Origin of the sequence: Streptomyces nymphaeiformis, from assembly GCF_014203895.1 — a bacterium.
GTDB lineage: Bacteria > Actinomycetota > Actinomycetes > Streptomycetales > Streptomycetaceae > Streptomyces > Streptomyces nymphaeiformis.
The window spans coordinates 278,409-332,086 of the sequence record NZ_JACHJY010000004.1 but is presented as its reverse complement, the minus strand read 5'-3'; the positions used below and the strand labels follow the sequence as shown (position 1 = coordinate 332,086).

Genomic DNA, 53,678 nt, shown 5'->3' with positions numbered 1-53,678 from the left:
CGCAGTCCGTCCGCGAGCTCCCTCAACTCCCGCTCCACGGCGGCCACCTCCGCCGGGTCGGGCGCCTGGGCGCCGTGGTCGACCCGGATCCGGGCGGCGGTCGTCGCGTCCACGATCCGCTCCACGGCGACGACCAGCGGCCACCAGGCGGCGGCGCGGGCGCCCGTCGGCGGCGGTTCGGTCAGGGCCCGCTGGAACTCGGAGCGGACCGTCGACAGGTCCCGGTAGAGCTTCCGGCGGGCGCGGAGGCGCGCGCCCTGGTCCGGGCCGCCCCCGCCGAAGGCCCGCGCCACGTACGCGGCGGTGTCCGCGACCGCGTCCGCGAGCCGGTCCCCGATCCGGGAGTGCCAGGACTCGGGCCAGAGCAGATAGCCGGCGATCAGCGCGATCGCGCAGCCGATGAGGGAGTCGTAGAGGCGGGGCAGGACCAGGTCGAAGCCCTGGTGGTTGAGCGTGTCCGAGAGCAGCAGGATGACCGGGGTGATGGCCGCGGTCTGGAAGGCGTACCCCTTCGCGGAGGACGCCGGGATCAGCGCCGCGAGCACGGCCATCACCGGTACGTCCCACCAGCCGCGCGGCACCTCGGAGAGGACGAGCGCGGCCAGGACGAGTCCGGCGGCGGTGCCGGCGGCGCGGAGCACGGCCCGCGAGAAGACCGAGCCGAAGTCGGGCTTCATGACGAAGGTGACGGTGAGCGCGACCCAGTACGAGCGGGGGACCGGGATCAGGGAGACGAACGCCTGCGCGAGGCCGATGCAGAGCGCGAGCCGCAGGCCGTACCGCCAGGACGCGTCGGAGAACAGCACCGCGCGGACCGAGCGGCGGACCCGGACGCGGAGCGCGGCGGGGCGGCCGAGGCGGTCGTCGACGTTGTACGGGTCGGGGTCGGCCTCGTGGACGACGGCCGCCGCGTGCCGCAGGGCGTGGTCGACCGCCTTCTCCGCGGGACGCTCGGGAACGGGCAGGTCGTCGAGTGCGGGGGCGCCCGTGCGGCCCTCCTCGACGGCGTCCGCGAGCTCCCGCACGGCCGCCGGGATCGCCGGGGACAGCGGGCCGACGAGCCGGGCCCTCAGGTGCGCGGCGGGCGCGGCCTCGACGAGCGGGATGGCGACGTTCAGCTGGGCCAGGATCCGCACCAGCGGCGCGGCCCGGCCGTGCTGGCGGGCGCGGTGGGCGAGGACCACGTCGTACGCCTGGTTGAGGGAGGCGGTGACGGCCTGCCGCTTCTCGTCGTACGCGGGCGTGCCGGTCGCCTCGTACAGCTCGGCGACCGTCCGGTAGGTCGCGGCCACGGCCCCCCGCTCGGGGGCGACGCGGCGCATCGGCCAGCCGAGGAGCGTCAGGGCGAGGACGAAGAGCCCGCCGAGGCCGAGCAGGACCGGGGCCTTCCACCAGGGGGCGGGCATGGGCAGGCCCGCGCCGACGACGGCGTTGAGGAGGAGCAGCAGGCCGGACACGGAGGCGACCGCGCCGATCGAGGAGATCATCCCGGAGACGAGCGCGACGACGGTGAGGACGGCGACGGCGGCCCATCCCTCCCCGTAGACGAGGGTCCCGAGGGTCACGCCGAGCGCGCCGAACGCCTGCGGCACCGCGATGTTGAAGACCCGCATCCGGTACGCGTCGGCGGTGTCGCCGATGACGCCGGACAGCGCGCCCATCGAGACCAGCGCGCCGTACGCGGGCCGCCCCGTCGCGAGGCCCACCGCGAGCGGCACGGACAGCGCGATCGCCGCGCGGGCGACGGCGGCCCAGGGGATCGGCGCGGGGGCCGGCTTGAGGCCGGCGGTGAGCCAGGCGGGCGGGGTGCCCCGTACGGACCGCTCCATGCGACCAACGTACGCCGGGCCCGTGCGGCTATAGGGACGTTCCGTAATTCACCGTGCGGCGCGGTATGCGCCGTCGCCGATGAGGAGGCGGTGTCCGGCTGGCTGGTCGGCCGTGGTGGCGCGGTGGGCGGCGATGTCGTTTCTGCGCCGGTCGCTCTTGGAGCACGTCGCCGTGATCCAGCTGCGCCCTCTGCGCGTACATCCGTGCGATATGTCGCGAGCATTGGTGAACGTGTGCGTGATTCGCCTGTGCGTGCGGGGCTTTCTCTAGGTTGATCCGAAGCGGGGGTGATGCGGCGAGGGGGGGGCGATGGTTGTGCGGGTTGCCCAGGCGGCGCGGAGGTTCCGGGGGAAGAACAAGGCCCCGAAGTGGACCAAGCCCGACGGCGGGACGGTGTCGGTGATGGTGCTGCCGCTGGCCGTCACCGATCCCGCCGACCTGGCCCGGCTGGGCAGGCTGTTCGGCGCGATGTGGTACATCAAGCGAGCCGTCCAGCGCGACGCCCGTGCCAGGGTGGATGCCTACTGGGCCGCGCACCACGAGCGGAACGGGCCGGGTGCGAAGGCGGTACGGCAGCGCCTCGGCCTGTCCCGTGAGGCCCTGGAGCGGTGCGCCTACCGGCATCTGGAGGGCTCGGTGCATCTCAAGCACCACGCCTCCAAGGCCCTGGCCATGCACATGGCCGACGAGGTCTGGAACGGCGTACAGCGCCACCTCTTCGCCAACGCCACCGGACAGCGACACGGCCGCCCCGAAGTGGGCCGCCGGCACGACTTCACCCGCATCCCCGGCCGCGCCCGCTCCCACACCACCGCCGACAAGTGGGAGACCTTCCGCCTCGCCGGTACCCTCCACGGCCACGCCATGGCCTACACCGACGGCGGCCGGCACGAGATGCAGCAGCCCCGGTGGATGCCCAAGCCGACCGCGCCGAGCGGTACCGTGCCCACGGACAAGACCACCGCGTCCGGCAAGCCCAGTATGCGCAAAGCGAACTGGTGGGACCACACCGGCCCGCTCGCCGTCGTCTTCGCGGGCGGCCCCGCCGGCGAGGCCGGTGACCTCGTGCTGCCCGTGCGCATCCCACAGGGGGCAGGGCAGTGGGCCCGCGTCGAGCACTTCCTCGCCGACCCCGGCCGCTGGCACAAGGTGGACCTGGTCCGCCGCCGCAAGCCGGGGGCTCCGGGTGGCTGGGTGTACGAGGCGCACCTGATGGTCCTCGGCCCCGGCCACACCTCACCCGCCGTACGGGAGATGCGGCAGCAGGCCACTCGGCTTGACCGGATCGGCGGGGTGGACGGCAACGTCTCCGACCTCTCGATCGTCTCCTTCCCCACCGCCCTGGACCCCGGCACGGGCGTCCCGGCCTCCACCGAGATCACGCTCACCGACGCCGAGCGCGCCCTGCTGGAGAAGCGGGCGAAGAAGCGGCGTGGTCGTGCGCGGGCCCTGGAACGCTCCCGTCGGGCGATGAACACCGGTCAGTACGGGCTGTCGAAGAAGCAGACCCGTCGCGCCGACCGGCGGGCCTCCAAGGGCCTGCCCGCCAGGACGGTCACGGTGCCGGGCGGTGCCCGCGCCGCACGGTCCGATGGGGTGCCGAAGCAGGCGTTCCGCCGTGACCGGCTGTCCGCCGACTACCGGGAGCAGCGCGCCCGCCAGACCGAAGCCGCCGCATCCGCCGCCGAACACCGCAGGTTCCGTGCCCGCACCGTGGCACGGGAGGTCATCGCCGCCCACGGCGTGAACCTCACGGTGGAGGACTGCGACATCCGCACCTGGCACCGGCTGTGGGGCAAGCGCCTGTCCCGGACCACCCCGGGAATGCTGATCTCCGCACTCGACCGGGAGTGCCGGGCTGCGGGCGGCCGTCTCGTCCGGGCCTCCACCTGGTCCACGGTCCTGTCGCAGCACTGCCTGTGCGGCCGGCGCGTCTCCAAGACGCTGTGGGACCGCGAGCACAGGTGCATTGCCTGCGGCCTCGTCGGCAAGCGCGACCTCGTGTCCGCCGCCCCGGCCGCCTTCGTCCGCCTCGCCGACGTGGACGACCCCAGGACCGCGTACCTGGACAGCAACCTGTCCCGGCACGCACAGATCGTTTATGCAGAAGCGCTGGAAGAAGCGCTGGGCGAGTCAACCACACCGTGCCGGAACATCCCCCGGGGTGCTGGTCGCGTGGCAGTCCCACGGCAACGCCGTGAGACCTCTGCTCCCCGAACCGCCGGACGGTGGCACCCACCGAGCAACCCCGGATGAGACACGCCCCGTGCGTGACCACACCGGAAAGCCCGGACGCCGCCCCGGCTGCGACCCGCAGCTCACCCTCTGGTGAATCGCGGAACAAGTCTTAGTTGCGGTAGGACTCGACCTCGGACGGCGGGCGGAGGGCCGCCGTGTCCGGGTCCTCGCCGAACTCGGCCTTCGCGCGGCGCTGCCTCAGCAGGTCCCAGCACTGGTCGAGGCGGATCTCCAGCTCGGCGAGGCGGGCGCGCTCCTCGGGGGGAAGGCCGCCCGTTCCCGCGCGCTCCCGCAGGGCGCGCTCCTCCTCGACGAGGGTGCCGATGTCGTCCAGGATCTCGTCGTTGTCCATGCCTTCCAGCGTGGCGGATCGACGCGCGGCCCGCAGGTCGAGAGGGGCGCCCCCGGGCCCGTGGTGGGGCCTGCGCCCCGCCCCCGCCGTGCGGAACGATTGCCCACAACGGGGCGCGGAAGCGCCGCCCACGGCGGACCTCAGTGGCGTAGGGCCTGTGTGATCTCCGCCTTCGTCGCGCCCGAGAGCGTCCGGTTGCTGCGGGCCGTGCCCGTCTTGGACCTGCCCGGTTCGACGCCGTCGATGTTCAGGACGACGGCGTCGAGCAGATTGCCGTCGGCGTCACGGAAGGTGACCATGATCGTGTAGTCGGCGGTCTTGTCCTTGGGGTTGGTCGCGGTGATCTCGGCGACCGTCCGGTCCCCGTCGGTGCTGGTCGCCCCGGCGCGGACGTCCCCGGTGGCGTTCACCCCGTCCTTGACCTCGTTCATCTTCTCCTGGGCGGCGGAGGCGACGGCCGCGGTGGCGGAGGAGACGATCTCGCCCGCCTTGTTCTTGGCGGTGTCGCAGCCCGTGAGGGCGAGGAGCACCGTCGCGGCGAGCGCGACCACGGTCTTGGTGCGTCGCATGGGCCGGCGCCTCAGTACCGCTGGTCCGTGCCGTACGCGTCGTCCGTGGCCAGCGCCCAGATCACGAAGATCGAGATGGCCATCGAGAACAGCGCCCACCACGGCTGGTAGGGGAGGAAGAGGAACTGGAAGAGGACGTTGAGGGAGGCCAGGGAGATACCGGCGATCCGGCCCCACTCGGCGCCCTTGAGGATGCCGAAGCCGGCGATGGCGACGATGACGCCGAGGATGAGGTGGATCCATCCCCAGGTGGTGAGGTTGAACTTGAAGACGTAGTCGCCGATGCGGGTGTAGACGTCGTCCTCGGCGATGCCTGCGATGCCCTGGAAGACGTCCATGAAGCCGGTGACCAGCATGAGGACGCCGGCGAAGAGGGTGCCTCCGGAGGCCCAGGCGCCGGAGGTGCTCTGCTGGGGGGCCGCCTTGCGGGGTGCGGTGTTCTGGCTCATGGCCCCATCGTGGGAGCGTTCGTACGATTCCGAACTTTCAGCTGGGCCGAACGAGTGAGCGCAGGAAGGCGTCGAGGGCCGCGTCGAACTCCTCGGGCCGCTCCAGATTGGGCAGGTGGGCGGCCCTTTCGATCACGGTGAGCGTGGAGTGGGGCAGCAGGGCGTGCATCTCCTCCGCGTCCGCCACCGGGGTGTACGTGTCGTCCCGGCCGACGACGACGAGCGCGGGCACCGCGAGGGCGCCGAGCGTCTCCCGGTAGTCGGGGCGCTCGGCCCGGCCGCGCAGGGCGGCCGCCGCGGCGACCGGGTCGGTGGCGCACATCATGCGGTGGACGTGCGGTGCGGCATGGGTGTTGTACGGGGCGACCATCCGGTCGAGGACCTCGTCGGCGTACCCGCGCATGCCCTCCCGCAGGAGCCGGTCGGCCATGGCGTTCCGGGCCTTCCTGCCGTCCTCGGTCTCGGCGGCCTGGAAGGTGTCGGCGAGGACGAGGCCCCGGACCCGCCCGGGGTGGCGGTGGACGAACTCCATGGCGATCTGGCCGCCCATGGAGAGGCCGGCGACGACGCAGTCGTCGATCCCGAGGGCGTCGAGGAGACCGGCCAGGTCCTCGGCGAAGTCGCCGAGGAGGGTGGAGCCGCTGCTCGCGCCGAGGGGCGTGGCGCCGTAACCCCGCAGGTCGGGGGCGATGACGCGGTAGCCGGCGCGGGAGAAGCGGTCGATCTGCGGCTGCCACATGGTGTGGTCGAACGGGTGGCCGTGGACGAGGAGGAGGGCGGGGCCGGTGCCCCGGTCCTCGTAGAAGGTGGGCATGACCGCAGGCTAGGCATCCCCAACTCCTCGGTGCAATAAGATCTTTGCTCTCGGTGCAATGCGGGAGGGGCCGGAGATGGACGAGTACCGGAGGATCGCGGACCGGGTCGAGGCCGCCGTGCGGGACGGGCGGCTGCGCCCCGGCGACCGGCTGCCGCCCCAGCGGGTCTTCGCCCGCCGTCACGGCATCGCGAACTCGACCGCGATCCGGGTGTACGGGGAGCTGGCCCGCCGCGGCCTCGTCGTCGGCGAGGTCGGACGCGGCACCTTCGTCCGCGCCGCACCCCCGCTGCCCGGACCCGCGCTCGCCGAGGCGACCGGCGCCGCGCCCGTCGACCTCCAGCTCAACTACCCCGTCAGCGACGGCCAGTCGGAGCTGATGGCCCGCGCCCTCGCCGCGCTCACCCGGCCCGACGTGCTCGCCGAGGCCGTCTCCCGGCCCGCCCCCGCCGGCGGCACCCCGGAGGCCCGGGAAGCGGCCGCCGCCGTCCTCGCCCGGCCCGGTTGGGCCCCGGACCCCGACGGCGTCCTCTTCGCGGGCAACGCCCGCCAGGCCCTCGCCGCCGCGCTCTCCGCCCTCGTCCCGCCCGGCGGCCGCCTCGGCGTCGAAGCCCTCACGTACCCCCTGGTCAAAGCGGTCGCCGAACGGCTCGGCATCCGGCTCGTCCCGCTCGCCCTCGACGCCGAAGGCGTACGCCCCGAAGCCCTGGAGGCCGCCCACCGGGCCGCGCCGCTCGCCGCCGTCTACCTCCAGCCCACCCTGCACAACCCGCTCTCCGCCACCGCCGGGGAAGGGCGGCGGGCCGAACTCGCCGAGCTGCTCCGCCGCCTGGAGCTGACCGCCGTCGAGGACACCACCTGGGCGTTCCTCGCCCCCGACGCGCCCGCGCCGCTCGCCGCGCACGCCCCCGAGCAGGTCCTCCTCGTCGACAGCCTCTCCAAGCGGCTCGCCCCCGGACTCACCGTCGGCTACCTCGTGGTCCCCGCCCGGCTCCGCACCGCCGCCGCCGACGCCCTGCGCTCCGGCGCCTGGACGGCCGGCGGGCTCGCCCTCGCCGCCGCGACGCGCTGGACCGGGGACGGGACGGTCGCGGAGGCCGTGGCGCTCAAGCGGGCGGACACGGAGGCCCGGCACGCCCTGCTCCGGCGCCGCCTCGCCGGACACGCGCTCCGGACCTCCCCGCACGCCTACTACTGCTGGTGGGAGCTGCCCGCGCCCTGGCGCGCCGAGACCTTCACGGCCGCGGCCGCCGCGCGGGCGGGCGTGGCCGTCACCCCCGGCAGCGCCTTCGCCGTCGGCCGCGCCGCCGCGCCCGACGCCGTCCGGCTCGGCCTCGCGTCGCCGCCGGTCGCGGTCCTGGACGAGGCCCTGGCCCGGCTGGCCGAGGTGGCCGCCGCAGGCCCGTGATCCACTTGCGGGGTGCGGGGCGCGGGTGTGCCCTGGAGGGTGCGGGAACCCGGAACCAGGGGGGTCGGACACGAAGGAGCTCCTGCCATGGCCGCACACGCAGCGGTGCCCGTCCGGCGCTCATTCAGCACGCACGGCTGGGCCCTCCCGGCGACGACCGGCGTCCTGTACGGCCTGTACGCGCCGGTGATCGCCCGAGACGGAGGCGCGCTCAGCTGGGGACAGTTCTGGCTGGGCCTCATCTCCGCCGTCGTCGTCGCCGTCGGGATGTACGCCCTCCGGCGCTACGGCCACGTCCTGCCCCGCGAGCTGCGGGGCGCCGCCTGGGGTGCCTACGCGGGCATCGCGATCGGCTTCCTGTTCAGCCTCTCGGGCGCGAGCATCTACTCGTCGGTGCTGCTGGGGCTGATCGTGGGGGCGATCGCCGGCGGCTCGGCGTTCTACCTCTTCTACACGCACGAGGACGCGACGGGCCACCCGGCGCCGTACTGACGCCGCCGTACTGACGCCGCCGTACTGACGCCGTCGTATCGGCCGGGGCCCCGAGCGGGGCCCCGGCCTTTGCCTACGCCGCCCCCCGGGGCGTCGTCTGCTGGACCGACCACCGGTTGCCGTCCGGGTCCTGGAAGTAGACGAAGGAGCCCCACGGCTGGTCGGAGATGTCGCTGACCTCGATCCCCCGGGCCGTCAGGTCCGCGTGGGCCTCCTCGATGTCGGTGACGACGACCTGCATGTTGTCCAGCGAGCCGGGGGCCATCGCGGTGATGCCCTTGCCGAGGGCGATCGAGCAGGCCGAGCCGGGCGGGGTGAGCTGGACGAAGCGGATGTCCTCGCTGACCGTGACGTCGTGGTCGGCGTGGAAGCCGACCCGTTCGTAGAAGGCCTTGGCCCGGTCGACGTCGGTGACGGGGACGCCGATGAGCTCCAGTCTGATGTCCATGGTCAGGACCGCACCTCGCCCCGTACGACCACGACCGGGCACGGCGCGTGCTGGGTGACGTGGGAGGAGACCGAGCCGAGGACCGCCGCCTTGAACCCGCTGTAGCCGCGGTCGCCGACGACGAGGAGGTCCGCGTCGGCGGCCGCGTCGATGAGGGCCTGGGTGGCGTTGGCGCCGACGACCGTACGGGTGACGGTGGCGGCCTGCTCGGGCGTGAGGGTGGCGTCCACCGCCTGGTCGAGGATCTGCTGGGAGAGCTCCTCGGGGTCGTACTGGAGCGGGACGCCCGGCATCACCGACGCCCACACCGCCGGGTAGTCCCAGCTGATCACCGCCTGGAGCGGGCCCCCGGTGAGGGCGGCCTGCGCGGCCGCCCACTTCAGGGCCTTCAGGGAAGGTTCCGATCCGTCCACGCCCACCACGATCCTGCCGCCGGCCATCGCCGACCTCCGTTTCGTCGCTGCCAGTGCGCCGTCAGTGGACCTAACGTAACAAAACCGGTCAGTCCAGGCGCAGATCCGCCAGCTGCTTCTCGAAGGGGACGATCTCCTCGTCGTCGGTCCGCCGGGCCGGACGGGCGGCCACCGTGTCCGCGAACTCGTTGCCCGCCCGGGTGATCCGGGCCGGCAGCCCCTCGGTGTACTCGTCGCCGCCCGAGCCCCAGTCCTCCGAGGCCGCGTAGACCGCGGTGGGGGAGACGGAGGCGCGGAGGTAGGCGAAGAGCGGGCGCAGGGCGTGGTCCAGGACCAGGGAGTGGCGGGCCGTGCCGCCGGTCGCGCCGATGAGGACCGGGGTTCCGGTCAGCGCGGACGGGTCGACGAGGTCGAAGAAGGACTTGAACAGGCCGCTGTAGGAGGCGGTGAAGACCGGCGTCACCGCGATGACCCCGTCCGCCGACGTCACCTTCTCGACGGCCTCCTCCAGCGCCGCCGACGGGAAGCCCGTCACGAAGTTCTTCGCGATGTCCACGGCCAGGTCCCGCAGTTCGACGACCTCGACGTCGACGGCGTACTCCTGCTCGGCCAGCCGGTACCGGGCCGCCTGGAGCAGCCGGTCGGCGAGCAGCCGGGTGGAGGAGGGCGCGCTGAGTCCGGCGGACACGGCGACCAGCTTCAACGTCTGCATGGCGTCAGACCTCCTGGGTGGTGCGGGTGACGGCGGGGTGGAGCGGGGCGGTCTCCGGCACGCCGGCGGGCCGCAGGTTCGCGAACTCCTTGCGCAGCACCGGGACGACCTCCTCGCCGAGGATGTCGAGCTGCTCCAGGACCGTCTTGAGGGGCAGTCCGGCGTGGTCGACGAGGAACAGCTGGCGCTGGTAGTCGCCGACGTAGTCGCGGAAGGACAGGGTGCGCTCGATGATCTCCTGCGGGGAGCCGACGGTCAGCGGGGTCTCGCGGGTGAACTCCTCCAGGGAGGGGCCGTGGCCGTAGACCGGCGCGTTGTCGAAGTACGGGCGGAACTCCCGTACCGCGTCCTGCGAGTTCTTCCGCACGAACACCTGGCCGCCGAGGCCGACGATCGCCTGCTCGGGGGTGCCGTGGCCGTAGTGCGCGTACCGCTGGCGGTAGAGCCGGACCATCTTCTCGGTGTGCTGCTTGGGCCAGAAGATGTGGTTCGCGAAGAAGCCGTCGCCGTAGTAGGCGGCCTGTTCGGCGATCTCGGGGGAGCGGATGGAGCCGTGCCAGACGAACGGCGGGACGCCGTCGAGCGGGCGCGGGGTGGACGTGAAGCCCTGGAGGGCGCTGCGGAACTTGCCCTCCCAGTCGACGACGTCCTCCCTCCACAGCTTGTGGAGGAGCGCGTAGTTCTCGATGGCGAGCGGGATGCCCTGGCGGATGTCCTGGCCGAACCACGGGTAGACCGGGCCGGTGTTGCCGCGGCCCATCATCAGGTCCACGCGGCCGTCGGCGAGGTGCTGGAGGGTCGCGTAGTCCTCGGCGATCTTCACCGGGTCGTTGGTGGTGATCAGGGTGGTCGAGGTCGACAGGATCAGGTTCTCCGTGCGGGCGGCTATGTGCCCGAGGAGCGTCGTCGGGGAGGACGGGACGAACGGCGGGTTGTGGTGCTCGCCGGTCGCGAAGACGTCGAGCCCGACCTCCTCGGCCTTGAGCGCGATCGCGACGGTGTTCTTGATGCGCTCGTGCTCGGTGGGGGTGCGGCCGGTGGTGGGGTCGGTCGTCACGTCGCCGACGGTGAAGATCCCGAACTGCATCGTGCTCACCTCTCGCGTTTCCGAGTCGATCTGACTCAGTGGTTGAAGCTTAAACTATCTGCTCCAACGGCGCGACCCCCTCCTCTATTCCGGCCGCCCGTACCCTGGAGGGCATGGCCGGGAAGACGTACGACAACGAGCGCTGGAAGGAGCGGGGCGTGATGCTCCGCGTCTTCGTGTACGTCTTCGCCACGCACGCCTTCGCCGGCTTCGTCTGGCTCCTCTTCTACGTCGGGCAGAACGCCCCGAAGTGAGGGCCGCCACGTGCCGCCCACCTGCGCCCCTCACGTAGAGTCCCCGACGTGAACGCTGCGATATCGGTGGTGTCGGTCGTCGGGATCGGCGCGGACGGCTGGGACGGGCTCCCCGAGAGCGCCCGCCGCGCGCTGCGCGCCGCCGAGGTCCTGCTCGGCGCCCCCCGCCAGCTCGGCCTCCTCCCGGACGACTGCCCCGGCGAGCGGATCGCCTGGCCCTCGCCCCTCCGCCCCGCCGTCCCCGGACTGCTCGCCGCCCATGAGGGCCGCGCGATCGCCGTCCTCGCCAGCGGCGACCCCTCCTTCCACGGCATCGCCCGCACCCTCGCGGAGACCGTCGGCGCCGACCGCCTCCGCATCCACCCCCACCCGTCCTCCGTCTCGTACGCCTGCGCCCGGCTCGGCTGGCCCCTCGAAGCCGTCGAGACCCTCTCCCTCGTCGCCAGGCCCCTCGCCGCGCTCTCCGCCGCCCTCCACGAGGGCCGCCGCCTCCTCGTGCTCAGCGAAGGCGCCGACACGGCCGCGCGGGTCGCGGAGCTGCTGCGCGCCACCGGCTGGGGCGGCACCCGCATCCGCGTCCTCGAACAGCTCGGCGGCCCCGCCGAGCGGCTCCTCGACGGGACCGCCGCCGACTGGCCGCACGAGCGCACCGACCCCCTCAACGTCCTCGCCCTCGACTGCGCCCGCGACCCCGGCACCCTCCGGCTCGGCGCCGCGCCGGGACTCCCCGACGAGGCGTACGAGCACGACGGTCAGCTCACCAAGCGGTACGTGCGCGCCGCCACCCTCGCGGCCCTCGCCCCCGCCCCCGGCGAACTCCTCTGGGACGTCGGCGGCGGCTCCGGCTCCATCGGCGTCGAATGGATGCGGACCCACCGCTCCTGCCGGGCGATCGCCGTCGAGAAGTCGCCCGAGCGGGCCGCCCGCATCACCCGCAACGCCGACGCCCTCGGCGTACCCGGCCTGAAGGTCGTCACGGGACCGGCGCCGGCGGCGCTGTCCGGCCTGGAGACGCCGTCCGCGGTCTTCATCGGCGGCGGCCTCACCGCGCCCGGCCTCCTCGACACCTGCTGGGAGGCCCTGCCGCCCGGCGGCCGGCTCGTCGCCAACACCGTGACGCTGGAGTCCGAGGCGCTCCTCGCCCAGTGGTACGGCCGCCACGACGGCGAACTGGTCCGGCTCGCCGTCTCCACCGCCGTGCCCGTGGGCGGCTTCACCGGCTGGCGCCAGGCCATGCCCGTCACCCAGTGGTCCGTAACGAAGGGTTGTACCGACTCATGACCGTCTACTTCATCGGCGCGGGCCCCGGCGCGGCCGACCTGATCACCGTGCGCGGCGCGCGGACCCTCGCGAAGTGCGGGGTCTGCCTCTACGCCGGCTCGCTCGTGCCCACCGAACTGCTCGCCGAGTGCCCGCCGGACGCGAAGCTCGTCGACACCGCCAACCTCGACCTGGACCGGATCGTCGCCGAGATCGTCGCGGCCCACGAGGCCGGCCAGGACGTCGCCCGCCTCCACTCCGGCGACCCGTCCGTCTTCAGCGCGGTCGCCGAGCAGATGCGCCGCCTGGACGCGCTCGGCATCCCGTACGAGGTCGTGCCCGGCGTCCCGGCCTTCGCGGCGGCCGCCGCCGCGCTCAAGCGGGAGCTGACGGTCCCGACCGTCGGCCAGACGGTGATCCTCACCCGCATCGCCCAGCAGGCCACCCCCATGCCGGAGGGCGAGGACCTCGCCACCCTCGGCCGCAGCGGCGCCCTGCTCGTCCTCCACCTCGCCGCGCGCTACGTCGACCGGGTCGTCGGCGAGCTCGTCCCCCACTACGGCGCCGACTGCCCGGCCGCCGTCGTCGCCATGGCCAGCCGGCCGGACGAGGTGGTCCTGCGGGGCACCCTGGAGGACATCGCGGAGCAGACGAAGGCGGCGGGCATCACGAAGACGGCCGTCATCATCGTCGGCCGCACGCTGGCGGCCTCGGAGTTCCGCGACAGCCACCTGTACGACCCGGCGCGCGACCGCCACGTCTGCTGACGTCCACCGTCCGCTGGCGTGACGGAGGCCGGACCCCCACACGGGTCCGGCCTCCGTCAGCACCACGATCAGGCGTTGGGCCGCTTGCCGTGGTTCGCCTTCTTCTTCTTGCGGGCACGCTTCTTGTTGCCGCGCTTCGCCATGGGACTCCCTCTCTCTCGGGGACTCTGTCTGGGCAAGAGCCTAGGTTCAGGGCCGCGGTGCCGCATGTCGGTGCCAGGGGCTTGAATGTCCCCGTGACCGTCTACGACGTGGCCCGGGCGCTGCCGGGCATCGAGGAACTGCGCGACCACTCCCGGGGGCTCGCGATGCTGGAAGCCGTCCTGAGCCCGGAGTGGGAGGACCGCTCTTACTCCTTCGACGCGCACTGGTCGGAGACCGAGCAGCTGGCGTCGATGAAGGACGGCTCGGGCGGCGAGTACACGATCGTCCTCTCCGCCGCCGGGGCGTTCGCGCGCGTCTTCGACCACGAGTCGCCGCTGAGCCCGTTCGGGCCGCTCGCGGACGGGCAGACCTGGCCCGGGATCCTCGACGGGGTCCCGGAGGCCTTCCGGGAGTACCTGACGGAGCCCGCGTTCACGGACGAGGACGGGGTGCACGTGACCACCGCCTGCCTGTGGCGCGAGACCACGGACCCGGCCTGGCGCACGGGCCCCGTCGAGTTCCCGGACCTCGACGGCCACGAGGACCCGGACGGCTCCGGCCGCCTCCTCCACCTGCTCGTCGACCGCTCGGCGGAGGCGTACGCCGAGTTCGCCGAGGACTACTACGAGCAGCCGGTCGACCTGGAGGCCGTACGCCACGTCCTGGCCCTCCGGCCGCTGACCCCGGAGGTCGTGGCGGCCCTCAACCCGGAGGTGGAGCTCGCCGACCTGGCCGAGGACATCGCGGAGATCGGCTACCCGACGGCCTGACGGGTGTCCGCTCCCCACTCCGGAGCGAGCACCGACATCAGCGTCGCGTCCACCCGCTCGCCCTCCCACCGCAGCGCGCCCCGCAGGACGCCCTCCGGCCGGAAGCCGGCCTTCTCGTAGGCGCGGCGGGCGCGGGGGTTGAAGGCGTAGACCTCCAGCCAGATCCGGTACAGGCCGAGCGCCTCGATGCCGTGGCCGACGATCAGGCGGGTCGCCTCCGTGCCGAGGCCCCGGCCGACGGCGTCCGGGACGAAGGCGATCCGGAAGGCGCAGCTCTCGTTGTCGGGGTCCCATTCGTTGAGGACGGCCTCGCCGACGACCCGCCCGGTGGCCCGCTCGACGACGGCGAGGTCGAGCCGGTCGTCCTGCGCGCCGCGCGAGCCGTACCACTTCAGCAGGGCCGCCTCGTCGAAGCGCCGGTGGCTGCCGGTGAGCCGGGTGACCTCCGGGTCCTCGAACAGCGGCAGCAGCGCGGGCACGTCCGCCTCGGTGACGGGACGGAGGACCACCAGGTCACCGGTGAGGGTGGGCTTGTGCGAGAAGTCGGTCATCCGGGGATTCTCGGCGAGCGGCGCGGCGCTGTCGTGCGGTTTACGGCCCCGCCACCGCCGACCGCCCGACGACGACGCCCGCCCGGTCGATGCAGACGACGTCGACCGCGACCGGCGCGCCGCGCAGGACGGACAGGGACTCGTCGCGGGCGCGGGCGGCGACGAGGTCGCCCAGGGGCACGCCCGCGGCCTCGCAGAGGCGGAGGGCGGCGAGGCCCGTGTTGGCGGCGGCGATCTCGGCGGCGAGGGCGTCGGAGGCGCCGCCGGTGCGGGCCAGCTCGGCGAGGAAGGCCTTGTCGACCTGGGAGCGGGCCGAGTGGAGGTCGAGGTGGCCGGCGGCCAGCTTGGAGAGCTTGGCGAAGCCGCCGCAGATCGTGAGCCGGTCGACGGGGTGGCGGCGGATGTACTTCAGGACCGCGCCCGCGAAGTCGCCCATGTCGAGGAGCGCGATCTCCGGCAGGTCGTAGATCCCGGTGACGGTCCGCTCGGAGGTGGAGCCCGTGCAGCCGGCGACGTGGGTGAGGCCGCCCGCGCGGGCCACGTCGACGCCGCGGCGGATGGAGTCGATCCAGGCGGAGCAGGAGTACGGGACGACGACGCCGGTCGTGCCGAGGATCGACAGGCCGCCGAGGATGCCGATGCGCGGGTTCCAGGTGGAGCGGGCGATCTCGGCGCCGTCGTCGACGGAGACGGTGATCTCGACGTCCCCGGGGGCGCCGTGTGCGGCGGCGACCGCGGCGACGTGCTCGCGCATCAGCTGCCGGGGCACGGGGTTGATCGCGGGTTCGCCGACCTCCAGCGGGAGGCCGGGCAGGGTGACGGTGCCGACGCCGGGGCCCGCGCGGAAGACCACGCCCGAACCCGGCGGCAGGAGCCGTACCGTCGAGCGGATCACGGCCCCGTGCGTGACGTCCGGGTCGTCGCCGGCGTCCTTGACGACGGCGGCCATGGCGGAGCCGTCCTCAAGGGCCTCGGCCGTCAGCGCGAAGGACGGCGTCTGGCCCTTCGGGAGGGTGATCGTCACCGGGTCGGGGAAGTCGCCGGTGAGCAGCGCGGTGTACGCGGCGGTGGTGGCCGCCGTCGCGCAGGCACCGGTCGTCCATCCCGGCCGGAGGCCGGTGTGCTTGAGTTGGGCCTCACGCCCGCCGCCTGAAGTCACGAAGAGGCTCCTGTGCACGTACTCATTCTCGGCGGGACCACCGAGGCCCGCGCCCTCGCCGGACTGCTGCACGGCGAGGTCCGGGTCACCAGCTCCCTCGCGGGCCGGGTGGCGAGCCCCCGGCTGCCGGCGGGCGAGGTCCGGATCGGCGGGTTCGGGGGTGTCGACGGGCTCGTGGAGTGGCTGGCCGGGCACGCCGTGGACGCGGTCATCGACGCCACCCATCCCTTCGCCGAGCGGATCAGCTTCAACGCGGCCCGGGCGGCCGCCACCGCCCATGTTCCCCTGTTGGCGCTGCGGCGCCCCGGCTGGGTCCCGGGGGAGGGCGACGACTGGCGTTCCGTGGCGTCCCTGGAGGAGGCGGCGCGGGCCCTGGACGGGTTCGGCGACCGGGTCTTCCTGACGACCGGCCGCATGGGCCTGGCGGCCTTCGCGGCCTGCCCGCAGTGGTTCCTGGTCCGCTCGGTGGACGCCCCGGACGTCCCGATGCCGGCCCGGGCCGAGGTCCTCCTGGACCGGGGCCCGTTCAGCCTGGACGGCGAGCGGGAGATCCTCGCCCGCCACCGGATCGACGTGGTGGTGACGAAGGACAGCGGCGGCGCGGCGACCGCCCCGAAGCTGACCGCGGCCCGCGAGGCGGGCCTCCCGGTCGTGGTGGTCCGGCGGCCCCCGGTCCCCTCCGGCGTCCCGGTGGCGGCGACCCCGGAGGAGGCCGCCGCCTGGGTGGCTAGCTGCTGACGGGCGTGCCGAGTTCGGTGACCTCGGCCCAGTTCAGGCTCGGGTCCTCGGCCCGGAGCATGTTCTCCCACTGGTCCACGGCGATCACGGTGTACATCACGTTCTCGCCGTCCGCCTCGCTCGGGTGCAGGAACGAGGTGGCCGTCTTGGAGAGGTACTCGACGCGGTGGGCCAGCCAGACGGTGCCGCCGTCGCCGTCGTCGTACTTCTCGGCCCGGTAGACCTCGTACCGCTTGAGGTCGGGCTCCGTGCTCGCGTCCCACTCGACGAGCACGCCGTCCTCGCGCGGCGTCGCCTTGACGCCGGTGACGGGCGCCGGGGCGATCAGGTCGCCCTCGGTCGTGACCACGGCCTCGGCGGAGGCCGGGGACTCGTGGCCGGCGCGGTCCACGGCCGTGACCGTGTACCGGTACGTCGTGCCGTGCCAGAGGCCGTTCTCGTCGGTGTACGAGGGGGTGGAGGCGGTTCCGATGAGGGAGCCGCCGCGGTAGACGCGGTAGGAGGCCACGTCGGTGTCCGCCGGGGCGGTCCAGCTCAGGGCGAAGCCCCGGATGTGGCTGCCGGTGTCCACGGCCGTCAGGTCCTTCGGAGCCCCGGGCGCGTAGTCGCCGCGCGTGACGGCGACGGCGGTGCGGGCCGAGGCGTTGCCGGCGGCGTCGACGGCCGAGACCCAGTACGTGTAGCCGGTCCGCTCGGTGGCGGCGGTGTCCTTCCAGGTGGCGCTGGTGACGCCGGTCGCGACCTGGGCGACGGGGTCGGTGGTGCCGGTGCGCTGCCGGTGGACGGTGTACGTCGCCGCGCCGGTGACCGGCTGCCAGGCCAGGACGACGCCGGTGTAGCCGTCGGACGCGGCCACGCCCGCCGGGGCGGCGGTCGGGGTCCTGTCCACGGACACGACGGTCAGGTCGGCGCCGCCCGGGGACTCGTTGCCGGCCTTGTCGACGGCGCGGAGCTCGTACAGGTACGTCTGGCCGGTCGCGGGCGGGGTGTCGACGTACGAGGCGGCCGTGACCGGGGCGGTGGCGCTGCTGACCCTCGTCCAGGTGGTGGAGGTGCCGAGGCGCCGGTAGACGCGGTAGCCGGCGAGGTCCATCTCCTTGTTCGCCGCCCAGCGCAGGGTGACCTTGTTCAGGGTCTTGTCGTACGCGACGGTGGCGCCGGCCGGCGCGAGCGGGCGGACCTTGTCGACGGTGGCCGAAGTGACCGGCGTATAGGCGAACTTGACGTTCGCGGCGCCGGTCCAGGCCGCGTAGTACACGGTGAGGGTGTGGCGGCCGGACGGAATGGTCAGGCTGACCGTCTTCGTCTGGGTGGTGGAGACGTTCCGCCACAGGTCGATCTTGCGGACGCCGTCGAGGTTGACGCGGATGCCGTCCTGGGCCGCGGCGGCGAAGGTGAACGGCCCGCCGGAGCCGAAGTCCCGGGTCACCGACCAGCGGACGGAGAAGTCGTCCCGCGGCAGCCTGCCGCCCGCCGGGTCGCCGTAGCCGTAGTTCTCGGCGATGGCGCTGTCGCAGGAGGTCAGCTTGGGGGTGCCGCTGAACGTGGAGTTGGCGAAGAACTCCGCCTTCCACACGGGGGCCGTGCAGGTGACGGCCGCGGCGGCCGGAGTGGCGGTGAGCAGACCGCCGGAGGCGGCGAGGGCGGCCGTGAGGGCCAGGGCGCTCAGCCGGGTACGAGTCATCACAGGGGGAGGGCCCTTTCCGGACCTATGGGAGGCATGTGAAACGGGGGAACTCCTGTGTGACTCCCGAGGTGGGGGAAGGGTTGTGCCCGCCCCCACCTCGGATCTCATGCCCTGGATCTCAGCCGTACCGCCGCGGCGTCCACGTGATCGTGCGGCCGTCGCCCCGTTCGACCGCCCGTGTCTGCGAGGAGCCGATCAGGAGGAGGGTGCGCATGTCGACCTCTGCGGGGTCCAGGGTCTTCAGGGTGAGGACACGGACCGACTGCTCCGGGCCGCCGACGTCGCGGGCGACGACCACCGGGGTCTCGGGGGCGCGGAGTTCGAGGAGGAGGTCGCGGGCCGCGGCGACCTGGTGGGTGCGGGACTTGGAGCCCGGGTTGTAGAGGGCGATGACCAGGTCGGCGGAGGCGGCCGCGCGGAGGCGGGCCTCGATGACGTCCCAGGGCTTGAGGCGGTCGGAGAGGGAGATCGTGGCGTAGTCGTGGCCCAGCGGGGCGCCCGCCGCTGCCGCCGCCGCGTTGGCCGCGGTGACCCCCGGGAGGACCCGTACGGGCACGTCCGCGTACTCCGGCTCGCAGGCCACCTCCAGGACCGCCGTCGCCATGGCGAAGACGCCCGGGTCGCCGCCGGAGACGACCGCGACCTTCCGGCCGCGCCGGGCCAGGTCGAGGGCGAACTCGGCGCGCTCGGACTCGACCTTGTTGTCGGAGCCGTGCCGGATCTGGCCGGGGCGGAGGACCGGGACCCGGTCGAGGTAGGTGGTGTAGCCGACGAGGACGTCGGCGTTGACGAGCGCGCCGCGCGACTCGGGGGTGAGCCAGGGCGCCCCGGCGGGGCCGGTGCCGACGACGGTGACCTCGCCCGTCTCCCGTACGGGAGGCTCCTGGTCGATGCGGGAGGGGAGGACCGCCACCGAGAAGTACGGGACCGACTCGGGGTCGACGTCCGTGAGCCTCTCCGTGCGCTCGCCCGGCATGAAGGCGCGCTCCACGTACCGCGCGTCGTCCAGCCGGCCCGCCCGCTCCAGGGCCCGCTTCACCGTCGGGAACGTGCGGCCGAGCTTCATCACGACCGCCGAGTCGGTGCCCGCGAGGCGGGCCGTCAGCTCGTCCTCCGGCAGGGTGCCGGGGATGATCGTGAGGACCTCCTCCGCCTCGCACAGCGGCTCGCCGAGCCGGGCGGCGGCGGCGCTCACCGAGGTGACGCCGGGGATGACGGTCGTGTCGTAGCGGTCGGCAAGACGCTTGTGCATGTGCTGGTACGAGCCGTAGAACAGCGGGTCGCCCTCGGCGAGGACGGCGACGGTGCGGCCGGCGTCCAGGTGGGCGGCGAGGCGGGCCGCGGCCTCCTCGTAGAAGTCGTTCAGGGCGCCCCGGTAGCCGCCCGGGTGGTCCGTGGTCTCCACCGTGAGCGGGTACATCAGCCGCTCCTCGACGTGGTCCTCGCGGATGTGCTCGGCGGCGATGGAGCGCGCTATGGAGCGGCCGTGGCGGGCCGAGTGGTACGCGATCACGTCGGCGGACGCGATCGCCTTCACGGCGGCGACGGTCATCAGGTTCGGGTCGCCGGGGCCGAGGCCCACGCCGTACAGCTTGCCGGTCACGGTGGTCATGCCTGGATCTCCGCTTCGTGGGCGAGGGCGTTGAGCGCGGCGGCCGTCATCGCGCTGCCGCCGCGCCGGCCCCGTACGACCAGGTAGTCGAGGCCGAGGACGTTCTCGGCCAGCGCGTCCTTGGACTCGGCGGCGCCGATGAAGCCGACGGGGATGCCGAGGACGGCGGCGGGCTTCCCGGCGCCCTTCGCGATCATCTCCAGGAGGTGGAAGAGGGCGGTCGGCGCGTTGCCGATGGCGACGACGGAGCCTTCGAGGCGGTCCCGCCACAGTTCGAGCGCGGCGGCCGAGCGGGTGGTGCCGAGCTCGGCGGCGAGGCCCGGGACGGCCGGGTCGGAGAGGGCGCAGAGGACCTCGTTGTCGGCGGGCAGCCGCTTGCGGGTGACCCCGCTGGCGACCATCTGCGCGTCGCAGAGGATGGGCGCGCCGGCCTGGAGGGCGGCGCGGGCGCTCGCGACGACGCCGGGGGAGTACGCGATGTCCTGCACGAGGTCGGTCATGCCGCAGGCGTGGATCATCCGGACCGCCACCTGGGCGACGTCGGCGGGCAGGCCCGCGAGGTCCGCCTCGGCGCGGATCGTGGCAAAGGACCGGCGGTAGATCTCCGTCCCGTCCTTCTCGTAGTCGAACATCCTGGTGCTCTCGCTCATCTCGTGTGGGTCGGCAGGCTGCGGGCCGTGGTCACTGCTTCGGGCAGGGAGGTACGGGGGGTGGGGACGCCGTCCACCAGATAGGTGTCGTCGCCGGTGGCGAGGACGTCGACCCAGGTGCCGTGCGGGTGGCCGCAGCGGCGCTCGCACCCGGAGTAGTGGACGGGCAGGCCCCCGCGGTGGACGAGGCCGGCGTCCGCCCGTACGTCGGCGAGGGACTTGGCGCAGCCGGGCCGCCCGGTGCAGCCGCTGACCCCGACCGAGGGCAGGTCGGGCCGGGTGACCAGGCCGTGCGTCTCCAGGCCGGGCAGCCGGTCGGCGGCGGCGCCGACGACGACCACGCCCCGCCAGGGCGTGAACCGCAGCTCTCCGGCCCCGTCGGCCAGGGCCCGCAGCTGGGCGGCCGTCAGCCGGCCGAGCGGGGCGAGGACGTGCAGGGCGTGCGCGCCGAGCGGGCCGGGTGCGGGCGGCGGGGACGCGGGAAGCGGCGGTACGGGTACGGGCTCCGCCGTGATCCCGGACCGCGCGAGGGCCCCGGCCCAGTCGGGCACGTGCGCGTCGGGCAGTTCGCGGGGCCGCCAGGCCCCGTTCCCGGCGGCCTCGGCGGCGTCCAGGAACGCGAGGGCGGCGGTGAGGGCGGCCCGGACGGCGTCGGCGGCGGCGAGGCGGAACGCGTGCGAACCGAGCCGCAGCAGAGCCGACCCCTCCGGTCCTGCGATCAAGCTCACATCGCCGCCGAGTCCGGCGACGTCCCCGCGCCCGTCGTCGAGGAGGAACAGGAACCGTCCCGAAAGGGACGCCGCCCGGGGCTCCGCGCAGAGCGCCGTGTCCAGTGCGCGCGCCCACAACTGCACGTCCGCGTACCCGAGTCCGTCGAGTCCCGCGCCGGGCGAGGCCACGATGTTGCGGACGCGCTCGTGGGTGGGCGAGGGCAGGAGGTCCGCCCCGGCCAGAAGGCCGGCCAGTTCCGCCCCGCAGCCCTCGCCGAGGCCGCGCAGCTCCGCGTTGCCGCGCGAGGTGATGCTGATCCGCCCGTCGCCCAGGGTCTCGGCGGCCCGGGCCAGGACCTCGACCTGACGGACCGTCAAACACCCGGCGGGCAGGCGCAGTCGGGCCAGGCGACCGTCGTCGGCGGGGTGCAGGCGCAGCGCCCCGGGGCAGGCGTCGCCACGGTCCCGTATGCGAGCTTCGCCCGGTCGGGGCGTCGGGGGCGGGGTGGGCGGCATGGCGGCGAGCATACCCACGGGGAACCGGCTGACCACCGGGTGTGATCCGGCCGACTCTCCCGCTCCCTCCGGCCGGTGTGATCCGGCCGACGCCCTCGCTCCCTGGGTCCGGTCGGCGGCACGTTCTAGGATGCAGACCGGCATGGGGTCCCAGGACCCCGGGGAGGAAGCCCGGTGAGAATCCGGCGCGGTCCCGCCACTGTGAGCCCGTACCCGCGAGGGGACGGGTGAGTCAGGAACTCCCGCCGTCCATACGACCACCCGGGGCGCGGACAACCCCGAGGAAGGGCCTGAGCTCGCCATGCTCCTGCTGCTGTCGCACTCCGACACCGACCTGCTCAGCGCCCGTGCGGCCGGGGGGCCGGTGGAGTACCGCTTCGCCAACCCCTCCCGCCTCCCCCTCGCCGACCTCCCCGGGCTGCTCGACGGCGCCGACCTGGTCGTCGTCCGGCTCCTCGGCGGCGTCCGCTCCTGGCAGGAGGGCCTCGACGCGATCCGCGCCGCCGGGAAGCCGGTCGTCGTGCTCAGCGGCGAACAGGCCCCCGACGCCCAGCTCATGGAGGCCTCCACCGTCCCCGTCGGCGTCGCCACCGAGGCGCACGCCTATCTGGCGCACGGCGGCCCGGCCAACCTGGAGCACCTGGCCCGCTTCCTCTCCGACACCGTCCTGCTCACCGGCCACGGCTTCGACGCCCCGGCCGCCGCCCCCACCTGGGGCCCCCTGGAGCGGACGGCCAGGGCCACCGGGACCGGCCCGACCGTCGCCGTGCTCTACTACCGCGCCCACCACATGAGCGGGAACACCGCCTTCGTCGACGCCCTCTGCGGCGCCATCGAGGACGCCGGGGCCCGCGCCCTCCCGCTGTACGTGGCGTCCCTGCGCGCCCCCGAGGCCGAGCTGATCTCCGTCCTGCGCGGGGCCGACGCGATCGTCACGACCGTCCTCGCCGCCGGTGGCACCAAGCCCGCCGAGGCGCAGGCCGGCGGCGACGAGGAGGCCTGGGACGCGGGCGCGCTCGCCGCGCTCGACGTGCCGATCCTCCAGGCCCTGTGCCTGACCGGCTCGCGGTCCGCGTGGGAGGAGAACGACGAGGGCCTCTCCCCGCTGGACGCCGCCAGCCAGGTCGCCGTGCCCGAGTTCGACGGCCGGCTCATCACCGTTCCCTTCTCCTTCAAGGAGATCGACGAGGACGGCCTGCCCGCGTACGTCGCCGACGCCGAGCGCGCGGCCCGCGTCGCCGGGATCGCCGTCCGACACGCCCGGCTCCGCCACATCCCGAACGCCGAGAAGAGGCTGGCGCTCGTCCTCTCCGCGTACCCGACGAAGCACTCCCGCATCGGCAACGCCGTCGGCCTCGACACCCCGGCCTCCGCCGTCGCGCTGCTGCGCCGCCTGATCGCCGAGGGCTACGACTTCGGGCCCGAGGCCGAGCTCCCGGGCCTGGTCTCCGGCGACGGCGACGAGCTGATCTACGCCCTCATCGAGGCCGGCGGCCACGACCAGGACTGGCTGACCGAGGAGCAGCTCGCGAAGAACCCGGTCCGCATCCCGGCCGCCGACTACAAGCGCTGGTACGCGACCCTGCCCGCCGAGCTCCGCGAGCAGGTGGAGGAGCACTGGGGCCCGGCGCCCGGCGAGATGTTCCTCGACCGTTCGCGGAACCCGGAGGGCGACATCGTCCTCGCCGCCCTGCGCCGCGGGAACCTCCTCGTCCTCATCCAGCCGCCGCGCGGCTTCGGCGAGAACCCGATCGCGATCTACCACGACCCCGATCTCCCGCCGTCCCACCACTACCTGGCCGCCTACCGCTGGATCGCCGCCCGCGCCGAGGACGGCGGCTTCGGCGCCGACGCCATGGTCCACCTCGGCAAGCACGGCAACCTGGAGTGGCTGCCCGGCAAGAACGCCGGCCTGTCCGCCGCCTGCGGCCCCGACGCGGCCCTCGGCGACATCCCGCTGGTCTACCCGTTCCTCGTCAACGACCCGGGCGAGGGCACCCAGGCCAAGCGCCGCGTCCACGCGACCCTCGTCGACCACCTCGTGCCGCCGATGGCCCGCGCCGACTCGTACGGCGACATCGCGCGCCTGGAGCAGCTGCTCGACGAGTACGCGCAGATCAGCTCGATGGACCCGGCGAAGCTCCCGGCCATCCGCGCCCAGATCTGGACCCTGATCCAGGCCGCGAAGCTCGACCACGACCTCGGCCTGGAGGAGCGCCCGGAGGACGACGGCTTCGACGACTTCCTGCTGCACGTCGACGGCTGGCTGTGCGAGGTCAAGGACGCCCAGATCCGCGACGGCCTGCACGTCCTCGGCGGCGCGCCGACCGGCGAGGCCCGCGTCAACCTGGTCCTCTCCATCCTCCGCGCCCGCCAGATCTGGGGCGGCACGCAGGCCCTGCCGGGTCTGCGCGAGGCCCTCGGCCTGGACGAGTCGGCCGCGACCCGCACCACCGCCGACGAGGCGGAGGCGAAGGCGCGGCAGCTGGTCGAGGCGATGGAGGCGGCCGACTGGGCGGTGGACGCGATCGATACGGTCGCCGCCGCGTACGGCCCCGAGGTCCGCGAGGTGCTGTCCTTCGCCGCCCTCCAGGTCGTGCCGCGGCTCGCCGCCACCACCGACGAGCTGGCCCACGCCGTGCACGCCCTGAACGGCGGCTTCGTCCCGGCCGGCCCGTCCGGCTCCCCGCTCCGGGGCCTGGTCAACGTCCTGCCGACCGGCCGCAACTTCTACTCCGTCGACCCGAAGGCCGTGCCGTCCCGGCTCGCCTGGGAGACGGGCCAGGCGCTCGCCGACTCGCTGCTCACGCGCTACCGCGAGGACAACGGCTCGTGGCCGACCTCCGTCGGCCTGTCCCTCTGGGGTACGAGCGCGATGCGCACCGCCGGCGACGACGTCGCCGAGGCGCTCGCCCTGCTCGGCGTCCGCCCGCTGTGGGACGAGGCCTCGCGCCGCGTGAACGGCCTGGAGCCGATCCCGCTCGCCGAGCTCGGCCGCCCGCGCGTCGACGTGACGCTGCGCATCTCGGGCTTCTTCCGCGACGCGTTCCCGCACGTCATCGGGCTCCTGGACGACGCCGTACGGCTCGTCGCGGGCCTCGACGAACCGGCCTCCGACAACTACGTCCGCGCGCACGCGCAGGCCGACCTCGCCGAGCACGGCGACGAGCGGCGCGCCACCACCCGCATCTTCGGCTCGCGGCCCGGCACGTACGGCGCGGGCATCCTCCAGCTGATCGACTCGCGCGACTGGCGCACCGACGCGGACCTCGCCGAGGTGTACACGGTGTGGGGCGGGTACGCGTACGGCCGTGGCCTCGAAGGCCGGCCGGCCCGGGAGGAGATGGAGACCGCGTACAAGCGGATCGCGGTGGCCGCGAAGAACACGGACACGCGCGAGCACGACATCGCCGACTCCGACGACTACTTCCAGTACCACGGCGGCATGGTCGCGACCGTCCGCGCGCTCACGGGCACGGCTCCCGAGGCGTACATCGGCGACTCCACCCGCCCCGAGACCGTCCGCACGCGCACGCTCGTCGAGGAGACCTCCCGGGTCTTCCGGGCGCGTGTCGTGAACCCGCGCTGGATCGAGGCGATGCGGCGCCACGGGTACAAGGGCGCGTTCGAGCTGGCGGCGACCGTCGACTACCTCTTCGGGTACGACGCGACGACCGGTGTCGTCGCCGACTGGATGTACGACAAGCTCACGCAGGAGTACGTCCTCGACGAGACGAACCAGGCCTTCCTCAAGGAGGCCAACCCCTGGGCCCTCCACGGCATCGCGGAACGCCTCCTGGAAGCGGAGTCGCGCGGCATGTGGGAGAAGCCGGACCCGGACACGCTGGCGGCCCTCCGCCAGGTCTTCCTGGAGACGGAGGGCGACTTGGAGGGGGAGGAGTAGGCCTGCGTGCCGCCGTGTGGGCGATCGTCCCGCAGGGCGAGGGGGTCTCCCCTGCTCGAGCGAAGCCGAGAGCTCGGGGGAGGGTGGGCACACGGGACGGCGCCCTTAGCGGCGCCTCCGCGTTCCGTGCCCTGACCCGCACCACGTTGTGCGCCGCACCGCACGTGCGGGTTCAGGCTCGGGAGCCTCTGGCGCCGTCAGGGCGCGGGTCCGTTGTGCCCACCCGTTCCGCCCTGCGGAACGATTGCCCACAACGGGGCGCGGAAGCGCAGCCCACAACGGGGTTCAGGTGCAGGCGGTGGCCCCGGAAGGCGGCGCGGAGGCGACGGTCGTGGGTCACCACGATCACCGTGCCCCGATAAGAAGCCAGCGCCGCCTCCAGCTCCTCCACAAGCCCCGGCGCCAGATGGTTCGTCGGCTCGTCGAGGAGCAGCAGATCGGCGGCCGACGTCGCCAACCGGGCCAGTTCCAGCTTCCGGCGCTGGCCCGTGGAAAGCAGCCGGACCGGGGTCGCCAGATCCCGGGCGGCGAAGAGCCCGAGGGCGAGCAGTTCGTCCTCGCGGCCCTCTCCGAAGGCCTCGCCCACCGTACGGGGGTCGAGGGGTGAGGTCGTGTCCTGGCGGAGCAGCCCGACCCGGGCGGGTGCGGTCACCGTGCCCGCGTCCGGGGCGAGTTCGCCCGCCAGGACTCGGAGGAGGGTGGTCTTCCCGGCGCCGTTGGGTCCGGTCACGAGGAGCCGCGCGCCCGGCGGCAGGTGCAGCGCGTCCAGGTGGAGCCGGCCGTCGACCCGGAGGCCGGTCACGGAGACCGCCGCGCCCTCGCCCACCAGGTCCGCGCGGAAGCGCAGCGGCTCCGGCGGCGGCGGGACGGGCGCGTCGGTGAGCCGGGCGACCCGCTCGCGGGCGGCGCGGATGCGGCTCATGGCGCCGTGCGCCCGTGACCGGGCCCGGAAGGCGCCCGCCCCGCTGAACGCGGCCGGGGCCTTGCGGGGGATCGCGGAGAACCGGTCGATGTGGGTGTCGGCCAGCGCCCGGTACCGGGCGAGCTCCTCCTTCCACTCCTCGTGCTCCCGCTGTCTGCGGGCCCGCTCGGCGGCGCGTCCGGCGAGGTAGCCGCGGTAGCCGTCGCCGTACCGCCGCAGGGTGTGGCGGTCCTCGTCCACCTCCAGGACGGCGGTGGTGACGCGGTCCAGGAAGACCCGGTCGTGGGAGACGGCGACGACCGTGCCCCGGTGGGCCCGCAGCCGCTCCTCCAGCCAGGCGACGGCCTCGTCGTCGAGGTCGTTCGTCGGCTCGTCGAGCAGCAGCAGTTCGGGGTCGGCGGCGAGGACGCCGGCGAGGGCCAGCCGTGCGCGCTGCCCGCCGGAGAGGGTGCCGAGCGGCCGGTCCCGGTCGAGCGGCGCGGGCTCGCCGAGCCGCCGCAGGACGGTCTCGACGCGCCGGCCGGCCCCGGCTCCGCCCCGCGCCTCGTACGCGGCGAGCAGTTCCGCGTACCCGGCGAGGTCGCCGGTGGCGTACAGCTCCGCCTCGGCACCGCGGATCGCCTCCTCCAGCTCCCGGATGTCCGCGAGCGCGTGGTCGACGGCGTCGCCGACGGTCGCGGTCGGGGGCAGGTCCAGGGTCTGGGCGAGGTGGCCCGTCCCGCCGGGGCTCTCGACGGTCACCGTGCCGTTGTCGGCGGTCTCCAGGCCGGCGAGGAGCCGGAGCAGGGTGGACTTCCCCGCGCCGTTGTCCCCGACGATGCCGAGGCGTTCGCCGGGGCGGACGGTGAACGAGACCCGGTCGAGCACGGTCCGGTTCTGCACGTACCGGTCGTCGTAGCGCTTGGTGACGTCGATGAATCGGGCACGGAACAAGGGCGACCTCCTGCCGTCGGGGACATGGACGCGAGACGTGGCGTCTCGCCTGAGTGGCGACAGTACGGCACTCGGGGAGGTCTGGCAAGACGATACGTCTCGTATCGTCGATGAGGGGGTCAGGCGGAGGCTATGCGCAGCACCAGCGCCGCCGCCGCGATCAGCGTCAGGACCGCCGCCGGTGCCAGCTCGTAGTCCTTCACCCGCAGGTGGGAGATGACCGCGCCCGCGAAGTAGAGCACCAGGCCCACCGCCGCGGCCTCGCCGAGCGCCGGGACGAAGAGGCCCACGAGCAGGCCGATCGCGCCCGCCGCCTTCGCGGTCGCGAGCCACGGCAGTGCGCCCTCCGGCACGCCCACCTTGGTCATGCTGCCGATGACCTGCGGGTTCTTGGTGAAGGTCATGAAGGCGGAGCCGAGTGAGGCGAGGGCGAGCAGGGCCGCGACGGCGGCATAGGCGATGAACATGGAGGTGCTCCAACGGTCTGGGGACGAAAACTGTTGAAGAGTATCAACGATTGATGACGCTCCACAATCGAGATGTTCTTGTTACCGTGGACGGCATGGCAGCTCTCCCGACCGATCGCCTCGGCTTCCTCCTCTCCTTCCGCGGCGAGCTCACCGGCGCGCGCATCCGCGCCGCCCTGGGTGTCGCCGGGCTGCACCCGCGCAACGCGATGACGCTGATGCAGCTCGCCCCGGGGGCCACGAGCCAGCGCGAGCTCGCCGTCGCGATGGGGCTCGACCCGAGTCAACTGGTCGCGATCCTGAACGAGTTGGAGGCGGCCGGGCTCGCCGAGCGCCGCCGCGACCCGGCCGACCGCCGCCGTCACATCGTCGAGATCACCCCGGCCGGCACCGACGCCCTGGAGCGCATCGACGAGGCCGTGCGCGAGGCCGAGAAGGAGCTCTTCGGCGACCTCACCGACGCCGAACAGGCCCTTCTGCGCGGACTGTTGGACCGCGTCGTCGTGGACCCGGCCGTCCACGAATGTGGCGAGTAGTCGCCAGAGGGAGAGCCTCACCGCGGAAGAACTCGCTGCGGAAGAACTCGCTGCGGAAGAGCTCGCTGCGGAAGAGCTCGCCGCGGAAGAGCTCACCGCGGAAGAGCTCACCGCGGAAAGCTGCCGAGAAGAACCTCGCCCGGGTGCGATGACTTCCGGGGGCGCGGGCCGTCTACCTCCATGACCGTCCCACCCTGGAGGAGAGAACCATGGCCGAGACCGACACCCGGACCCTGGACACCGTCGGCGCGACCCTGCGCTACGACGTGCGCCCCGGCACCGGGACCGAAGAGCGTCCCCTGCTGCTGATCGGCTCGCCCATGGACGCGACCGGCTTCACCACGCTCGCCTCCCACTTCGCCGACCGGACCGTCGTGACGTACGACCCGCGCGGGGTGGGTCGCAGCGAGCGCACCGACGGCGCGGCCGAGACGCTCCCCGAGGAGCACGCCGACGACCTGGCCCGGCTGATCGAGGCGCTCGGTGCCGGTCCCGTGGACGTCTTCGCGAGCAGCGGCGGCGCCGTCAACTCCCTCGCCCTGGTGGCCCGCCGCGGCGACCTGGTGCACACCCTCGTCGCGCACGAGCCGCCGACCGCGCAGGTCGTCGAGGACCGCGAGGCCGCCCTCGCGGCCTGCGAGGACGTCCACGCGACCTATCTCCGGGACGGCTGGGGCGCGGGCATGGTCAGGTTCATCGCCCTGACCGGCCACCAGGGCCCCCTCCCGGCGGACTGGTCCGACGGCCCGTTCCCCGGGCCCGAGACCTTCGGGTTCCCGTCCGAGGACGACGGCTCGCGCGGCGACCCGCTGCTCGGGCAGAACATGCGCGGCTGCACCTCCTACCGGCCCGACGTCCCCGCCCTGAGCGCCGCGCCGACCCGGATCGTCGTGGCCGCGGGCGAGGAGTCCGAGGGCCAGTTCGCGGCCCGCGCGGCGGCCGCCCTCGCCGGGGCGCTCGGCACCCCGCTCGCCGTCTTCCCGAGCCACCACGGCGGCTTCCTGGGCGGCGAGTTCGGGCAGCAGGGCGCCCCGGAGGAGTTCGCCAAGGCGCTGCGGGCGGCGCTGGCCGAGGGCTGAGCCGCCGGGAGGGGGCTCCTCCTGCGCGGCGGCGGCCGGTCACCGCGCGACAGATGACGGGGTTGTTCTAGCGGAGTACGAACAACTTGTTCTATGGTGATGCGAACAAAGGAGGTCTCATGCACCGCTCCACGCCCCGTCTCCGCGCCCTCGCCGCGCTCCCCTTCGTCGTCACCCTCGCCGTCTACCTGGTGCTCCTCGCCCTTCGGTACGACCGGCTGCCCGACACGCTCGCCACCCACTTCGGCCCGGAAGGCGGCCGCGCCGACGGCTTCACCGGCCGTACCGCCTTCACGGCCGTCAGCACCGGTCTGCTCCTCGCGCTCGGTGCCGGCTGGACCTTCCTGGTCCGCCGCGGCTCGCTCTGGGGCGCCTGGGCGACCGCCGGCTTCACCGGCGTCCTCCTCGTCCTCCTCGTACGGGACAACCTGGACGCCACCGACCCGGCGCAGGTCGACTCCCCCCTGACCAACCTCCTGTTCGCGGGGGCGACCGCCGCCCTCCTCGGCCTCGCCGGGTGGGGACTGACCCGGCTCGTCCCCCGCGACGAACCCGCCGCGGGAACCGGCCTGCCCGACGCCCCCCGGCTGCCGCTCGGCGCGGGCGAGGTCGCCGGCTGGAGCCGCGCCACCGCCTCCCGGCCGCTCACCGTCCTCGCGGTGCTCGCCCTCGCCGCCGCCCCCGCCGTCCTGCTCCTCGCGCCCCGGCCCGCCTCCCTGCTCGGCCTCCTCGGCCTGGTCATCGGGCTTCCCGGGCTCGCCCTCGCCCGGGTCAGGGTCACCGTCGACCGGCGCGGCCTCACCGTGCGGTCCGCGCTGGCCCCCCGGCCCCGCGCCCGGATCCCGCTCGACGAGGTCGCCGGCGCGAACGTCCGGGAGCTCGACACGGCCGCCGTCCTCGCCGAGTTCGGCGGCTGGGGCTACCGGGTCCGCGCCCACCGGACCGGCTGGATCGTCCGGGCCGGCGAGACGCTCGTCGTGCGGCGGAGCAGCGGCCGCGAGTTCGCCGTCACCGTGCCCGACGCGCGGACCGCCGCCGCGCTCCTCAACACCCTCGCCGAGCGGCATGGGAAGGTCTGACCGTGCTCTTCCGTGTCGACCCGGCCTCCGCCGTGCCCCTCGGCGACCAGATCGCCGCCTGCGTCCGGGGCGCCCTCGCCGACGGCTCCGCGGCGCCCGGCGAGCGCCTCCCCGCCGCCCGGGAGCTCGCCGACTCCCTCGGCGTCAACGTCCACACCGTCCTCCGCGGCTACCAGCGGCTCCGCGAGGAGGGCCTCATCGAACTCCGCCGCGGGCGGGGTGCTCTGATCGTCCCCGGTGCCACGGCCCCCGACCGCGCCCGTCTCGTCTCCCGCCTCCGGGAGGCGGCGGCGGAGGCGCGGGAGCTGGGCCTGACGGACGAGGAGTTCCTGGACCTGGCGCGTACGAGCCTGGGGTAGGTCCTGCCGGGAGGGCCCGGGGTTCAGGACAGCTCGCGGACCGGCGCCCCCGCCAGGAAGGCCTCGACGTCCTCGACCGCCTGGCCGAAGTAGCGGGCGTAGTTCCCCTCCGTCACATAGCCCAGATGGGGGAGGGCCAGGACGTTCGGCAGCGCCCGCAGCGGGTCGTCGCCGGGCAGCGGCTCCACCTCGTACACGTCGAGCCCCGCCCCGGCGATCCACCCCTCGCGCAGCGCCCGCAGCAGCGCCCCGCCGTCGACGAGCCCGGCCCGGGAGGTGTTGACGAGGTACGCGGACGGGCGCATCGCCCGCAGTTCGGGCTCCCCGATCAGGCCGCGGGTGCGGTCGGACAGCACCATGTGCAGCGAGACGAAGTCGCTGCCCGCGAGCAGGTCCCGCTTGTCCTTCGCGAGCCGGACGCCGTGCTCGGCGGCCCGCTCCTCCGTCAGGTTCGGGCTCCAGGCGGCCACGTCCATGCCGAAGGCGAGACCGATCCGGGCCACCCGGGCGCCGATCTTGCCCAGGCCGACGAGGCCGAGCCTCCGGCCGGAGAGGTCGGCGCCGACGGTCGACTGCCACGGCCCGCCCTCCCGCAGGGCCCGCGCCTCCGCCGGTACGTGCCGGGCGAGGCCCAGGAGGAGCGCCCAGGTCAGTTCGGTGGGCGGCTCGGAGCTGCTGGCGGTGCCGCAGACGGTGACGCCGCGCGCCCGGCAGGCCGCCAGGTCGATCGAGGCGTTGCGCATCCCCGAGGTGATCAGGAGCCGCAGCCGGGGGAGGCGGGCGAGGAGCCCGGCGTCGACCGGGGTCCGCTCCCGCATGACCACGAGGATCTCGCAGTCCTCGACGGCGGCGACGAGCGCGTCCCGGTCCGTGAGGTGCTCGCGCAGCACGCGGACGTCCACGCGGTCCGCGAGCGGGCTCCAGTCGGCGGAGGAGAGGGCGACGCCCTGGTAGTCGTCGAGTACGGCGCAGCGCAGCTTCATGACCGCATGATCGCGGATCGGGTCCGCGGACCCGGCACGGATGCCACACCCAGGGCGACAGGGGCGGCGACCGAAAGGAGAATTATCCAGAATTGTCACCCTCGGAAGGGCTGGTGTCATGGAAGCTGCCGGTGCCAGCGGAGACGAACTCTCCGCACTCCGGGCGAGAGTGGCCGCGCTCGAAGCGGAGAAGGCGGCCGCCCCACCACCCCACCACCGCGTCCGCTCCTTCTTCTCCGCCCTGCTCATCGTCATCGGCTGCGTCCTCGTCCCGCTCGGCATCGTCTCCACCTGGACCGCGGACCTCGTCGGCGACACCGACCGGTACGTGCAGACGGTCAAGCCGCTCGCCTCGGACCCGGACATCCAGGCGGCCGTCGCCACCCGCGTGACGAACGCCGTCATGGAGCACATCGACCTGCCCTCCCTCCTGGAGGGCGTCGCGCCCGACCAGCGGCCGCTGGCGGCCAAGGCCCTCGGCAAGCTGGGCGGCTCCCTGCAGAGCGCGGTCGCCAGCTTCGTCCACGAGCGGACCCAGGACGTCGTCGCCTCCCCGGCGTTCGAGACGATCTGGACCGACGCCAACCGGGCCGTCCACACCTCCCTCGACCGCGCCCTCACCGGCAGCGACGAGGGCGCCGTGAAGATCGAGACGAACACGGTCACCATCGACCTGGCACCCGTGATCGACCGGGTGAAGCAGCGGCTCGTCGAGTCCGGCCTCGACGTCGCCGCCAAGATCCCCGAGATCCACACCGACTTCACCGTGGTCAAGTCCGAGGACATCGGCAAGGTGAAGACCGGCTTCGCGCTGCTCCAGGCGATGGGCGTGTGGCTGCCGGTGATCGCGATCCTGCTCGTCGCCGGCGGTGTGCTGCTCGCCGTGAAGCGCCGCCGCACCCTGGTCGCCGCGGCCCTCGGCGTCGCCTTCGCCGCGATCGTCCTCGGCGTGGCCCTCACCGTCTTCCGTACGGTCTATCTGAACGCCCTGCCCGCCAACGTCTCCCCGGGCGCCGCGAGTTCCATCTACGACACCCTGATCCGCTTCCTCCGCACCTCGGTGCGGGTGTACGCGGCCCTCGGCATCCTGATCGCCCTCGCCGCCTGGCTCTCCGGCCCGAGCCGTCCCGCCGTCCTCGTCCGGGGCCTCTGGCACTCCGGCATCACCGCGACCCGCGCCACCGCCGACCACGCGGGCATGCGCCTCGGCCCGGTGGGCCCGTTCGTCCGCCGCTACCGCACCTGGATCACCTGGATCCTCGTCGCCGGGGCGGCCGCCGCCGTCGTCTTCTGGCCCCACCCCACCGCCTGGGTCATCGTGGGCATCACCCTCGTCCTGGTCTTCGTGCTCGCGGTGGTGGCCTTCCTGGCGGAGGAACCGGCCGAAGCGGCCCCTGCCGCACGTCCCCCGGCCGAGAGTCCCCCCAGCGCTCCGGCGTAGCCGACCGAAGCGGCCGAGACCGAGACCCCCGGAGCCCCTGGCCCCGGGGGTCTCGTCACTCAGAGGCCGCCGGGAACTCCTTCTCCACCCGCCCCGGTACGAGCGCCGCCCCCACGAGGAGCCCGACCGCGATCGTCGTGACGATCGTGACGAAGTCCATGAGGTCGCGGAAGCCGTGCAGGACGTGACCGCCCGCCAGGGAGGTCAGCGCCCGCAGGCCCAGCGAGCCGACGGTGAGGGTGAAGAAGCCGCCCAGGAAGAGGACGAGCCGGGGCGGCCGCCCCGCCGGCCGGGACAGCAGGTCCGCCGCGACGGCGAGGGCCGTCGCGGCGACGAACGTGCCGGCGACCTCACCGATCAGGGCCGTGCCCGCCGCCTGGACGCCGAGCGACAGGTACACGAGGCCGGTCAGCCAGCCCGCGGCCCGCCACGGCACCCCGAACGCGAGGATCAGGCCCACCGTGAAGACGGCCCAGCTCGCGACGAGCACCCACCGGGACAGATCGGCGTCCTGCGCGCCGTCGAAGAGCGCACTGCTCGGCGTGCCGGTCACGGCCACGCCGATGAGCACGCCCACGTACAGCTGGAGGAGCAGCACGAGGGCGTAGACGAGGCGGACCGCGCCGGTCGTCAGGAAGCCGCCGACGAGTTCGGCGGTGGCCGCGCTGAGCAGGTCGCCGGGCACGAAGAAGAACAGCGCCGGAAGCATGATCAGCACCGGACCGCCGTGGCCGTGGCCCGGCTGGAGGACGCCCAGGGTCACCAGGGAGACCAGGACGGCGGCGAGCAGCGGCAGTACGCGCGCGAGGCGCGGCCGGCGGTCCGACAGGACGGTCAGGGCCGCGACCAGGGCGGCGAGGAGGGCGGTGGTGCCGATCTCGTACCAGGTCGGCTGGACGGCCGGCGCGAACCCGACGGAGAACAGCACGATGCCCGCCCCGCGGGCCCAGCGCGGCACCGTCGCGGGCAGGGTCTCGACCCGCCGCAGGCCGGCCGTCGCCTCGGGCAGGGGCGGCCGGGTGTCCCGTACGCGCTCGACGAACTCCTTGAGGGCGACCGCCCGGTCGAGCCGGGCGACGTCGGGGAAGGCGGTGACGGTGGAGGTGAGGGTGCGGCCCCCGGCGGTCACGGAGAGCACGGCGCCGTCCGCGACGAGCACGGTCTCGGCGTACCCGCCGTACGTCCGGGCGAGGCCGCGGACGACCCGGTCGACGCCCTCCGCGCCCTCTCCGCTGAACGTCAGCATGAACCGCGTCAGTTCGCGGAGGAAGTCGTGGAGCGGGTCGGGACCGGCACCGGGCCCGACGCCTGTGTCGGCGTCGGGCCCGGGCTCTTCTCGTGGTGCGCGCCTCATCGGCGCACGGTGTCGTCGGTCTTGAGGTCGTTCAGCTCCTCCTGGAAGTCGTCGACCTTGTCGGGGCAGTAGACCTGGAGGACGATCCGCTCGACCTCCAGCGCCTTGGTGTCGGAGATGACGGGGCGCATGCCCGGTCCCGCGGCGCCGTTCGACTGCTGGATCTTCCAGAGCGCCGCCTTCAGGGCGTTGCCCGGCTGCTCGCAGACCACGCCGCCGTCGGTGCCGAGCAGCTGCTCGACGGTGTCGACGTCGGGGGAGGGGTAGCCGGCCTTCACCAGTTCCGTCTGGAGCTGTTCGGCCTTCTTCCGCGTCTCGTTGTTCGCCTTCACGGCCTCGTACCGGATGAGGCCGGTGACGGCGAGGCCGACGAGGAGGACGATCGCGCCCCAGTAGATCCACTTGTGTTCGGAGGCGAAGCGGGTGGGACTCATGCCCGGCCTCCCTCGCTCGGTGCGCCGGCGGCGGCGGTGCGCCAGTTCGGCTTGCGGAACTTCAGGAAGAGCCAGGGGATCAGGAACCCGAGGACGAGCAGGCCGCAGCCGATGAAGAGGACGTACGACCAGACGCTGCTGCCGCCGAACTGGGAGGGCGGTACGAAGCCGATGCCGAGCGCCGCGAGCGAGGAGAGCAGGCCGACCGTGCAGACCAGGCCCAGGGCGGGCACCCGGTAGCCGCGGGGGTGGTCGGGCTTGGTCTTCCGCAGGCGCATCGCGGCGGCGAACATCAGCAGGTACACGATGAGGTACACCTGCGTGGTGATCGTGGAGAAGATCCAGTACACGCTCGACACGTTCGGGATGAGCGCGTACATCAGGGCGATGACCGAGGTCACGACGCCCTGGGTGACCAGGATGTTCTGCTGGATGCCGAACTTGTTGAGCTTCTGCAGGAACGGCGGCAGGTAGCCCTCCTGGCGGGAGATCTCCAGGAGGCCCTTGGACGGCCCGGCGAGCCAGGTCAGCATGCCGGCCAGGGAGGCGGAGATCAGCATGACGGCGGCGATCGGGGTCATCCAGCCGATGTCGAAGTACGAGAAGAAGGCGTCGAAGGCCTGCATCACGCCGGCGGTGAGGCTGAGCTGGTCGGCCGGCACGACCCAGCTGATGGCCAGGGCGGGCAGGATGAAGATCAGCAGGACGAGGCCCATCGCCAGGAACATCGACTTCGGGTACTCCTTCGCCGGGTCCTTCAGCGAGGAGACGTGGACCGCGTTCATCTCCATGCCGGAGTACGACAGGAAGTTGTTGACGATCAGGACCAGGCTGGCGAGTCCGGTCCACTCCGGCAGCAGGTGGCTCGCGTTCATCGGCGCGGCGGACGGGTTGCCCTGGCCGAGGAAGACCATGCCGAGGACGACGAGGATCGTGCCCGGCACGAGCGTGCCGATGATGAGGCCCCAACTGGAAAGGCCCGCGAGGGCCTTGGTGCCGCGCGAGGAGACCCAGACGCCGGTCCAGTACAGGACCATGATGACGATCGCGGTGTAGACGCCGTTCGAGGCGAGGGACGGGTCGATGACGTACGCGATGGTCGAGGCGACGAAGGCCAGCAGGCTCGGGTAGTAGAAGATCGTCATCGCGAACTGGCACCAGACCGCGAGGAATCCGAGCGGCTTGGACAGCCCCTCGGCGACCCAGCGGTAGACGCCGCCGTTCCAGCCGGAGGCCAGCTCCGCCGAGACCAGGGCGGTCGGCAGCAGGAAGACGATCGCCGGGACGAGGTAGAGGAACACGCAGGCCAGACCGTAGATGGCCATCGTCGGCGCGGCCCGCAGGCTGGCGACCGACGCGGTCGTCATCAGGGCGAGCGTCACCCAGGTCATGGTGCTGGGCGCGGCGGTCTGTGTCGCGGCCCGCGGCCTGGGGACTTCGGCCGGTGTGTCGATGCTGCTCAAGGGGCCCTCCCGAACGTGGGAACGATCGGTTCAGCCTTGAACGGCCTTGGGGGCCCGGCAACCGGGATCGGCCGTACGGGGGACGGGCCCCGGCCACTCGTCGGAGTGCAGTACGCGCCTCAGGGCGTACGGCCGGAGGAGCGGCGGTACGCGCGCGGGGCACGCCCTGGCGGCGGACGAAGCGGGCGCGGAGCGCCGCCGTGCTGCCGGGCGGCCACGACACCGCGCCGGGCACCCCGGTCAGGGGTGCCTCTCGCCGCGCCTGCGCGAGAAGAAGCGGCGCTCGGAGACGAAGCGCACGGGCAGTCCCGCGAACGGAGTCAGACCCACCCCTGGTCGAGATGGATCGTCCAGGTGTCTCTCACTGCCCGCTTCAGCCGAACCAACGCCGCAACGCCCGCTATGGCTGTCGGCGCCTTGGACAACCGCAGCGGCGAGTCCGAGACACCGCGTCGGGTGTAGGCCGACGACTCTCCGTCGCGGCTGAAGGCGTGGAGCGGCGGCAGGGGGTCATCACCGAACCATGTGGGACGGTTCTCCTCCAGCCAGGCGGCTGCGGGCGTCGACACGGTCGAGATGCGCCAGCAGCGGCTCAGGGGCGGGGCCGTAGCTGAACTGCACGAGGAAGCCCTCGGCGTCGAGCGCCCACCAGTCCCGTGTGAATCCAGGTCGAGGGTGCCGCAGGATCTCCGCCATGCCGCCACGGTGTCCAGAGGCCGGCGAAGACGTTCCTATGCCACAGGCAGTCTGTAGCGCATCCGGTAACGGTGCGCAGCCTTCGTCATCAGTGTGACTTCGATCGGACGCCGGGCGTCCGAATAGACCACCCGGAAGGCCACCAGTACGGGCATGTCCTTCGGGAGCTCCAGCGCCACGACTTCCTCCTCCGTCGGGATCTCGGACGACAGCTCGTCCACGAACTCACGCGGGGGAAGACCCATCGCATCGAGCAGCGCCGGCGTACCGCCTCGAATCCGCTTCTTCTCCAGGATGGCCGTGCCCTCGACCAGGCTCAGCGGGTAGTACGACCTCGTGAGTTCGGTCGGTTCCCCGTCCAGGAAGAGAACCTGCTTACGAAGCGCAGCTCGCTCACCGTCCTCCAACTCCAGGGCCTCGGCCACCTCCTTCGGCGGGACGACGACCTCGACGGCAAGGAGCTGGGACCTGCCGACCTGCTGCCGTTTCGCGGCCTCGGACATCCAGGGATAGGGCTCGCCCGGCCTGGCAGGCCTCATGTAGGCGATCGGTTCGACGGACTGCTGGGCGTACGAGGCACACCTGATGAGCCGCGCCACGTGCGCGACCACGCTGGAGCGCCCGGCACCCGACCGGCGCGCAGTCCACAGCTCACTCTCTGGTGAATTGCGGAACAAGTCTTAGAATCGGCTTCCATGTCGATCCCTGACGAGCTGCTCGTCGACGTCGCCGCCACCGTGGAGTCCGGGCGGAGCAACCAGATGTCCCTCACCGTGGTCGCGGGGGGAGTGGTCATCACCGGGCGGCTCGCGCCGGAAGCCCTGTGGAGACAGCGCGTGTCGGAGGTCCTGACGGACTCGGCCCGGCTGGGCGAGTTCTCCGGCGTCTTCGCCCCCGTCGCACCGAGGGACACGCCCCCCACCCACCTGCACTTCCACCTCGCCCGGATCCTCCAGGGGACGGTCGGCATGCCCGAGACCGGCGGGATGTACCGCGTCGCGATCGCGGACGTCAGCGCTTGGACCGTGGGGGACTTCAGCTACTCCGACAGCTGACGGCGAGGCCTACTGCCTGACCCCGGAGACCACCAGGAACGGCGGGTGCCCGGCCTCCGCCGGGTCGGCGCCGAGCAGCGCCGAGCGGTGGGTGAGCACGGGCTCGTGGACGTCCAGATCGGTGAAGCCGGCCTTGCCGAGCACGTCGAGGTACGCCTGGCAGGGCCAGTGGTGGTCGACCAGTTCCAGCGGAGCCCCGCCGCCCGGCCGCTCCCGTCGCGAGCGGCGCCGCTCGCCCTTGGTGTAGACGCGGCCGGGCTCGCCGCTGCGGAAGGTGGAGAACCGGATGCCGGCGGTGCGGGGGTTGGGGTCCAGGACGGCGAACCGGCCGCCGGGGCGCAGCACCCGGTGCGCCTCCGCGGCGATGTCGTGCAGGTCGGCGAAGTCTCCGGTGGTGGAGAAGACGAAGCAGGCCATGGCGGCGTCGACGGAGCCGTCTTCGAGGAAGCCGAGCCCGCCGTCCTCGCTCAGCCGGTAGTCGATGCGCGGGTGCGCGCGCTTCTCGCGGGCGATCTCCAGCATGCGGGGCGCGGTGTCGACGGCCACCACGCGCGCGTCGGAGGCCTCGACGACCCGGGTGGCGACCTTGCCGGGGCCGCAGCCGTAGTCCAGGACCGTACGGACGGCGCAGGAGCCGATGCCGAGGGCGTGGAAGACGGCCGGGTAGCCGATGAGGCGCTCGGGGAGGTCGTCGTAGGACTCGAAGGCGTCGGCGTCGAGGGCTTCGGCCTTGAGGGCTTCGGCCGTGGAGGCGACGGCGTCGGCGGTCGGCTGCTCGGTTCCGCTGATCGTGCGAGAGGTCATGAGGTGGGGCCTTCCGGTGATGATCCACTTCGTCCGGAACGTACTGGTCGGGGGAGCCGCGGGACAGGGCCTGGGCGCCCCGCTCACCCGGGTGGGCCAACGGTGGCGGCCGCCGCCGGGCGCCCCGCCCGGCCTCGTGGGTTGATGAGAGGACTGTCGACGAGTCCGTTGATCGAAGGGGAAACTGTGGCGCTCCATGAGATGAAGGCCCCGAAGAGCGTCGCCGACGCGGCGACCGATGTGTTCGCTTCCGCTCTCAGTGAGCGCGTGCTGCCGAAGCACCGGATGCCGGAGGAGCCGAACCTCCCGTCGGTCGTCTACGCGATGCTCCACAACGAGCTGCTGCTCGACGGCAACGCGTCGCAGAACCTGGCGACGTTCTGCACGACGTGGACGGACGACGAGGTCCGCAAGCTGATGAACGAGTGCCTCGACAAGAACATGATCGACAAGGACGAGTACCCGCAGACCGCCGAGATCGAGGCGCGGTGCGTGAACATCCTGGCCGATCTGTGGAACGCCCCCGGGAACGGCGAGGGCGCGGCGATCGGCTGCTCCACCACCGGCTCCAGCGAGGCCGCCATGCTCGGCGGCCTCGCCCTGAAGTGGCGCTGGCGGGAGCGGCGCCGGGCCGAGGGCAAGCCGACCGACCGGCCGAACATCGTCACCGGGCCCGTGCAGATCTGCTGGGACAAGTTCGCCCGCTACTTCGACGTGGAGCTGCGCCAGGTCCCCGTGGAGCCGGGCGCCACAGGCCTGCGCCCGCACCAGCTGAAGGACTACGTCGACGAGAACACCATCGGCGTCGTCGCGATCCTCGGCGTCACCTACACCTGCGACTACGAGCCGGTGGCCGAGCTGGCCGCCGAACTCGACCGGATCCAGCAGCAGTCGGGGCTCGACATCCCGATCCACGTCGACGCGGCGAGCGGCGGTTTCATCGCGCCCTTCCTCCACCGGGACCTCGTCTGGGACTTCCGGCTGCCGCGGGTGTCCTCCATCAACGCCTCCGGCCACAAGTTCGGCCTCGCTCCCCTCGGCGTGGGCTGGGCGGTCTGGCGCACCGCCGACCTCCTGCCGGAGGACCTCGTCTTCCGGGTGAACTACCTGGGCGGCGACATGCCGACGTTCGCCCTGAACTTCTCCCGCCCCGGCGGCGAGATCGTCGCCCAGTACTACAACTTCCTGCGCCTGGGGCGGGCCGGCTACCGGCGCGTCCAGGAGGCCTGCGCGCTGACCGCCCAGTACCTCGCCCGGAAGATCGAGGCGATGGGCCCGTTCACGCTGCTCTACGACGGGCAGGGCGCGCTGCCCGCCGTCTCCTACACGCTCGCCGACCCCGAGGGCGCGGGCTTCAGCCTGTACGACCTCTCCGACGAGCTCCGGATGCGCGGCTGGCAGGTTCCCTCCTACCCGCTGCCTCCCGACCGGCAGGAGACCGTCATCCAGCGCGTCATGATCCGCCACGGCATCGGCCGCGACGAGGTCGACCTGCTCGCGCAGGACATGGAGCGCGCCCTGGAGCGCCTGACGAAGGGCGTGCCGTCGGACGCCGACCGCGCGGGCTTCCACCACTGAGGCGCCCACACCGATCAGCTTTCGAGAAGCGCTGGGACCGGGGCCGCCACTAGCGTGAAGTCCATGGACATCAGCATTCACACCAGCTCCCTCCCGCACGAAGACCCGGACGCATCCCTGGCGTTCTACCGGGACGCCCTCGGCTTCGAGGTCCGCAGCGACGTCGGACAGGGCAGGATGCGGTGGATCACGGTCGGCCCCGCGGGACAGCCGGACACGTCCATCCTGCTGGCCCCGCCGGCCGTCGACCCCGGCATCACCGAGGACGAGCGCCGCACGGTCCTGGAGATGATGGCCAAGGGCACGTACGGCTGGATCCTGCTGGCCACCCGGAACCTCGACGCCACCTTCGAGAAGGTCCGCGCCGCCGACGCCGAGGTCGTCCAGGAGCCGACGGAGCAGCCGTACGGGATCCGCGACTGCGCGTTCCGCGACCCCGCGGGCAACCTGATCCGCATCCAGGAACTCCGGTAGGGCCCCCATGTGCCACCCCGAATGGGCCAAGGCCCGCATCGCCGCGCAGCGCCAGTCGAACGGAACCGAGAGGGGCACCACCATGACCGCGAACGGCACGTCCTACGACGGCTTCACCGAGGACGAGCGCGCCGCGATGAAGGAGCACGCCAAGGAGATGAAGGCGTCCGCGCGCCGCGGTGCGAAGGCGGACACCGAGCCCGATGTGCTCGCGAAGATCGCCGAGATGGAGGACGCGGACCGCGTCCTCGCCGAGCGCGTCCACGCCCTCGTCAAGGAGAACGCCCCGGGCCTCACCGCGAAGCTCTGGTACGGCATGCCGGCCTACGCCCGGAACGGCAAGGTCGTCTGCCACTTCCAGAGCGCCGCGAAGTTCAAGTCCCGTTACGCCACGCTCGGGTTCAGCGACCAGGCCGCCCTCGACGAGGACACCCTCTGGCCCACCTCGTACGCCCTCACGACCCTGACCCCGGCCACGGAGGAGCGCATCGCGGCGCTCCTGAAGCAGGCGGCGGGCTGACTCCGGAGGGGCCGGGTCCCTCAGAGCGGGCGGTAGGCGTGGACGTCCTGGTCGAGGTGCCAGGTGCGTCCGCCGTCGGCCGAGCGTTCGTTGCGCCAGTGGAGGGTGCCGGCGGTGATGTCGGCGAAGGTCCAGCGGACCAGGTCGCCGCCGACCGCGCGCTCCATGACGATCTCGTCGCCGATCTGCCGGGCGTACATCTGCACCACGTCGCCGCGGGCGGTCCCGTGGAAGGTGAACCGCCACAGCTGCAGGCGCGGGTCCCAGATCCGCACGCACAGACCGCACTCCTCGTCCGGGGCGCGCCCCTCGGGCGGCAGGTCGTCGCGCCCGGGCCACTGCCAGACGTCCACGACGGCCCGGCCCTCCAGGGCGTAGCCGAACTCCCAGGAGCCGAGGAGGCGGCGGACCGGCGAGCCGTCGGCGGAGTAGTACGTGATCAGGGTCGTCCACTGCCCCGCCAGGCGCCCGAACTGTTCCATCTCGGAGGCGTACCGGCGGTCGGGGCCGTCGGCGAGCAGCGTCTTCATACGGGCGTCTCCGTGGTGGCGAGAGGGGACAGGGCGGCGGCGAGGCAGTCGACGAGGGGGGCGGCGTACATGCCGTGCGGGTCGCGCTCGGGGTCGTAGATGGCGACGTTCAGGCCGACGATCCGCCCGGTGCCGACGAGGCCCGCGACGAGTTCGGCGAGCCGGGGGAGGTCGAGGCCGGGGCGGCCGGGGGAGTCCACGGCGGGCAGCACGCGCTCGTCGAGCACGTCGAGGTCGAGGTGGAGCCAGACGCGGTCGAGCTCGCGCCGCACCAGACGGCGTTCGACCCGCTCGGCGAGGCCGGCGATCCCGGTCTCCTGGACCTCCCGGGCGGTGAAGCGGACGACCGGGGGCTTGTGCTCGTCCGTGCGGTCGCCGATCTGGATCACGTCCTCGTCGGCGACCAGCGGGCTGCCCACCACGGGCCAGTGGGTGAGGAGCAGTTCGCCGCGGCCGGTGGCCAGGGCCAGGTCCATGCCGGCGGCCGTGCCGAGGACCGCTCCGGCGTCGTGGTTGCCGGGGTGCCGGAAGTCGCTGTGCCCGTCGAGGTGGACCAGGCCGCAGTGCCCGTGGCGCCGGGCGCCCAGGAGGCAGCCGAGCAGGATGCTGCAGTCGCCGCCCACCACGAGCGGGAAGCGGGAGGCGGCGAGCGCGGCCCCGACGGCGTCGCCGAGCAGCAGGGTGTGCTCGCGGAGGGTCACCCCGTTGCGGATGCGGGTCGCCGGCTGCGGATCGACGTCGTACGGCGGGCGGTCGAGCTCCACCACCCTGGCCGGCCGCAGCCGCGCCTCCAGGCCGGCCGAGAGCAGCGCGTCGGGGGCCCGCCAGGTGCCGGGCTCGCGCCCCGGCTCGGGCGGTCGCAGCCCGAGGTGCCAGGGCGCGGTGATGACCTCGACGGCAGTGGCCATGGCGTCTCCTCACATCCGGGGCGTCCATCCGGTGTTCCGTCCGGTGTTCCGTCCAGCAATCCAACCGGATAACATCAGTACACCGGTTGGATTGACGGAGGCAAGCTCCGGAGAGGCGGTGACGCGTGGCGGCAACGATCACGCCCCACACCTTCAGGCCGCGTGACCTGGTCGGCGGACACCTCGTCATCGACCTGCTGAACACGGTCACGGCACGGGACGCGGAGCCGCTCGACTGGCTCGACGGATACCCCCGGCTCCTGGAATGGGCGGCCCTCACCGGCCACTTCGCGCCCGAAGACCTCGCGACCCTGGGCCGCCTGGCGGAGTCCGGGCAGACGGGGGCCGCCGGGGCGTCCGCGACGTCTGGGGCGTCCACGACCGCCGTGGCCTCCGGGTCCGCCGCGGCCTTGGGGCCCGCTTCGGCCTCAGGGCCCGCTTCGGCCTCCGGGCCCGTCGCGGCCGAGCAGGCACTCGCCCGCGTCCGCGAGCTGCGCGAGGCCCTGCACGACCTGATCGCGGCACTCGTCCACGGCGAGGCGGCGCCCGCGGAGGCGGTGGAGCGGGTGGAGGGTCACTGGAAGGGCGCGGCCGCCGCCGCCCGCCTCGCCGTCCACGAGGGCACGCCCGGGCTCCGGGCCACCGTCGAGACGTCGGGCCTCGACCGCATCCACGACGAGATCGCCCTCCAGGCCCTCGACCTGGTCCGGACGCTGCCCCGCGAACGCACCCGGGTCTGCCCGGGGCAGCGCTGCGGCTGGCTGTTCATCGACGGATCGAGGGCCGGCCGCCGCCGCTGGTGCGACATGGGCACGTGCGGAAACGCCGCCAAGGGGCGGACCCACTACCAGCGGAAGCGGGCCACCGGGACGGGCCCGACTTGATGGAGTCCGAGCGTTTTCAGGGTGTCAGGGGTGCACTGTGGAACGGCCCCTGACGGGCTGGCATACTGCACGAGTAGCCCTTCGCGCATCCCCCGTCGCGAAGGGCTACATCTCTGCGACGTTACACACGGCCAGGGGACACCCCCGTGATCCCCCGGCCGTGTTTTTTGTAGTTAACAGTGACGTAGAGTGTTTACGCAAGCCCGGTACTTGCGCCGGTGCCTGATGCGAACAGTAGGTAAACAGGATGGACATCGGAGAAGAACACGGGCCCGAACTGCACTCGTTGCAGCAGAAGGTCGAGTACATGCTGGAGAAGACCTTCCCCGGCCAGAAGGTGTCCGGGCGCACCTTCGCCGAGCTGGTCAAGGAGCGCGGCGGCCACCTCTCCCACAGCTACTTCTCCAACATCCTGGCAGGCAAGGTCACCCAGCCCTCCGAGGAGATCCTCAAGGCGCTCGGTCTCGGCTTCGGCGTGGACTGGCGGTTCTTCAAGGAGGAGTCGGAGGTCGTCGGCGACGTGGTCGCCGGGCTCCAGTTCCTCGCGATGCGGCGGACCGGCGAGATCAGCGGCGTCGCGGGCCGGGGCGTCGACGACGACGGCCTCCCGGCGGAACTGCTCGAGTTCGCGCTCTCCCTCCTGGCGGACACCAAGGCCAGACGGCAGCCCGGCGAGGAACCGGAACGTTAGGGCACGCGCCTCCGAACGGGCGTCCGGCGTTGGCTAAACTCGGCGAGCGCATGTCACACACGCGTGATGACGACCAAGAGGCCTCAATGTCCCTGCGCGAGCTGCGCAAAGAATGTGAAGCTGGCCTGGCCGACCTTCCGATACCCGCCCCCTTCACCATCGACGGCCTGGTGGCGAACATGGAGGCGGCCCGCGGCCGGACCATCGTCCTCCAGGAACTGCCCGAGCGACTGGCACGGGTCAACGCGGCCTGCGGCCTGCGCCTGAAGTCCGGCACCACCAGCTACGTGCTCTACCGGCGCCGCCCCACCGCGTACCAGACCCAGCACGTGATCCTGCACGAGCTGTGCCACGAGTGGTTCGACCACGGCACCAGCCTCGACGCGGACCGTCTCCGGGCGCTGCTGCCGGTCTTCGACACCTCGCTGATCACACGGGTGCTCTCCTCCGACACGGTCCAGGCCCGTGCCCAGTACGACACGCACGACGAGCGGATCGCCGAGTTCGGCGCGTCCCTCATCCCGCGCATGGCGAGGGACGTGACCAGCGACGACATGGTCGGACGGCTGGCCAACTCGCTGTCGCGGCCGGTCGCGCACCGACGCCCGGCGTTCTTCAGCCGCACGTTCTTCCGCCGCTCGTAGCCCCCGCGTACTCGTAGCCCCCGAGTAAGAGAACACCCCCCCCCACAGAACACCCGAGGAACTCACGTGACCGGACTCGACCTCGCCGGCTACCTCATAGCCGGCCTGATGACCGCCGTCGCCCTGTGGCGCATGCCGGCCGCTCTCTGGGGCGACGAGGAGGACAAGCGCCGCCGCGCCCTGTGGGGCTGTTACGCGGGCTTCGCCGTGGCGCTGTGGACCAAGACCCAGGTGGTCCGCATCGGCCTCAACAACAGCGAGATCGTGGACCTCGCGGTGCTGATCAAGCACTACACGTCCACCATCGCCATCCTGGCGATCCTCAGCTACATCGTCGCCATCTACGGCCACTTCCCCGAGGGCGGGCCGATCCCGCGCCACGTCCGGTTCGCCCGGGTCGTCCAGCGGGTGGCGACCAAGGCCTCCGTGGCCACGCTCATCCTCCTCACCGTGCTCTTCTTCACGGTCGTGGACCGCTCGGTCCCCGCGGACCGGTTCGTGGCCGAACACGCCGGCGAGTGGGGCGCCACGCTCTACATGACCGTCTTCTACCTGTACTTGGGCGCCGCGTCCGCCGTCTGCGCCTACCAGTGGGCCCTCGCCACGATCGACGCCAAGCTGCTCCACCTGCGGATCGGCCTCGGCATGATGACCTTCGCGATGTTCATCGGCGTCGGCTACACCCTCAGCCGGACCCTGTTCCTGTGGATCAGCGTCGCCGACAAGCCCAGCGAAAGCTTCGCGCTGACCTTCGACGAGGCCACCGAGGCCGCCCAGCTGGTCCTCTTCGCGTTCTTCGCCGTCGGTGCCTCCCTCCCCGCCTTCAGCAAGGGCTGGCGGCGGGCCCGGCTGTGGCGGGCCCAGGTGAACCTGCACCCCCTGTGGCGCGAGCTGATGACGGCCTTCCCCGACCAGCCCTTCGCCCCGCCGGCCTCGCTCGCCCGGGAGCTGACCCGCTTCGACACCCCCGCCGACCTGCGCGTCGACCGCTGGGCGGCCGACATCGCCGACGCGGTCGAGAAGCTGCGCCACTACGTGCCCGACAGCCTGCTGACCGCCGCCAAGGAGGCCGCGGCGGGCGAGGACCCCGGCAAGGCCGGCTCGCTCGCCGACGCCTACTGGATCAAGGCGGCCCTGGCCGCCAAGGCCGAGGGCGCGCCCGCCGGGAAGGCCGCCGCCTTCGAGACGAAGCACGCCACCGACCAGGACGGAGAGGTCGCCTGGCTGGTACGGGTGGCCGCCGCGTACAAGGCGATCCCGGAGCAGCGGACCCGCGCCGTCCTGCGGTCGAGCCTGGAGGCCGGCGCGTGAACCGCACCGCCCGCGTCGTCACCGACGTCCTCCAGCCCCGCAACGTCCTGCTCGCGGGCATGCTCGGGATAGGCCTGGCGGCCGCGTCCGGCCACTGGAGCGGCCTGCTGTGGGGCCTGCTCGGCGCCCTGTGCGCCGGGCTGGTCCCGGCCGGCTACATCGAATGGGAGCGCAAGCGGGGCACCTGGGGCGACCGGCACGTGGTCGACCGCACGCAGCGGGCGCCGATCTTCTTCGTCATCCTCGGCTCCATCGGCACGGGTTCGCTGGTCATGCTCCTGGGCGGGGCCCCGACGGCCATCCTGGTCGCGATGCTCGCCCTGTGGGTGATGACGATCGGCCTGCTCGCCGTGAACACCGTCTGGAAGATCTCGGTGGACTCCGCGGTGGCCTCGGCGGTCGTGGCCCTCCTGGCCGCGGTCCACTCACCGTGGTGGCTGCTCGCGTACGCCCTCACGGCCGCCGTGTGCTGGTCCCGGGTCGCGCTGACGTACCACACGGTGGCACAGACGCTCGCGGGCGCGACCCTGGGCGCGGCGACGGCGGGCGCGTTCCTCTTCGTCTGAGTGGTCCACGGCAGGGCGGCGTTCGGTGCGATGCTGTGTGCGCTGCCCGCCGTGGCCGTCGGGCTCTTCACCGGCGTCCCGCTGAGCACCCCCGCGTCGAGGACGGGCGATCGGTCGCTTCGGCATCCAACACCCCGCACTATGCTGCGAGTTCACGCATCGACGGGGGAAGGGGGCGCCATGGCGGAGGCGTTGGTACTGGGCGGCGGGGGAGTCGCGGGGATCGCCTGGATCACGGGGCTTTTGGCGGGACTGGCCGACGCGGGTCGGTCCCGCATCACGGAGGCCGACCTGATCATCGGGACCTCCGCGGGATCGACCGTCGCCGCGCAGCTCGTGAGCGGGCTGAGCCTGGAGGAGCTGTACGCCCGGCAGACCGAACCCGAGCTGCAGGCCGCGGAGATCATGGCCGGTGTGGACCTGGTGAGCTTCGGCACGCGGATCGCCGACGTGCTGAAGGGCGCCACGACCGGACCGGCGATCCGGCGCGCCGTGGGCAGGTTCGCGCTCGGCGCGGAGACCGTGCCGGAGCACGAGCGGCGCGCGGTGATCGAGTCACGGCTGCCTTCGCACGAGTGGCCCGCTCGCGCGCTGAAGATCGTCGCGGTGGACGCCGAGAGCGGGGAACCGCGGGTCTTCGACAGCGCGTCGGGCGTGAGCCTGGTCGACGCCGTCACGGCGAGCTGCGCGGTGCCGGGCGTGTGGCCGCCCGTCACGATCGACGGGCGACGGTACGTGGACGGCGGCGTCCGCGCGGGCGAGAACGCCGACTACGCCGCCGGCTCGTCCCGGGTGCTGGTGATCGCGCCCCTGGAGGGGGTCGAGCTCCTCCCGAGCGAGAAGCCGCTGGCCGAGGCGGTCGAGGAGCTGCGAGCGGCCGGAGCCGAGGTCGTGGTCGTCGGCCCGGACGAGGCGTCCCTGGCCGCGATCGGCGCGAATCCCCTGGACCCGTCCACCCGCGGGCCGGCCGCCGAAGCGGGCCGCGCGCAGGGGCGCGGGCTGAAGATCGCGTGGGGCGAGGCGTAGGAGGCGGTCCTGTGGACCGTGGCTCCGCACGGGGAGCCACGGTCCACAGCGTGCTCGGTGCCCGGTGCTCGGACAATGCGTTAAATGCGTTGACTCCCTCGGAAGGCATCCGCTTGGCTCAAGGGGTCGTTCCGATCTCGTTCTGGGCCCGTGTGCCCTGGAAAAGGGTGTTGATGTCCCGGCTCGCGCCGAGTGCGCCTCGCCGTACCGCGTAACCGTCCGTCGGTTTCCGCCGTCCGTCTCCCCGGGCGGCCGCCGGACGTGCCCTCCGGTGCGCTGACCTGCCTGTCCGCCGACCCTCGGCGCGATCGGGCTGCCCTCATGACGAGGCCGCTCGGCCTGCTCTTGCTGTCCTGATCGACTTCCCAGCAAGGAGCACCCGGGTGTCCAGCCACACCTCCCACACCACCGACCCCCTCCGCCTCGGCACCTTCGCCTGCGCGTGGTGCGGCCTGACCGTGTCCACGCGCGCCGCTGACGGCGCGCTGCGCAACCACTGCCCGTCCTGCCTGCGTTCCCGGCACGTCCTCGACCACGTCGAGGGCGGTCGGAGCGACTGCGGGGGCCGGATGTCCCCGATCGCCGTCGCCGTGCTCCGCACCGGCGACTGGACGGTGATCCACCGCTGCGTACGCTGCGACGAGCTCACCTCGAACCCGGTGTGCGCCGACGACAACCAGCTCGTCCTGATGCGCATGGCGGTCCGCCCGCTGGCCCAACCCCCTTTCCCGCTCGAAGCGTTCGGAACCCTCTGACCGTCCGACAGGAAAGGAGCACGGTCATGGCACGCAACAACCACAGCGGTCGCGGGCAGCGGCGGCGCCGTCCGCAACGGCACAAGGACGTCCTGCACGCCCAGGGCGGGCACCGGGCCCACGACTTCCGGTGCACGTCCTGCCGGCTCGACGTGTCCCCGGACGCACCCGGCACCGCGCACCGCAACCACTGCCCGAACTGCCTGGCGAGCCTGCACGTCGACCGGAGGATCCCCGGCGACCGCGACGCGGACTGCCGCGGCCGGATGGAGGCGCTGGGCATGTCCGTGCGCGACGACGGCGAGTGGCTGATCATCCACCAGTGCGCCTCCTGCGGCGAGCTCAGCGCCAACCGCATCGCGGGTGACGACAACCCGCTCGCCCTGGTCCGCCTCGCCCTCAGACCCCTCGCCCTCAGCCCCCTCGCCTTTCGGTTGGCTGAAAACCCGTCGGCGGCGTTTCACGAATTCGATTCCTGATTGGCTAGCCTCGGGGTGAGGGTGGCCAGACGCTGCCCATTCACTGAAATCGCCGTTCTCGCTCTGCCTCGAAACCCCGAGCAGAAGGAGAGGCTCACGAGTGGATGACGGGAAGCGCACGGAATGACAGACGACGCGGACACCCGACTGCAGACCTCCGCGCGCGGCTGGCTGACCCTCCAACTCGCCACGCTGGGCTTCGCGGGCCTGTGCGGGGCGCTCAAGAGCGGCGGTACGGGCGGCTCGGGCGCGCCGCGCGCCGTGGAGGCGGTGGCCGGGGTCCTCGTGCTGCTCGCCCTCGGTGTCGCCTGCGCGGCGACGTACCTCGTGGCGCGGATCGCCTGGCCGGTGCACGCCCCGCGGACGGAGGACGCGGTACGGGCCGGGCGGCGGCTCCGCCTCGGCATCGGCCTCACCTTCCTCGCGGTGCTCCTGGTCGCGGTCGCGGCGAGCACGGCGTGGTGGCCACAGGAGGCGACCTCGCAGGCGGGGGCGGGGGCGGGTGCGGGGGCGCTGGTCGAGGTCTCCACCACCGCGGGCACCTGGTGCGGCACCCTGCGGCCGAGCGGCGGCGACGTCCCGGGCCTGGAGGTCACGGACGGCGGGCAGACGGTGGACATCCCGCTGGGCGAGGTGACGGCGCTCCGCCCGGTCGGCACCTGCGGCGCGTGACGCGACGAGGCCGCTCCGCCCGGGTGTGATCCAGTTCACGCCGACGGGGGCGATGAGTTCCACCCTCCGCCGTCGGTCATAGGGGCGACAACACCGAAGCGAGGAAGGCCCCGCCATGACCGGCATGCTCACTGCGCCCCGTCACGTTCTCTCCGCCGCGCCCGCGTCGCGACGGGCCGTGGTCAGCGGCGTGGTGGCGGGCCCGCTGTTCCTGGCGGCCGGTCTCGCCCAGGGGTTCGCGCGGGACGGCTTCGACTTCACGCGGAACGCGATCAGCCAGCTCGCCCTCGGTGAGGCGGGCTGGATCCAGACGGCGAGCTTCGTGCTGACCGGAACGCTGCTGATCGCCGGCGCGACGGCGCTGCGGCGGACGCTGCGCGGCGGCCCGGGCGGGACGTGGGGCCCGGCCCTGGTCGGCGTCTTCGCCGTCTCCTTCTGGATCGCGGGCGCGTTCCCGGCGGACGCCGGTGCGGGCTTCCCGGCCGGGGCGCCGGAGGAGGCCGTGATGAGCGGGCACGGCGCCGTCCACATGTTCGGCGGGATGGTCGGCTACCTGGCCCTGTGCGCCGCGTTCGTCGTCCTGGCCCGCCCGCTCGCGGCCCGGGGCCTGCGGGGCTGGGCCGTCGCGTCCCGCGTCGTGCCCGTGGTCGTCCTCGCCGGTTTCACGGCATCGGCCGCCTCGGTCCTGGCGTTCACCGCCGGCGCCGGCCTCGGCCTGCTGTGGCTGAGCGCGGTGACGGCCCGCCTGGCCGACCGCTAGCCGACCGCCGTTCTCTCCGGCATCGCCACCACCAAGATCATCACCATACGAAACGGGGCACCCATGACCGACGCCGTGAAGGGTCCTGCCAGCTACTTCCCCTCCATCGAGAAGAAGTACGGCCGTCCGATCGCCGAGTGGAAGGACCTCATCCGTTCCTCCCCGCTGACCAAGCACATGGAGCTGGTCAACTGGCTCAAGTCCGAACACGGCCTCGGCCACGGCCACGCCAACGCCCTCGTGGCCCACACCCTCGCCGAGGACAGCGGCAAGTGATCGCCTAGGCCGGCGGTACGGAGCACGGGGCTGCGCGTCCTCGCCGGGTGGCCCGGTCGGTTCGCAGGGAATCGCCCTGTGTGAGGGATCAACTGCGCACTAGCGTAGGCGGAATGACAACAAGATCTCCTTCGGTCGACCAGCCCGTGTCCGTGTCCGTCTCCCTGGCCGAGGCGCCGATGCGTCAGGCCCGTAACTCCGCCGCCCTGTGGATCGCGACCGGTCGGTCCCGGGGGCACGAGGTCACCCGGCGCCGCGGGTTCGTCGCGGTCGAGGGCGACGAGCGCGCCGGTACGCGGATCCTGATCCAGGAGCCGGACCTCGACCCGGGCGAACTGGCCGAGCTGAGCGAGGTGGTACGCCGTGCCGCGGGTCCGGTGAACGCCGAGGACCCGTTCAGCTCGACCGACCTGAGCCACCTGAGCATGCGCAACTGGCAGATGCCGGTCATGCTGCGCCCGCCGGGGCCCGTCGGCGAACCGGCCCTTGACGTGATCCAGGTGAAGCGCCCCGAGGACCTCCAGGCGGCCGAGCGGATCGTGATCGAGGGCTTCGAGCTGGACGGGTTCGAGCCCTACCGCCCCGGCGAGCTGTTCCCGCCGGAGTTCGTCGAGCAGCCGGGTGTGGACGTGTTCGTCGCCCTGTGCGACGGCGTGGCCGCGGGGGCCTGCGTCAGCGTCGTGGACGACGGCATCGGCAGCCACTACTGGGTCGGCACGTCGCCGGCCTTCCGGTCCCGCGGCGTGGGGCGAGCCGTCATGCTCGGCTCCCTCGCCCACCTGACGGACCTCCCGCTCACCCTCACCGCCTCGAAGCTGGGCAGGCCGCTGTACGAGTCGCTGGGGTACGCCGTCGCGGCGCCCTCGACCTGGTGGGCGTCCGTTCCCGTGACACCGTCGCGGTAGGGCGCGGAGTGACCGCGATCGAACGCCTGTGGGGAGGCTTCGAGCTTCCCGTCAAGGACGCGCTCCACCACGCCGACGGCCGCTCCCACGACGTGGTCCTCGACCCCGGCGCGCCGAGTGGTTTCACGGTGCTCGCCCCCTTCGACCTCGAAGAGCTGCTGGCCGGCGATCCGTCCTGGGTGTCTTCGGTCGACGGGCTCGTCGCCGCCGACCTGGGCGAGAAGGGGCTGCTGTGGGGCGGCGAGGGTTCGTACGGATCGGAGGGGTTCATCGCGCGTCTGACCGCCGGCCGTGCGCTGATGTGGGCGATGTTCTTCGTGGAATCCGATCCGTTCGACCGGATTCGGCTGTCGGGAAGCACGGCGGCCTTCACCTCGACCTCGGGGTGCGAGATCGCCGTCCACCTCGACGATCCGCGGACTCCCGTCCCTCAACCCGTATCGAACCGAACGGCGTAAGGGACACGTCCCCACCCCTCCGGGGGCAATGACAAAGCCCCAGGTCGCTGACCTGGGGCTTTCCGGGCCTCGTGCCGCCCGTGTCGAGTCGGGCCCGGTCATCGAGCGGTCATGTGCACGATCTCCTTGGCGACCGTCCTGACACCGGACCCCCAGGGGAAAACGGCTCCGCTTGCCAGGATCAGGGTGCCGAACAGGATCCAGCCGCCAGGACCGGTGTCCGCCTGGAAGCCCGAACCGTCCGGCACCGGGGTCGCCGCCGTTCGGCGTCAGTGCGTGAGCAGCAGCTTGAAGCCGACGATCAGCAGGCCGAGCAGCAGGTTGACCGTGGCGGTGACGGCTACCTGGCGCCATGAGGCTCCGACCCGGTGGGCGGCTGCCGCGGACCAGCCGATCTGACCGGCGATCGCGACTCCGAGCGCCAGCCAGAGGGTGCCGGCCATGTCCAGGCCCAGGAGCGGACTGACCGCCACCGCCACGGCGGGCGGGATCGCCGCCTTGAGGATCGGCCACTCGTCGCGGCAGGCGCGCAGCACGATCCGGCGGGTCGGGGACCGCTGCGCCAGCCGCTCCCCGAACAACGTCGCGTGCACGTGCGCGACCCAGAACACCGCGCCGGTGAGCAGAAGGAGCGCGATGAGCTCCAGGCGCGGAAACCGGCCCAGGTCGCCGGCCCCGACGATGACGGAGGCCGCGAGCATGGACCCGTAGACGGCACCGGTGTAGTCGGCGTGCTCGCGACGCTCCGCCCTCCGGGCCGCGACGTCCTCGGTTCGGGGCATTCCGGCCTCCAGGAGGTCTTCGACCGCCGAATCCGCGGTCCCGTCGACAGAACCTCCCTCCAGCATGGAAGCCCACCGGAAAACCCGCCCGCCGCACACCGACCGCTCAGCCCCCCGCCAAGGCGGACCGCCCGGTCGGCCGAGGGGCTTCGGCGGTGCGAGGGCTTCAGCCCTCTTCCCCCGGTGCGCGGACCGTGCCGCCGGCCGGGGTGAGGCAGCGGCGCACGAGTGCGAGGGTGCGCTGTGTGACCGTGTCGAGGGGGATGCCGTTCTCGACGGCGGCGAGGGCCGTGTGCAGCATTCCGGCGATCAGGTCGGCC

60 protein-coding genes and 1 riboswitch (2 of these 61 cut by a window edge) are annotated in these 53,678 nt (G+C 73.1%); of the genes, 31 read left to right on the top strand and 29 right to left on the bottom strand.

Annotated elements, in window-relative coordinates; translation table 11 throughout:
* Window positions 1-1,829, bottom strand: the 5' portion of a protein-coding gene (locus GGE06_RS15675) for an FUSC family protein (RefSeq protein ID WP_184931088.1). Its footprint begins 121 nt before the window's first position; the window shows 1,829 of its 1,950 coding nt (coding positions 1-1,829); its start codon is at window positions 1,827-1,829; its stop codon lies off the left edge, out of view.
* A 310-nt stretch (window positions 1,830-2,139) separates the two neighbouring features.
* Between GGE06_RS15675 and GGE06_RS15670 the strand changes: the two genes are divergently transcribed.
* The gene (locus tag GGE06_RS15670; protein WP_184931087.1) at window positions 2,140-4,086 is read left to right on the top strand and encodes a transposase; all 1,947 of its coding nucleotides are present in this window, start codon (window positions 2,140-2,142) and stop codon (window positions 4,084-4,086) included.
* Between the two features lie 91 nt (window positions 4,087-4,177).
* On the opposite strand, the gene GGE06_RS15665 is transcribed toward GGE06_RS15670, so the two are convergent.
* The 4 genes from GGE06_RS15665 to GGE06_RS15650 all read right to left on the bottom strand — a co-directional run bounded on the left by GGE06_RS15665 (window position 4,178) and on the right by GGE06_RS15650 (window position 6,252).
* Entirely contained in the window at window positions 4,178-4,420 is a 243-nt protein-coding gene (locus tag GGE06_RS15665; RefSeq protein WP_116160089.1) for a DUF2630 family protein, read from the bottom strand.
* Between the two features lie 140 nt (window positions 4,421-4,560).
* Window positions 4,561-4,989 (bottom strand): hypothetical protein, encoded by a 429-nt coding sequence (locus GGE06_RS15660; RefSeq protein WP_184931086.1) that lies wholly within the window; start codon window positions 4,987-4,989, stop codon window positions 4,561-4,563.
* 11 nt (window positions 4,990-5,000) lie between these two features.
* Window positions 5,001-5,438, bottom strand: a complete 438-nt coding sequence (locus GGE06_RS15655) for a DUF7144 family membrane protein (protein ID WP_116160091.1) — start codon at window positions 5,436-5,438, stop codon at window positions 5,001-5,003.
* 37 nt (window positions 5,439-5,475) lie between these two features.
* Window positions 5,476-6,252, bottom strand: coding sequence for an alpha/beta fold hydrolase (locus GGE06_RS15650; RefSeq protein WP_184931085.1), 777 nt, complete (start codon window positions 6,250-6,252; stop codon window positions 5,476-5,478).
* Window positions 6,253-6,328: 76 nt separating this feature from the next.
* On the opposite strand from GGE06_RS15650, the gene GGE06_RS15645 reads away from it, so the two are divergent.
* Together GGE06_RS15645 and GGE06_RS15640 are read left to right on the top strand one after the other, a co-directional pair.
* On the top strand, window positions 6,329-7,660 hold the full coding sequence (locus GGE06_RS15645; protein ID WP_184931084.1) for an aminotransferase-like domain-containing protein: 1,332 nt from the start codon (window positions 6,329-6,331) through the stop codon (window positions 7,658-7,660).
* Window positions 7,661-7,747: 87 nt separating this feature from the next.
* Window positions 7,748-8,152, top strand: coding sequence for a hypothetical protein (locus tag GGE06_RS15640; protein WP_116160094.1), 405 nt, complete (start codon window positions 7,748-7,750; stop codon window positions 8,150-8,152).
* A gap of 73 nt (window positions 8,153-8,225) precedes the next feature.
* Here the strand turns inward: GGE06_RS15640 and GGE06_RS15635 are convergent, their stop codons facing one another.
* The 4 genes from GGE06_RS15635 to GGE06_RS15620 all read right to left on the bottom strand — a co-directional run bounded on the left by GGE06_RS15635 (window position 8,226) and on the right by GGE06_RS15620 (window position 10,812).
* Window positions 8,226-8,600: a VOC family protein gene (locus tag GGE06_RS15635; RefSeq protein ID WP_116160095.1), complete on the bottom strand. Its 375-nt coding sequence runs from the start codon at window positions 8,598-8,600 to the stop codon at window positions 8,226-8,228.
* A 2-nt stretch (window positions 8,601-8,602) separates the two neighbouring features.
* Window positions 8,603-9,040 (bottom strand): universal stress protein, encoded by a 438-nt coding sequence (locus GGE06_RS15630; protein WP_116160096.1) that lies wholly within the window; start codon window positions 9,038-9,040, stop codon window positions 8,603-8,605.
* A 61-nt stretch (window positions 9,041-9,101) separates the two neighbouring features.
* Complete coding sequence (locus tag GGE06_RS15625) at window positions 9,102-9,725, bottom strand: FMN reductase (RefSeq protein ID WP_116160097.1); 624 nt, start codon at window positions 9,723-9,725, stop codon at window positions 9,102-9,104.
* Between the two features lie 4 nt (window positions 9,726-9,729).
* Window positions 9,730-10,812, bottom strand: coding sequence for an LLM class flavin-dependent oxidoreductase (locus GGE06_RS15620; RefSeq protein WP_116160098.1), 1,083 nt, complete (start codon window positions 10,810-10,812; stop codon window positions 9,730-9,732).
* A 113-nt stretch (window positions 10,813-10,925) separates the two neighbouring features.
* On the opposite strand from GGE06_RS15620, the gene GGE06_RS15615 reads away from it, so the two are divergent.
* From GGE06_RS15615 to cobM, 3 genes are read left to right on the top strand one after another with little or no spacing between them, the layout of a single operon-like run.
* Window positions 10,926-11,066 carry a DUF6126 family protein gene (locus tag GGE06_RS15615; protein ID WP_181924578.1) on the top strand — a complete coding sequence of 47 codons (141 nt, stop codon included), beginning with the start codon at window positions 10,926-10,928 and terminating at the stop codon, window positions 11,064-11,066.
* 48 nt (window positions 11,067-11,114) lie between these two features.
* Window positions 11,115-12,347 (top strand): precorrin-6y C5,15-methyltransferase (decarboxylating) subunit CbiE, encoded by a 1,233-nt coding sequence (cbiE, locus tag GGE06_RS15610; protein WP_312883150.1) that lies wholly within the window; start codon window positions 11,115-11,117, stop codon window positions 12,345-12,347.
* Window positions 12,344-13,093: a precorrin-4 C(11)-methyltransferase gene (gene cobM, locus GGE06_RS15605; protein ID WP_116160100.1), complete on the top strand. Its 750-nt coding sequence runs from the start codon at window positions 12,344-12,346 to the stop codon at window positions 13,091-13,093. Before cbiE ends, cobM begins: the two co-directional genes overlap by 4 nt.
* A gap of 68 nt (window positions 13,094-13,161) precedes the next feature.
* Here the strand turns inward: cobM and GGE06_RS44075 are convergent, their stop codons facing one another.
* Window positions 13,162-13,236: a 50S ribosomal protein bL37 gene (locus tag GGE06_RS44075; RefSeq protein ID WP_099895366.1), complete on the bottom strand. Its 75-nt coding sequence runs from the start codon at window positions 13,234-13,236 to the stop codon at window positions 13,162-13,164.
* A 93-nt stretch (window positions 13,237-13,329) separates the two neighbouring features.
* Between GGE06_RS44075 and GGE06_RS15600 the strand changes: the two genes are divergently transcribed.
* Complete coding sequence (locus GGE06_RS15600; RefSeq protein ID WP_312883148.1) at window positions 13,330-14,007, top strand: hypothetical protein; 678 nt, start codon at window positions 13,330-13,332, stop codon at window positions 14,005-14,007.
* On the opposite strand, the gene GGE06_RS15595 is transcribed toward GGE06_RS15600, so the two are convergent.
* Both GGE06_RS15595 and GGE06_RS15590 read right to left on the bottom strand, forming a co-directional pair.
* A complete protein-coding gene (locus GGE06_RS15595) occupies window positions 13,992-14,558 on the bottom strand; it encodes a GNAT family N-acetyltransferase (RefSeq protein ID WP_116160102.1) in 567 nt (188 codons plus the stop codon). The two genes, GGE06_RS15600 and GGE06_RS15595, sit on opposite strands and share 16 nt — an antisense overlap.
* Window positions 14,559-14,598: 40 nt before the next feature.
* A complete protein-coding gene (locus tag GGE06_RS15590) occupies window positions 14,599-15,717 on the bottom strand; it encodes a cobalt-precorrin-5B (C(1))-methyltransferase (RefSeq protein WP_116165428.1) in 1,119 nt (372 codons plus the stop codon).
* A gap of 12 nt (window positions 15,718-15,729) precedes the next feature.
* Between GGE06_RS15590 and GGE06_RS15585 the strand changes: the two genes are divergently transcribed.
* Window positions 15,730-16,455: a cobalt-precorrin-6A reductase gene (locus tag GGE06_RS15585; protein WP_116160103.1), complete on the top strand. Its 726-nt coding sequence runs from the start codon at window positions 15,730-15,732 to the stop codon at window positions 16,453-16,455.
* Here GGE06_RS15585 and GGE06_RS15580 read toward each other — a convergent pair.
* The 4 genes from GGE06_RS15580 to GGE06_RS15565 form a co-directional block, all read right to left on the bottom strand.
* A complete protein-coding gene (locus GGE06_RS15580; RefSeq protein WP_184931083.1) occupies window positions 16,445-18,139 on the bottom strand; it encodes a PA14 domain-containing protein in 1,695 nt (564 codons plus the stop codon). The genes GGE06_RS15585 and GGE06_RS15580 overlap by 11 nt on opposite strands.
* 121 nt (window positions 18,140-18,260) lie before the next feature.
* The gene (locus GGE06_RS15575; protein ID WP_184931082.1) at window positions 18,261-19,754 is read right to left on the bottom strand and encodes a precorrin-3B C(17)-methyltransferase; all 1,494 of its coding nucleotides are present in this window, start codon (window positions 19,752-19,754) and stop codon (window positions 18,261-18,263) included.
* A complete protein-coding gene (locus GGE06_RS15570) occupies window positions 19,751-20,404 on the bottom strand; it encodes a precorrin-8X methylmutase (RefSeq protein WP_376773547.1) in 654 nt (217 codons plus the stop codon). Before GGE06_RS15570 ends, GGE06_RS15575 begins: the two co-directional genes overlap by 4 nt.
* Window positions 20,401-21,642: a ferredoxin-like domain-containing protein gene (locus GGE06_RS15565; RefSeq protein WP_184931235.1), complete on the bottom strand. Its 1,242-nt coding sequence runs from the start codon at window positions 21,640-21,642 to the stop codon at window positions 20,401-20,403. Before GGE06_RS15565 ends, GGE06_RS15570 begins: the two co-directional genes overlap by 4 nt.
* 109 nt (window positions 21,643-21,751) lie before the next feature.
* Window positions 21,752-21,891: riboswitch (cobalamin riboswitch) on the top strand.
* A 40-nt stretch (window positions 21,892-21,931) separates the two neighbouring features.
* Between GGE06_RS15565 and cobN the strand changes: the two genes are divergently transcribed.
* Window positions 21,932-25,534 (top strand): cobaltochelatase subunit CobN, encoded by a 3,603-nt coding sequence (gene cobN, locus GGE06_RS15560; RefSeq protein ID WP_116160108.1) that lies wholly within the window; start codon window positions 21,932-21,934, stop codon window positions 25,532-25,534.
* Between the two features lie 172 nt (window positions 25,535-25,706).
* Here cobN and GGE06_RS15555 read toward each other — a convergent pair whose 3' ends face one another.
* The gene (locus GGE06_RS15555; RefSeq protein WP_184931081.1) at window positions 25,707-27,389 is read right to left on the bottom strand and encodes an ABC-F family ATP-binding cassette domain-containing protein; all 1,683 of its coding nucleotides are present in this window, start codon (window positions 27,387-27,389) and stop codon (window positions 25,707-25,709) included.
* 119 nt (window positions 27,390-27,508) lie between these two features.
* Window positions 27,509-27,856, bottom strand: a complete 348-nt coding sequence (locus tag GGE06_RS15550) for a DoxX family protein (protein WP_116160110.1) — start codon at window positions 27,854-27,856, stop codon at window positions 27,509-27,511.
* A gap of 95 nt (window positions 27,857-27,951) precedes the next feature.
* Here GGE06_RS15550 and GGE06_RS15545 point away from each other — a divergent pair, with 95 nt between their 5' ends.
* From GGE06_RS15545 to GGE06_RS15530, 4 genes are all read left to right on the top strand, one after another.
* Complete coding sequence (locus GGE06_RS15545) at window positions 27,952-28,392, top strand: MarR family winged helix-turn-helix transcriptional regulator (RefSeq protein WP_246532580.1); 441 nt, start codon at window positions 27,952-27,954, stop codon at window positions 28,390-28,392.
* Window positions 28,393-28,601: 209 nt separating this feature from the next.
* Window positions 28,602-29,471, top strand: a complete 870-nt coding sequence (locus tag GGE06_RS15540; RefSeq protein ID WP_116160112.1) for an alpha/beta fold hydrolase — start codon at window positions 28,602-28,604, stop codon at window positions 29,469-29,471.
* Between the two features lie 119 nt (window positions 29,472-29,590).
* Window positions 29,591-30,550, top strand: coding sequence for a DUF1648 domain-containing protein (locus GGE06_RS15535; protein WP_116160113.1), 960 nt, complete (start codon window positions 29,591-29,593; stop codon window positions 30,548-30,550).
* A gap of 2 nt (window positions 30,551-30,552) precedes the next feature.
* Complete coding sequence (locus GGE06_RS15530; protein WP_116160114.1) at window positions 30,553-30,909, top strand: GntR family transcriptional regulator; 357 nt, start codon at window positions 30,553-30,555, stop codon at window positions 30,907-30,909.
* 23 nt (window positions 30,910-30,932) lie between these two features.
* Here GGE06_RS15530 and GGE06_RS15525 read toward each other — a convergent pair whose 3' ends face one another.
* A complete protein-coding gene (locus GGE06_RS15525; RefSeq protein ID WP_184931079.1) occupies window positions 30,933-31,892 on the bottom strand; it encodes a D-2-hydroxyacid dehydrogenase family protein in 960 nt (319 codons plus the stop codon).
* A gap of 118 nt (window positions 31,893-32,010) precedes the next feature.
* Here GGE06_RS15525 and GGE06_RS15520 point away from each other — a divergent pair, with 118 nt between their 5' ends.
* Window positions 32,011-33,333, top strand: a complete 1,323-nt coding sequence (locus GGE06_RS15520) for a hypothetical protein (RefSeq protein ID WP_184931078.1) — start codon at window positions 32,011-32,013, stop codon at window positions 33,331-33,333.
* A gap of 55 nt (window positions 33,334-33,388) precedes the next feature.
* Here GGE06_RS15520 and GGE06_RS15515 read toward each other — a convergent pair whose 3' ends face one another.
* The 5 genes from GGE06_RS15515 to GGE06_RS15495 all read right to left on the bottom strand — a co-directional run bounded on the left by GGE06_RS15515 (window position 33,389) and on the right by GGE06_RS15495 (window position 37,891).
* The gene (locus GGE06_RS15515) at window positions 33,389-34,687 is read right to left on the bottom strand and encodes a threonine/serine exporter family protein (protein WP_246532579.1); all 1,299 of its coding nucleotides are present in this window, start codon (window positions 34,685-34,687) and stop codon (window positions 33,389-33,391) included.
* On the bottom strand, window positions 34,684-35,121 hold the full coding sequence (locus tag GGE06_RS15510) for a hypothetical protein (protein WP_116160118.1): 438 nt from the start codon (window positions 35,119-35,121) through the stop codon (window positions 34,684-34,686). The genes GGE06_RS15515 and GGE06_RS15510 overlap by 4 nt, the downstream gene beginning before the upstream one ends.
* Window positions 35,118-36,584: a glutamate/gamma-aminobutyrate antiporter GadC gene (gene gadC / locus GGE06_RS15505; RefSeq protein ID WP_116160119.1), complete on the bottom strand. Its 1,467-nt coding sequence runs from the start codon at window positions 36,582-36,584 to the stop codon at window positions 35,118-35,120. Before gadC ends, GGE06_RS15510 begins: the two co-directional genes overlap by 4 nt.
* A gap of 513 nt (window positions 36,585-37,097) precedes the next feature.
* Complete coding sequence (locus tag GGE06_RS42600) at window positions 37,098-37,280, bottom strand: hypothetical protein (protein ID WP_246532578.1); 183 nt, start codon at window positions 37,278-37,280, stop codon at window positions 37,098-37,100.
* A gap of 35 nt (window positions 37,281-37,315) precedes the next feature.
* On the bottom strand, window positions 37,316-37,891 hold the full coding sequence (locus GGE06_RS15495) for a UTRA domain-containing protein (RefSeq protein WP_312883147.1): 576 nt from the start codon (window positions 37,889-37,891) through the stop codon (window positions 37,316-37,318).
* An 84-nt stretch (window positions 37,892-37,975) separates the two neighbouring features.
* Here GGE06_RS15495 and GGE06_RS15490 point away from each other — a divergent pair, with 84 nt between their 5' ends.
* Window positions 37,976-38,335: a hypothetical protein gene (locus GGE06_RS15490; RefSeq protein WP_184931077.1), complete on the top strand. Its 360-nt coding sequence runs from the start codon at window positions 37,976-37,978 to the stop codon at window positions 38,333-38,335.
* A gap of 9 nt (window positions 38,336-38,344) precedes the next feature.
* Here GGE06_RS15490 and GGE06_RS15485 read toward each other — a convergent pair whose 3' ends face one another.
* The gene (locus GGE06_RS15485) at window positions 38,345-39,139 is read right to left on the bottom strand and encodes a class I SAM-dependent methyltransferase (protein ID WP_116160121.1); all 795 of its coding nucleotides are present in this window, start codon (window positions 39,137-39,139) and stop codon (window positions 38,345-38,347) included.
* 186 nt (window positions 39,140-39,325) lie between these two features.
* Between GGE06_RS15485 and gad the strand changes: the two genes are divergently transcribed.
* From gad to GGE06_RS15470, 3 genes are all read left to right on the top strand, one after another.
* Window positions 39,326-40,717: a glutamate decarboxylase gene (gene gad / locus GGE06_RS15480; RefSeq protein ID WP_376773546.1), complete on the top strand. Its 1,392-nt coding sequence runs from the start codon at window positions 39,326-39,328 to the stop codon at window positions 40,715-40,717.
* A 63-nt stretch (window positions 40,718-40,780) separates the two neighbouring features.
* Entirely contained in the window at window positions 40,781-41,191 is a 411-nt protein-coding gene (locus GGE06_RS15475; RefSeq protein WP_116160123.1) for a VOC family protein, read from the top strand.
* An 82-nt stretch (window positions 41,192-41,273) separates the two neighbouring features.
* Window positions 41,274-41,711, top strand: a complete 438-nt coding sequence (locus GGE06_RS15470) for an iron chaperone (protein WP_184931233.1) — start codon at window positions 41,274-41,276, stop codon at window positions 41,709-41,711.
* Between the two features lie 20 nt (window positions 41,712-41,731).
* Here the strand turns inward: GGE06_RS15470 and GGE06_RS15465 are convergent, their stop codons facing one another.
* Both GGE06_RS15465 and GGE06_RS15460 read right to left on the bottom strand, forming a co-directional pair.
* Window positions 41,732-42,241, bottom strand: coding sequence for a hypothetical protein (locus GGE06_RS15465; protein WP_184931076.1), 510 nt, complete (start codon window positions 42,239-42,241; stop codon window positions 41,732-41,734).
* Entirely contained in the window at window positions 42,238-43,149 is a 912-nt protein-coding gene (locus GGE06_RS15460) for an arginase family protein (RefSeq protein WP_184931075.1), read from the bottom strand. Before GGE06_RS15460 ends, GGE06_RS15465 begins: the two co-directional genes overlap by 4 nt.
* A gap of 125 nt (window positions 43,150-43,274) precedes the next feature.
* Here GGE06_RS15460 and GGE06_RS15455 point away from each other — a divergent pair, with 125 nt between their 5' ends.
* The 13 genes from GGE06_RS15455 (at window position 43,275) to GGE06_RS15395 (ending at window position 52,576) form a co-directional block, all read left to right on the top strand.
* The gene (locus GGE06_RS15455) at window positions 43,275-44,033 is read left to right on the top strand and encodes a CGNR zinc finger domain-containing protein (protein ID WP_184931074.1); all 759 of its coding nucleotides are present in this window, start codon (window positions 43,275-43,277) and stop codon (window positions 44,031-44,033) included.
* 247 nt (window positions 44,034-44,280) lie between these two features.
* Window positions 44,281-44,724, top strand: a complete 444-nt coding sequence (locus tag GGE06_RS15450; protein WP_116160127.1) for a hypothetical protein — start codon at window positions 44,281-44,283, stop codon at window positions 44,722-44,724.
* A gap of 86 nt (window positions 44,725-44,810) precedes the next feature.
* Window positions 44,811-45,368, top strand: a complete 558-nt coding sequence (locus GGE06_RS15445) for a toxin (protein ID WP_116160128.1) — start codon at window positions 44,811-44,813, stop codon at window positions 45,366-45,368.
* A 66-nt stretch (window positions 45,369-45,434) separates the two neighbouring features.
* Complete coding sequence (locus GGE06_RS15440) at window positions 45,435-46,679, top strand: MAB_1171c family putative transporter (RefSeq protein WP_116160129.1); 1,245 nt, start codon at window positions 45,435-45,437, stop codon at window positions 46,677-46,679.
* A gap of 59 nt (window positions 46,680-46,738) precedes the next feature.
* Window positions 46,739-47,245 (top strand): hypothetical protein, encoded by a 507-nt coding sequence (locus GGE06_RS15435; protein ID WP_221518184.1) that lies wholly within the window; start codon window positions 46,739-46,741, stop codon window positions 47,243-47,245.
* Between the two features lie 180 nt (window positions 47,246-47,425).
* Window positions 47,426-48,271 carry a patatin-like phospholipase family protein gene (locus GGE06_RS15430; RefSeq protein ID WP_184931073.1) on the top strand — a complete coding sequence of 282 codons (846 nt, stop codon included), beginning with the start codon at window positions 47,426-47,428 and terminating at the stop codon, window positions 48,269-48,271.
* Window positions 48,272-48,654: 383 nt separating this feature from the next.
* Complete coding sequence (locus tag GGE06_RS15425; RefSeq protein ID WP_116160132.1) at window positions 48,655-49,026, top strand: RNHCP domain-containing protein; 372 nt, start codon at window positions 48,655-48,657, stop codon at window positions 49,024-49,026.
* A gap of 26 nt (window positions 49,027-49,052) precedes the next feature.
* A complete protein-coding gene (locus tag GGE06_RS15420; protein WP_116160133.1) occupies window positions 49,053-49,505 on the top strand; it encodes an RNHCP domain-containing protein in 453 nt (150 codons plus the stop codon).
* Window positions 49,506-49,628: 123 nt separating this feature from the next.
* A complete protein-coding gene (locus GGE06_RS15415; RefSeq protein ID WP_116160134.1) occupies window positions 49,629-50,177 on the top strand; it encodes a hypothetical protein in 549 nt (182 codons plus the stop codon).
* Between the two features lie 115 nt (window positions 50,178-50,292).
* A complete protein-coding gene (locus GGE06_RS15410) occupies window positions 50,293-50,937 on the top strand; it encodes a DUF998 domain-containing protein (RefSeq protein ID WP_184931072.1) in 645 nt (214 codons plus the stop codon).
* 63 nt (window positions 50,938-51,000) lie between these two features.
* Window positions 51,001-51,213 carry a DUF4287 domain-containing protein gene (locus tag GGE06_RS15405; RefSeq protein WP_041130004.1) on the top strand — a complete coding sequence of 71 codons (213 nt, stop codon included), beginning with the start codon at window positions 51,001-51,003 and terminating at the stop codon, window positions 51,211-51,213.
* 113 nt (window positions 51,214-51,326) lie between these two features.
* Window positions 51,327-52,118, top strand: a complete 792-nt coding sequence (locus GGE06_RS15400) for a GNAT family N-acetyltransferase (protein ID WP_184931071.1) — start codon at window positions 51,327-51,329, stop codon at window positions 52,116-52,118.
* 8 nt (window positions 52,119-52,126) lie between these two features.
* Complete coding sequence (locus GGE06_RS15395; RefSeq protein WP_116160137.1) at window positions 52,127-52,576, top strand: hypothetical protein; 450 nt, start codon at window positions 52,127-52,129, stop codon at window positions 52,574-52,576.
* Between the two features lie 269 nt (window positions 52,577-52,845).
* Here the strand turns inward: GGE06_RS15395 and GGE06_RS15390 are convergent, their stop codons facing one another.
* The gene (locus GGE06_RS15390; RefSeq protein WP_184931070.1) at window positions 52,846-53,358 is read right to left on the bottom strand and encodes a hypothetical protein; all 513 of its coding nucleotides are present in this window, start codon (window positions 53,356-53,358) and stop codon (window positions 52,846-52,848) included.
* 166 nt (window positions 53,359-53,524) lie between these two features.
* Window positions 53,525-53,678, bottom strand: the final stretch of a protein-coding gene (locus GGE06_RS15385) for a TetR/AcrR family transcriptional regulator (RefSeq protein WP_184931069.1). The gene runs 458 nt beyond the window's last position; 154 of the gene's 612 nt are visible here — the last part of the coding sequence; its start codon lies off the right edge, out of view — the gene reads right to left on this strand; its stop codon occupies window positions 53,525-53,527.

What these genes read in the sequence shown, in the direction of transcription:
- GGE06_RS15670 (WP_184931087.1), top strand. Translation starts at nt 2,140, where the DNA reads ATGGTTGTGCGGGTTGCCCAGGCGGCGCGGAGGTTCCGGGGGAAGAAC.
- GGE06_RS15665 (WP_116160089.1), bottom strand. Translation starts at nt 4,420, where the DNA reads ATGGACAACGACGAGATCCTGGACGACATCGGCACCCTCGTCGAGGAG.
- GGE06_RS15660 (WP_184931086.1), bottom strand. Translation starts at nt 4,989, where the DNA reads ATGCGACGCACCAAGACCGTGGTCGCGCTCGCCGCGACGGTGCTCCTC.
- GGE06_RS15655 (WP_116160091.1), bottom strand. Translation starts at nt 5,438, where the DNA reads ATGAGCCAGAACACCGCACCCCGCAAGGCGGCCCCCCAGCAGAGCACC.
- GGE06_RS15650 (WP_184931085.1), bottom strand. Translation starts at nt 6,252, where the DNA reads ATGCCCACCTTCTACGAGGACCGGGGCACCGGCCCCGCCCTCCTCCTC.
- GGE06_RS15645 (WP_184931084.1), top strand. Translation starts at nt 6,329, where the DNA reads ATGGACGAGTACCGGAGGATCGCGGACCGGGTCGAGGCCGCCGTGCGG.
- GGE06_RS15640 (WP_116160094.1), top strand. Translation starts at nt 7,748, where the DNA reads ATGGCCGCACACGCAGCGGTGCCCGTCCGGCGCTCATTCAGCACGCAC.
- GGE06_RS15635 (WP_116160095.1), bottom strand. Translation starts at nt 8,600, where the DNA reads ATGGACATCAGACTGGAGCTCATCGGCGTCCCCGTCACCGACGTCGAC.
- GGE06_RS15630 (WP_116160096.1), bottom strand. Translation starts at nt 9,040, where the DNA reads ATGGCCGGCGGCAGGATCGTGGTGGGCGTGGACGGATCGGAACCTTCC.
- GGE06_RS15625 (WP_116160097.1), bottom strand. Translation starts at nt 9,725, where the DNA reads ATGCAGACGTTGAAGCTGGTCGCCGTGTCCGCCGGACTCAGCGCGCCC.
- GGE06_RS15620 (WP_116160098.1), bottom strand. Translation starts at nt 10,812, where the DNA reads ATGCAGTTCGGGATCTTCACCGTCGGCGACGTGACGACCGACCCCACC.
- GGE06_RS15615 (WP_181924578.1), top strand. Translation starts at nt 10,926, where the DNA reads ATGGCCGGGAAGACGTACGACAACGAGCGCTGGAAGGAGCGGGGCGTG.
- cobM (WP_116160100.1), top strand. Translation starts at nt 12,344, where the DNA reads ATGACCGTCTACTTCATCGGCGCGGGCCCCGGCGCGGCCGACCTGATC.
- GGE06_RS15595 (WP_116160102.1), bottom strand. Translation starts at nt 14,558, where the DNA reads ATGACCGACTTCTCGCACAAGCCCACCCTCACCGGTGACCTGGTGGTC.
- GGE06_RS15580 (WP_184931083.1), bottom strand. Translation starts at nt 18,139, where the DNA reads ATGACTCGTACCCGGCTGAGCGCCCTGGCCCTCACGGCCGCCCTCGCC.
- GGE06_RS15575 (WP_184931082.1), bottom strand. Translation starts at nt 19,754, where the DNA reads ATGACCACCGTGACCGGCAAGCTGTACGGCGTGGGCCTCGGCCCCGGC.
- GGE06_RS15570 (WP_376773547.1), bottom strand. Translation starts at nt 20,404, where the DNA reads ATGAGCGAGAGCACCAGGATGTTCGACTACGAGAAGGACGGGACGGAG.
- GGE06_RS15565 (WP_184931235.1), bottom strand. Translation starts at nt 21,642, where the DNA reads ATGCTCGCCGCCATGCCGCCCACCCCGCCCCCGACGCCCCGACCGGGC.
- cobN (WP_116160108.1), top strand. Translation starts at nt 21,932, where the DNA reads ATGCTCCTGCTGCTGTCGCACTCCGACACCGACCTGCTCAGCGCCCGT.
- GGE06_RS15550 (WP_116160110.1), bottom strand. Translation starts at nt 27,856, where the DNA reads ATGTTCATCGCCTATGCCGCCGTCGCGGCCCTGCTCGCCCTCGCCTCA.
- GGE06_RS15545 (WP_246532580.1), top strand. Translation starts at nt 27,952, where the DNA reads ATGGCAGCTCTCCCGACCGATCGCCTCGGCTTCCTCCTCTCCTTCCGC.
- GGE06_RS15540 (WP_116160112.1), top strand. Translation starts at nt 28,602, where the DNA reads ATGGCCGAGACCGACACCCGGACCCTGGACACCGTCGGCGCGACCCTG.
- GGE06_RS15535 (WP_116160113.1), top strand. Translation starts at nt 29,591, where the DNA reads ATGCACCGCTCCACGCCCCGTCTCCGCGCCCTCGCCGCGCTCCCCTTC.
- GGE06_RS15525 (WP_184931079.1), bottom strand. Translation starts at nt 31,892, where the DNA reads ATGAAGCTGCGCTGCGCCGTACTCGACGACTACCAGGGCGTCGCCCTC.
- GGE06_RS15520 (WP_184931078.1), top strand. Translation starts at nt 32,011, where the DNA reads ATGGAAGCTGCCGGTGCCAGCGGAGACGAACTCTCCGCACTCCGGGCG.
- GGE06_RS15515 (WP_246532579.1), bottom strand. Translation starts at nt 34,687, where the DNA reads ATGAGGCGCGCACCACGAGAAGAGCCCGGGCCCGACGCCGACACAGGC.
- GGE06_RS15510 (WP_116160118.1), bottom strand. Translation starts at nt 35,121, where the DNA reads ATGAGTCCCACCCGCTTCGCCTCCGAACACAAGTGGATCTACTGGGGC.
- GGE06_RS42600 (WP_246532578.1), bottom strand. Translation starts at nt 37,280, where the DNA reads ATGGCGGAGATCCTGCGGCACCCTCGACCTGGATTCACACGGGACTGG.
- GGE06_RS15490 (WP_184931077.1), top strand. Translation starts at nt 37,976, where the DNA reads ATGTCGATCCCTGACGAGCTGCTCGTCGACGTCGCCGCCACCGTGGAG.
- GGE06_RS15485 (WP_116160121.1), bottom strand. Translation starts at nt 39,139, where the DNA reads ATGACCTCTCGCACGATCAGCGGAACCGAGCAGCCGACCGCCGACGCC.
- GGE06_RS15475 (WP_116160123.1), top strand. Translation starts at nt 40,781, where the DNA reads ATGGACATCAGCATTCACACCAGCTCCCTCCCGCACGAAGACCCGGAC.
- GGE06_RS15470 (WP_184931233.1), top strand. Translation starts at nt 41,274, where the DNA reads ATGACCGCGAACGGCACGTCCTACGACGGCTTCACCGAGGACGAGCGC.
- GGE06_RS15465 (WP_184931076.1), bottom strand. Translation starts at nt 42,241, where the DNA reads ATGAAGACGCTGCTCGCCGACGGCCCCGACCGCCGGTACGCCTCCGAG.
- GGE06_RS15460 (WP_184931075.1), bottom strand. Translation starts at nt 43,149, where the DNA reads ATGGCCACTGCCGTCGAGGTCATCACCGCGCCCTGGCACCTCGGGCTG.
- GGE06_RS15450 (WP_116160127.1), top strand. Translation starts at nt 44,281, where the DNA reads ATGGACATCGGAGAAGAACACGGGCCCGAACTGCACTCGTTGCAGCAG.
- GGE06_RS15445 (WP_116160128.1), top strand. Translation starts at nt 44,811, where the DNA reads ATGTCCCTGCGCGAGCTGCGCAAAGAATGTGAAGCTGGCCTGGCCGAC.
- GGE06_RS15435 (WP_221518184.1), top strand. Translation starts at nt 46,739, where the DNA reads ATGCTCGGGATAGGCCTGGCGGCCGCGTCCGGCCACTGGAGCGGCCTG.
- GGE06_RS15430 (WP_184931073.1), top strand. Translation starts at nt 47,426, where the DNA reads ATGGCGGAGGCGTTGGTACTGGGCGGCGGGGGAGTCGCGGGGATCGCC.
- GGE06_RS15420 (WP_116160133.1), top strand. Translation starts at nt 49,053, where the DNA reads ATGGCACGCAACAACCACAGCGGTCGCGGGCAGCGGCGGCGCCGTCCG.
- GGE06_RS15415 (WP_116160134.1), top strand. Translation starts at nt 49,629, where the DNA reads ATGACAGACGACGCGGACACCCGACTGCAGACCTCCGCGCGCGGCTGG.
- GGE06_RS15410 (WP_184931072.1), top strand. Translation starts at nt 50,293, where the DNA reads ATGACCGGCATGCTCACTGCGCCCCGTCACGTTCTCTCCGCCGCGCCC.
- GGE06_RS15405 (WP_041130004.1), top strand. Translation starts at nt 51,001, where the DNA reads ATGACCGACGCCGTGAAGGGTCCTGCCAGCTACTTCCCCTCCATCGAG.
- GGE06_RS15400 (WP_184931071.1), top strand. Translation starts at nt 51,327, where the DNA reads ATGACAACAAGATCTCCTTCGGTCGACCAGCCCGTGTCCGTGTCCGTC.
- GGE06_RS15390 (WP_184931070.1), bottom strand. Translation starts at nt 53,358, where the DNA reads ATGCCCCGAACCGAGGACGTCGCGGCCCGGAGGGCGGAGCGTCGCGAG.